Origin of the sequence: Ferrovibrio sp. (genome assembly GCF_046297595.1) — a bacterium.
Lineage (GTDB): Bacteria > Pseudomonadota > Alphaproteobacteria > Ferrovibrionales > Ferrovibrionaceae > Ferrovibrio.
In genome coordinates, this window is record NZ_JBKBHT010000008.1 from 56,251 (window position 1) to 112,360 (window position 56,110).

Here is a 56,110-nt window from a genome sequence, read left to right on the forward strand (position 1 = left end):
CAGCATGGAAATGAAGGACAGCGGCATTAGGGTCAGGCTGGGTGAAGCCTGTGCCGTGCGGCTCACCGCGATAGCCACCGGCATCATCAGCGCCAGCGCAGCGACGTTGTTCATCACCGACGAGGCCAAAGCCGCCGGCAGGCCCAGAAGTACGATGAGCAAAACCGGGTGTTTCGCCCGTGCGGCCAGCCGGCCGGCAAGGTCGTCCAGCACGCCGGTACCGGCGATGGCGCGACTGATCACCAGGGCGGCGGCGACCGTGATCACAGCCGGATGCCCGAAACCGGTAAAGGCAGAACCGAAGGGGACCAGTCCCAGTCCCACCCCGGCCAGAAGCACAAGGAGCGCCACCAGGTCGTGGCGCCAGCGGCCCCAGGCGAACAGGACCAGGGCCCCTGCGAGCAGGAGGAGGATCTCGATTTGGGGAAGGGTCATGGATCGGGTCTGCGTTAAGGAACGGGTAGGCCAGGGAAAGGTTTCATACTAAAGTCGAATCTAGCGACTCGACCGCAACGGCATGCCGGGGGCATGGGCGGTCGGGCGAAGATCAGGGGGACCAGACAAATGCTTGATAAATATTTCAAGCTTGCCGAAAACGGCACCACCGTCCGCACCGAGGTGCTGGCCGGTATTACCACCTTCCTTACCATGGCCTACATCATTTTCGTCAACCCGGCGATCCTGGGCGATGCCGGCATCGACAAGGGCGCCGCCTTCGTCGCCACCTGCCTAGCGGCCGCCATCGGCACCGCGATCATGGGTCTGTATGCGAATTATCCGGTGGCGCTCGCCCCCGGCATGGGCCTGAATGCCTATTTCACCTATGGCGTCGTGCTGGGCATGGGCCATAGCTGGCAGATCGCCTTGGGTGCCGTGTTCGTCTCCGGCATCCTCTTCCTGATCCTTTCGGTGCTGCCGGTGCGCGAAAAGATCATCAACGCGATCCCGATGTCGCAGAAATACGCCATCGGCGCCGGCATCGGCCTGTTCCTCGGCCTGATCGGCCTGAAGAATGCCGGCATCGTCGTCGATAACGCCGCCACCCTGGTTGGCCTGGGCAAGCTGATGAGCCCGGCGGTCGGCATGGCGATTCTCGGCTTCTTTGTCATCGCCGTGCTGGATTACCGCAAGGTGCCCGGCGCGATCATGATCTCGATCCTCGGCGTCACCGTGCTTGGTATCGCGCTGGGCCTGTCCAAGTTCGGCGGCATCGTCTCGACGCCGCCCAGCCTGGCGCCCACGTTGCTGCAGATGGATGTCAGCGGAGCACTGTCGCTCGGCCTGCTCACCATCGTCTTCGCCTTCCTGATGGTCGATCTGTTCGACACGGCCGGCACGCTGGTGGCGGTTGCGCCGCGCGCTGGCCTGATGGACAAGGATGGCAAGCTGAAGCGCCTGGGCCGTGCCCTGGTCGCCGACTCCACGGCGACCATTGCCGGCGCGGCGCTCGGCACTTCCACCACCACCAGCTACATTGAGTCGGCAGCCGGCATCCGTGTCGGCGGTCGCACCGGCCTCACCGCTGTGGTGGTGGCGATCCTGTTCCTGCTGGCGCTGTTTTTTGCCCCGCTGGCCGGCTCGATCCCGGTCTATGCCACCGCGCCCGCGCTGATCTTCGTGGCCTGTGTGATGGCCAGCAGCCTCGCCCGGGTCGACTGGGAGGACCTCACCGAATACCTCCCGGCCGTGGTCACCGCCGTGATGATGCCCTTCACCTTCTCGATCGCCACCGGCATCGGCCTCGGCTTCATCACCTATGTCGTGCTGAAGATATTCACCGGCCGCGCCAAGGATATCCATCCAGTGATGGCGGCGGTTTCGCTGGTCTTCCTGATCAAGTTCATCGTGGCCTGACGCGCCGCGATCGCTGAAAATGCCGGGCGGCGGGGCAACCCGCCGCCCGTTCTTTTTTATTTTCTCGCCGTCAGCCCGAGCAGGATGCCGGCCAGCAACACGATCACGCCAACGATCTCGCTGCGCGTCGGCCTTTCGCGGAACACCAGATACGACATCAGGAAAGTGAAGACCATTTCGGTCATTCCCAGCATGCGCACATAGGCCGCCACCTGTAGGGCCATGGCGGTGAACCAGCCGGCCGAGCCTGCCGCCGAGGCCATGCCGACGATCAGGCCGGGCCGCCAGGCCGCCGCCACGCGGCGCAGTTCACCTGGCTCGCGCAGCAGCAGATAGGCCATCATCAACGCGATCTGCAGCACGATGGCATGCACCAGCGTTGTCGCCGCGGCCAGCGGCAGGAAGGCTTCCTCCAGCGACAGCGAGGCGGCGCGGAAGCCTATGGCGGAAATGGCGAACAATGCGCCCGAGCCGATGCCGACCAGCGCCGAGCGCTCGGTCCAGCCCAGCAGGAAGGCGCGCGTGGGATTGTCGCTGCCCTTCAGCGAGATCAGCAGCACGCCCAACGTGCCGATCACGATGGCGGCCACGCCGCCGGCGCTCACCGGCTCGGCCAGGATCACCATGCCGAAGGCCGCGGCCTGCAGGGCCTCGGTCTTGGAATAGGCCGTCGCCACCACGAAGTTGCGCATGGACAATGCCAGGATCAGCAGGTTGGTGGCCAGAATCTGCGCCACCGCGCCCATGGCGGTCCACAGATAGAAGTCGCCATGGCCCGCCGGCATCGGCTTGCCGGTTGCCCAGATGGTGGCGCCCAGATACGCAACCGCCAGCGGCAACCCGTAGGCGAAGCGGGTGAAGCTGGCGCCGTTGGTGCTCAGGCGGCCTTTCAACTGCTTCTGCAGGCCTGTGCGGATGGTCTGGCAGAAGGCGGCCCAGATAGTGATCGGTATCCATGCCCATTCCATGGGCATCAGGGGTAACGGCTGGCCATGAGCCTGGCAAATGAGAAGCGCTGCCTGCCATGTTGAAAACATTTTGCCGCATACCGGCATTTGCTGGCATGCTGCGATGCAACCCGACAGGATCCCCAGGCTGTCGGGTCAATCGCGGAGTCGCCATGCGCGGTTTCATGCTCGTGCTTGCCTTGCTGCTGCTGTCTTTGCCGGCAGTGGCCGAGCCATGGCGCATCGTCTGCGACGAGAATTTCCCGCCCTACAATTTCGTCGAACAGGGCCGGGTGGCCGGGCTGGATGCCGAGATTATCGAGGCGCTGGTGCGCCGCGCCGGCGGCGTGCCCCAGATCGAGCCGCAGCCCTGGGTGCGGGTCCAGGACATGCTGGAGCGCGGCGAGGTGGATGCGGCCTTTCAGTTCGTCGGACGTGCCGACCGTTTCGAGAAATATTTCATGGTCGGTCCGTTCCGTGCCGGCCAGACCGTGTTCGCCACGCGCCCCGATCATCGCATCCAGTGGAAGACCCTGGCCGATCTGCGCGGCTATCGCATCGGCACGATCCGGGGCTATACCTACGGCACCGCCTTCGACAACGATGCCAGCCTCGCCAGGGAAGCGGCGGCCGGCGATTACAGCCAGCTCGTGCGCATGCTGGCAGCCCAGCGCGTCGACGTGATCATCGGCGACCGCGAGGCGCTTAGTTATTTCGCCCGCCGCGAAATGCTGCGGCTGGATATCATCAGCCCGCCGCTGGCTGAGGTGCCACGTTATATCGCCGTGCCGAAAACCAGGCCCGACCGTGCCGAGCGGCTGACTGGCGCGCTGGCTTCCCTGCGGCGCGACGGCACGCTGATGGCGATACTCCGTCGCTGGGAATGATATCAAACGTGTCGCCAATGGGTGCCGGACTGGCCCAGACCGGATTGCTAAGGTACTGGAATTCCTGCAATGCCCTTGGATTTTCTGCTGGCCGGGGCTTGTTTCGGGCCTCGGGCGCGGGCTACCAAGGCGCATGACGACTTCTGTGGTGATCGCCGTGGATGGCCCGGTCGCCGCCGGGAAAGGTACCTTGGCCCGCCGGCTGGCCGAGCATTTCGGTTATGCCTATCTCGATACCGGCGCGCTCTATCGCGCCGTGGGCTCGCGGGTTCTGCGCCAGGATGGCGACCCGGCCGATCCGGACATTGCCACCAAAGCCGCGGAATCGCTGGATGAATCCGACCGTGCTGCGACCGATCTGCGGTCCGAGGCGGTGGGGCTGGCAGCCTCCAAAGTCGCGGCCATCCCGGGCGTGCGGGCGGCCCTGCTGGACTTCCAGCGCCGGTTCGCCCACCAGCCGCCGGGCGGCAAGGCCGGCGCCGTGCTGGACGGCCGCGATATCGGCACTGTGGTCTGCCCCGATGCGCCGGTGAAACTGTTCGTCACTGCTCGCGACGAGGTGAGGGCCGAGCGGCGCTATAAGGAACTGATGGATAAGGGCGAAAATGTCAGTTTTGAGCGAGTTCTGGCCGATCTGCGCCAGCGCGACGCCCAGGACCAGGCCCGCGCCGCCGCGCCATTGAAGCCCGCCGACGATGCCCACTTGCTGGATACCTCGGATTTGGCTATAGAAGCCGCCGTTGCTGCGGCTATTGAGGCCGTTACGGCAACCCTGAGGCGCTGACGCCCGCTTCAGGCGGCCCACTCAACCCACCCGGTTCGCTCGCGTCGGCGCCGGATGCCTGCCCGCCCCGCGGTGGTGCTTTCAGATTTGCACCCCGGCAGGCCCAATATCAGGGGCATCTAGGAGAAAATATGGCTAAGCGTAGTGCCGCTCAGGCTGCGGAGACCTATTCCGCGGATAACGAGAATTTTGCCGCCCTGCTCGAAGAGTCGTTCACCAGTTCCTCCGCCATGGAAGGTTCGGTGGTCAAGGGCATCGTGGTTGGCATCGAAAACGATTTCGCCCTCATCGATGTGGGCCTGAAATGCGAGGGCCGCGTCCCTCTGAAGGAATTTGCCGGTCCGGGCCGCGCCGCCGAGATCAAGGCGGGCGACGTAGTCGAGGTGTTCCTCGACCGCATCGAGAATGCCATGGGCGAGGCCGTCATCAGCCGTGACAAGGCCCGCCGCGAAGAAGCCTGGGAGAAGCTGGAGCAGAGCTTCAACGCCAACCAGCGCGTCGAAGGCGTGATCTTCGGCAAGGTCAAGGGCGGTTTCACCGTCGACCTGTCGGGCGCCGTCGCCTTCCTGCCGGGCAGCCAGGTCGATGTGCGCCCGGTGCGCGACATCGGCCCGCTTATGGGCCAGCCCACCCCGTTCCAGATCCTCAAGATGGATCGCCGCCGCGGCAACATCGTCGTGTCGCGCCGCGCCGTGCTGGAAGAGAGCCGCGCCGAAGCCCGCAGCGAGCTGGTTTCCAACCTCAAGGAAGGCCAGATCCTCGACGGCGTGGTCAAGAACATCACCGATTACGGTGCGTTCGTTGACCTAGGCGGTGTCGATGGCCTGCTGCATGTCACCGATATCGCCTGGCGTCGTGTGAACCATCCATCCGAGGTTCTGTCGATCGGCCAGACCGTGAAGGTGCAGGTCATTCGCGTGAACCCGGAAACCCAGCGCATCAGCCTGGGCATGAAGCAGCTCGAGGCCGATCCGTGGGAGGGCGTGAAGTCCAAGTACCCGGTCACCGCGCGCTTCATGGGCCGCGTCACCAACATCACCGACTACGGCGCCTTTGTGGAGCTGGAGCCGGGCGTCGAGGGTCTGGTGCACGTCTCGGAGATGAGCTGGACCAAGAAGAACGTCCATCCGGGCAAGATCGTCTCGACCTCGCAGGAAGTCGAAGTGATGGTGCTCGAGGTCGATCCGGCCAAGCGCCGCATCAGCCTGGGTCTGAAGCAGTGCATGTCCAATCCGTGGGATGCCTTCGCCGAGAAGCACCCGGTCGGCTCGACCATCGAGGGCGAGATCAAGAACATCACCGAATTCGGTCTGTTCATCGGTCTCGACGGCGGCGTCGACGGCATGGTGCACCTGTCCGATCTCGACTGGAACAAGCCGGGCGAGCAGGTCATCGCCGAGTACCAGAAGGGCCAGGTGGTGAAGGCGCAGGTTCTCGACATCGACGTCGAGAAGGAGCGCATCTCGCTCGGCATCAAGCAGCTCGGCAACGATCCCTTCCAGTCGCTCGGCGACCTGAAGAAGGGCGGCGTGGTCACCTGCACCGTGGCGGCCGTTGATCCGCGCGGCATCACCGTCACCGTCGGCGACGGCGTGCAGGGCTACATCCGCAAGGCCGAACTGAGCCGCGACCGCGACGAGCAGCGTCCGGACCGCTTCTCGGTCGGCGACAAGCTGGATGCCAAGATCGTCACCATCGACGGCAAGGCCCGCAAGCTGACCCTGTCGGTCAAGGCGCTGGAAATGGAAGAGGACCGCAAGGCGATGGAACAGTATGGCTCCACCGACTCGGGCGCCTCGCTGGGCGACATCCTGGGTGCCGCCATGCGCAAGAAGAAGGACGAGGACGCCGCCCAGTAAGGCAGGCTTCCAAACCCAAGACAAAACCCCGGCGGAGCGATCCGCCGGGGTTTTTCTTTTTTGCCGGCATACGGCCTTATTGCCGTCCCCCGCCTGGTTGGCGGTATACTGGCGGCAGGTGGGCAGGGGGATGTCATGGGGATTCGTTTCGTACTGGTCGTGCTTGCCGGCTGCCTGTTGTTGGCCGGCCCGTTGCAGGCCCAACAGAAGGCCGCCGCCGTGGTCGAGGATCTCTCGGCGCCCGTGGCCGGCATCGAGGTGTTCGATTTTCTCGAACCCGGCCGTGTCATCAAGCTGCCGGCGGGAACGCGCCTTGTCCTCGGCTATATGAATTCTTGCCTGCGCGAGACGATCACCGGCGGCACCGTCACCGTCGGTGCCGAGGCCTCCACGGTCAGCGGCGGCAAGCGGCAGGCCGAACAGCTCAAATGCGCCACCAACCTGGCGCTGGGCAGCAGCCAGGCCGGTAAGAGCGGCGCCATGGTGTTCCGCCGCGGCCCCGGCACCGGCAAGACACCGGCCAACGTGCCCGAACCCAGCGTTACGCTGCTCTACACCGCGCCGGTCTTCGCGGTCGAGCAACCGGGCGAGCTCACCATCGAACGTCTCGACCAGCCTGAAACCGTCTTGCTCTACAAGGCCAGCGGTAAGCTATTCGATCTGGCCAAGATCGGCAAGCCGCTCTATGCCGGCGGCATCTATCGCGCCGTCCTGCACGGCAAAAGCACGATCTTCCGCATCGATCCGGGCGCCGCCGATGGCGGCGGCCCGTTGCTGCTGCGCCTCGTCCGTTTCTGATCCGTCATGACCCGGCCACGTCCGCGCGATCTGGCCGTCATCGCGGCGGCGGCACTGGGCGCCGCTGCCCTGCTAGCCAGCCCGGCCGGTATCTGGCTGCATGGGCCATCGCTCGACCTGGCCTATCCGCTGCGGCATCTGTTGTTCGGGCCGCAGGCTGCCCCGCAGCAAAGCCATGCCGTGGTGGTTGCCATCGACGAGGCGACCTATCGCACGCCGCCCTTCAGCGAAACGCCGCAGGCCGCCTGGCCACCCCTGCTGGCACCTGTGCTGAACGCGGTCGCCGCGGAGGCCGCCGTGGTCGGCTTCGACGTGGTCTATTCCACCTCGCTTGATTCTCTTCAGCATGGCTTTGAACGCGACTTCCTGATTGCCCTGCGCAACGCAGCGCACGCCGGCCGACTGGTGCTGGGCAAGGTGCAGCATTCCCAGCAGCCGATCCTGCCGCATCGGGCCCAGCAGGTCGCCGTGGGCGGCGCCGGCAACATCCGAGCGCTGAATCTGTTCGAGGATCCCGACGGCATCATCCGCCGCGTGCCGCTGGATTTCGCCACCGCCGATGGCGGGCGGGAAACGAGCCTGGCCGCAGAACTCGCGCAGCGTCGCGCCGGTGTGCCGCTCAGCCGCGATGCTGGCGGTAATTACACGCTCGGATCGCGTCGTATCGCCGCCGATGCCGAAGGCAATATTCTGGTCGGCTTCAACACCGGCCCAGGTGATATCCCGAGTTATTCGATGGCCGATCTGCAGGCCTGCGCGGCGGCGGGTAATACCGAGTATTTCAGGCAGCATTTCGCCGGCCGTGCCGTGCTGTTCGGCACCGTACTGGATGTCGAGGACCGCCGCCTGACGTCCAAGCGCCTGATCACGACGCCCGATGGCGCCAATCCGCCGCCGCCCTGCATCCTGCCTAGACCGCAACCCGCCCCGTTTGCGCGCGACAGCATGCCCGGCGTGTTCATCCACGCCGCCGCGATCAATAACCTGCTGGATGCTGGCGAACTGCGCGAATGGCCCGCGGTTAGTGTCTTCGTCGCGGCGCTGGCTGTTGCGCTTGCCGGCGGTCTGGCCGTTTTTTACCTGCCATTGCTGCCAGGTATTGCCGTGGCGCTGGCCGGCGGCCTGCTGCTGCCATTCGTCGCGGCCGCGCTGCTGCGCCAGAATATGGCCATGCCCTGGCTGAATGTCGCTGGCGCCCTGCTGCTGGTGCTGGGCGCCACGGTCGCTTACCGCTTCATGGTGGCCGACCGCGACAAGCGGCTGATTGCCCGGCTGTTCGCGCTCTATCTGCCGGCTGCCATGGTCGAGCGCATGGTGACCAGTGGCCGCCTGCCCAGCCTGGGCGGCGAGGAACGCGAGGTCACCATCCTGTTCAGCGACATCGCCGGCTTCACCGGCATTTCGGAAAGCTGCTCGCCGGCCGAACTGGTGCAGGCGCTGAACGGTTATTTCTCGACCATGACGGCGATCATCGAGGAGCATGGCGGCTTCGTGGATAAGTATATCGGCGATGCCATCGTGGCCGTGTTCGGCGCGCCGCTGGACGATACCAAGCATGCCGCCCATGCCCTGCGTGCCGCCCTGCATATGCGCGATGCGCTGTTGCGTGAACCCGAACGTTTCGCCGTGAAGGGCCGGGTGCTGAACACGCGGATCGGGCTGAATACCGGACGCGCGCTGATCGGCAATATCGGCTCGCCGCGCCGGTTCAATTACACGGCGATGGGCGATGCGGTGAACCTGGCGGCCAGGCTGGAGGGCGCCAACAAGCAGTATGGCACCATGATTCTCGCCAGCGAGGCGACCATGGATGCCGCCGGCGATGCTGTCTTGGCGCGGCCGATCGACAGCGTTCAGGTGGTGGGCCGTTCAACCGCCGTGCGGATTTTCGAACCCCTGGCGCGCCAGGGCCGCGCCGACGCGCGGCAGAACCAGATCCTTACGGCTTATGCCGCGGCTCACAAGGCGGTGGTCGGTGGCGACGCGGCGGCAGCCGTGGCGATCCTGCGGTCCCTGTCCGATGACAAGGCGGCGCAGTACTGGATCGAGCGGCTGGAGCGCGATCCCACATCGGGCGTCGCGCCGCGCGCCCTGACCGAGAAATAGAAAACTAGCCGCCGTCGCCCATCAGGCTGTAGGGCGCCCAGAAGATCGGATGGGCATAGCTGAACAGCGTCTGGCCGTTTTCCTGATAACCCGGACCGTCCAGCAACGCGACCATCGCCTGGCGCAGGGCCTCGGCGCGGCTGAGTTTCGCATCCACCGACTGCCGGCGGAACAGGTCGGTCACCAAGTCGCGGGCCGAGGCCGAATGCACCGACCAGTTGGTGAGCAGCAGGGCGCGCGTACCGGCATAGAAGAAAGCGCGCCCCAGGCCCGATGCGGCTTCCGCGCCCGCACCGGCGCCCGAGCCGGTATTGCAGGCCGACAGCACGACCCAGTCGGCATCCAGCTTCAGGCCCAGGATTTCGTCCATGGTCAGCAGGCCGTCGCCGTCCACATCGGCCACCTGCGGCGCAGTCAGCGCCAGCGCCGGCTGGGTCAGGCCGTTCAGGTCGCCCGGCACCAGGCCATGGGTGGCGAAGGCCACCACGCGATATTTGTCCAGTGGCGTCTGCCGCACGGCTTTTTCGTTGGCCTGTTTGCCGAGAAACAAAACTTTCGCCGGATCGCTCTGCATCGCCAGCGCCACCGAACGCAGTTCATCGGCGGTATCGGGCAGGCGCGGCAGCAGGCCGAGCTCGGCGCTGTCCACGCCGGTGGTCTGCGGTGCGTTGCGGCGTTTCAGTTTGGCGCCGCGCACGGCCACCGGATCGGCCGAGGCGATCCGCAGCGATGTTTCCGCGCTGGCTTCGGCGGCCTGTTCGGCATTGAAGAAGGGGTCGCCGAAGCCGACCAGCGGTTCGCGCTGGGCGCCGCCGGCCGGCAGGCCGCGCAGGGTCTTCAGCGCCGCTGTGGACGGCAGCTGCGTCACGGCGTGGCTGCGCGCCAGCCAGGGCACGGATTTATAGCCGCCGAACAGCGGCGCGGCCTTGAGGTCGACCTGCGCCGGCGCGGTCGGCAGCAGAGCCAGCGGCAGCAGACCGAGCGCGCCGTTGGTGACGACGAACAGGCTCTTCGCCGGTTTCCAGCCGGCTTCGACCGGCTGCAGCAGCGTGGCGTATAATTCATGCGCCAGCGCCAGGTCGAAGGCCGGGATGTCGCCCAGCGTCTCCGCCTGCGGCTCCAGGGCCAGCCGCAGTTTCTGCACCTTGGCCTCGATGGCTTTCGACCCCAGCGGCACGGCAGCGAAGGCCACGGCACCCTGCTTGGGTACCACCCAGACGAAGCTGTTTTCCTGCGCCAGATAGAACGATACCAGCGCCTCGCCATTGCGCAGCACGGTGCGGATATCGTCCACGGCCGGGGGGCGGGGGTCGATCAGGTTGGCATATTCGGGAAACTGCTTCTCGATCTGCTGGCGCGTGGTGGCGCGGCTGTCGCGCAGGGTATCGACATCCTTGCGCATGGCCAGGATCGCCTTGTCGTCGCGCTGTTCCGGCGGCAGGGCCAACAGGCTGGACAGCAGGCCGAACTGGGCCGCGATCTGCTTCTGCTGATCCTGTTCCTGACGCACCAGTTCGGCCAGTTTCGGATCGCGGACGGAGGCACGGGCCGCCGAAGCGGCCAGGGCGCGCTGCACGTTGCGGCCGCGTGCGGCGTCAGCCAGGCGGAAGCTTTCGCTGCCGGCATCGATGCCGGCGCCGGCCGGCGTGCCCTGCACGCGGGCCAGCAACACGATGTAATCCTCGATGATGGTCTGAACGAAGAAGTCGCGTGTGGCCAGGCCCGCGTCTTCGGTTTCCGCCTGGCGCGAGGCCGACAGCAGGATCGGCACGGCATCGCGGAAGGCCGCCATTGCTTCCTGATCACGTCCGGCCGAGGCTAGCGCGATACCGAGCAGGCCACGATCCATCGCTACCTCGAAATGCTTGTCGCCCATCCGCTCGGCCTTGAGCTTCACCGTCTGTTCGGCGACGTCCACGGCATCGCTGCCGCGGCCGGTGCGGGCCAGCGTGAGGATGCGGGCGGGGTTGCGGCGGATGACGCGGGCGCGGCCTTCGCCCCAGCTTTCCGTGGCGACCATCATCTTTTCATACAATTCGGCGACTTCCGGCCAGCGTCGCTGCAGGGTCAGGGTGTTGGCGATCGCCCGCTGGGTGTTCAGTGCCGCCAGCGCGTTTTCGTCATAGCCGATCTCGCGATAGATCTCGGCGGCGGTGCGCGCCATCTTCTCTGCTTCCGCCAGGCGGCCCTGTTCGAGCAGGACATTCGACAGGCTGCTGGCGAAGGAGGCCGTGCGGAAACTGTATTTCCCGTCGCGGCGCAGATTGTTGAGCAGAGCCTGGCGGATATCGACTTCCGCTTCGGTCATGCGACCCTGGGCCAGTTTCAATTCGCCCAGATTGGCAAGGATCAGGTCGGCAGCGCTTTCGATCACGCCAGCGGCCGGTGGATCGGGCCAGTGTTTGGCGCGTTGCTGGGTTTCCTTGTTGTTGATCAGGGCCGTCGCTACGGCGGCCTCGGCTTCGGCATATTGGCCGCGGTAGCTGGCGAGCAGCGACTTGCTGAGGGCAATGTCGGTCTGCCACGAGGAATAGAACATGTAGTTGCTCGGCCCACGCGGATTTCCGACGATTTCGCTGTACTGGAATTCCGCCTGTTCGACAAAGCGCTTAGCCATGGTGAAGTTGCCGGCCGTGACCGCGCCCTGCACGATGCTGCGATAGATGTTGAACAGGCGGCCCTTCATGCGGCCCTTGCTTTCGGCTTTGGCGAGCTGGACGTAATAGGCCAGCGATTCCTGCAGTCTGCCGGTCATGCGCAGCAGGCCGGCATAGAGCTGCTGCATGCGATAGACGTCAGCGCCGACGGAGATGCCGAGTTCGATGGCGGGGCCCAGATCGGTCAGGGCGGCCTCGGCGCGACCGATCAGATTGGCGGCCTGGGCGCGTTCATAGAGAAATTGGCTGCGCTGCCGGTTGTCCAGGCCGGGCGGCTCGGGGGCCTCGGCCGCCGCGATCAGTTTTGCGCGGCGGGCCGGATCGGGCTTTTCCTGATCCAGGATGGCGACGATATCGGCGATGCTGCGCGGCGGCGCGGTCAATGTGGCCGCCGTCTGCTGCTGCGCCATAGCTGTCATCCATCCGGAGGCAATCGTCAGCCCCAGGGCACCCAGAACCATCCCGGCGAAGGTCCGACGCATGATGGCTCCCCCATTGATTGTGATTGCCTTGCAGGCTAGCCCGCCCGCCAGGCAATGAGAAGGGCGATTAATGCCCACCCACCATGGGATATTGTTTACCAATGGACTTCTGGGAATGCCGCTTCGGGTTGCGCATATGGGTGCCGTGTTTCTTTTCCCGCGCAGGAACCCCGGAAGGAACCTCGGCGGCGGGTTCGGCGTTTTACAGACCGGGGGAAACAGAAGGATACCGGACAGGAGGACGCCATGAATGAACGCAAATCCAGCCGTGAAGACGCCCTTGATGCCGGATTGCGCGACAGTTTTCCCGCCAGCGATCCGGTGGCCGTGAGCCAGCCGACCACGGCGACACCCTCGCAGGACGGTCATCGCGACGCCCGGGCGGGCGACAAGGCCCGCGAAACGCTGGCAGCCGCACACAGCCGGGTGAACGTGAGCACGGAACAGGACATCCAGTACTGGATGAAGAGGTTCGATGTTGCCGAGGACAAACTGAAGGAAGCGGTGCGCAAGGCGGGCTTCCTGCCGCAGGATGTGGCGGATTACCTGGGCAAGCCCCTCTAAGGGGCAAGCCGCTCTGGGTTTCGCCGGCCTCAGGCTTTGGCGCCGGCCAGCGGATCGAAATACAGCGCCACTTTCTTCGCCGCCTGGGCATCCAGGCAACGGTATTTCATGGCGACGAAACCTTCATCGGTATAGCGCACGACATCGCCTTCGGCATCGAAGGTGATCTGCAGCTTGGGATTCTTGATCTTCACTGTGAGTTTCAGCAACTCGCCTTCCAGGAAGGTGCCGCTGATCGGGCCGAACAGCAGGCCGATATTACTCCAGTTCTTCAGCGGGATGCGCGCGCCTTCTAGAACCACATGGTCTTCCGGGCCGCACTGGTTGCGGGTGGAACGGCGCTGGTCGCCCTTGGCCAGCCGCTGGATCAACGGATCCAGGATGCCGAGGAACTGTTCGCGACGATGGTCCGACAGGCCGGCGCTGACGGTTGCCTTGCGCAGCTCGTTGGCGATCTCGACCTTTTCCTCCGTCGAATAGGCGGGATCGACGAATTCCTTTTCCAGATCGCGATGCTCGTAAAGATAGGAAATATATTTGAGCAGGATTTCCTTCGGGCCGTCGCCGATCACTTCCTCGAACAGCTTGAGCGCCGTCATCAGCTTCGGCGCCGAGTAATAGCCAGGCACCAGTTTGTTGAGCTTCTCCGCCGTGACCAGGCGCACCATACGCTTCTCGAACAGGTCTGCGGCACCCAGCTCCAGGGCGAAGTCGCGATCCTTGGTCAGCAGGGCATAAACTTCCCGCGTGGCAGGGAACTCTTCGGCCGGTTCTTCCGACAGCAGCGGCACCGACGAGATCAGCAGGCGGCGCAGCAGCTGGATCACCGCGTCGCGCAGGGCCGGCATGGTGTGTTTGGCCACGGCGGCATGTAGGCGCTGGGCGAATTCGGTGTCGTAGGCGGCGTCATCGATCGCATAGCGCTTGTCGAGGATCGACATCAGCTGGATGATGCGCAGGCGGGCATCGCGGAATTTGCCGAGCAGTTCGGGGACCGCCGATTTGGCCTGCAGGATCTCGGCCAGGGCTTCGTCGAGGATGCCGGCCGCACCGGCATCGATGCCGGTATCGAACAGGGCCAGGCAGCGATCGGCCTTCTCGGTCCAGTTCTTGGAAAATTCAAGGTGATGGGCCAACGCGCAATAGGCGATGCGCGTGCCGTAAAGCGGGTCCGAGGGAATCAGCTGCGCCAGCAGACGATGGGTCAGTGGCGTGGCGGGCAGGCGCTTCTCGAAGGTTTCCACCTGGGTGATCGCCGCCGTGGTGATCGCATAGAGCTTCTTTACCTTGTCGCGTACCGGCGAATTGGTCGCCTGGGCCTGGGCGACTGCAGCTTTCTGCACCAGGGCCGCACAGAGATTCTCCGCGCCGTTGAGCAGCTTGGCGTGACCGCTGTGGTGCAGCAGCTCGATCGGGATCAGGATATTCTCGTCGAGATAATCGCGGCAGACCCGGCCGATCATGGCGCGCGCACGGCGCTCGGACAGCGCATGCGCGTCCTGACACAGGACGACGCCGCCGGCGACTTCGGTGATGCCCGTCGGTGCACTCACGTTCATAACGGTTTGCCTGCCTTCACCCTGGCCTTCTGTTACGAGCCAATTACGCACACTATGGCAGTCGCCGGGTTAAAAGGGAATGAGCAGGTCCTTGATTCTATTAGAAATCGGGCCTGTCGCCTTGATGCTTAACCGCAGATTGCCGTGGCCCCGGCCAATCCGGCCTGCCGCAGCCTCATTCCCTGCCGCCGGCAGGGCGCTTGGGGTGTCGGCCACCGGGATTCCCGGCCGTCGTGGCCCTGGCCAGGGGGGAAAGCGGCCGCTCCCCGAATTTGCCCAGGGTGATCAGCCGATCATACATCACGATGGCGCCAGCCACGCCGACATTGACGCAGAAGCTGGTCGGGATCTTGATCACATGGTCGCAGCGGGCCACCAGCTCGGGACTCAGCGACCCCATCTCGGGGCCCAGCACATAGGCGGCACGCAGCGGGTGGCGGAAGCGTGGCAGCTCGATGGCCTCGTCCAGCAGCTCGATTCCAACCAGCTTGCAGTTCTGCGGCAGGCTGAGCTGGGCGGCGCCGTCATAGACATACCAGGGCAGGTTCTCGGGTGTCTTGCTGGTATCCGAGCGCGCCGCCGTCACCGAATAGGTGGCGCCGATGGTGAAGACGAAGCTGGCCCCGAAGGCGTGTGCGGTACGGAAGAGGGTGCCCGCATTCATCGGTTTGCTGAGGCGCTCGACGCCGATTCCGAAAAAGCCGCGCATCGCCAGCCCCGTTTGTTGTGTGTATAAGCGGCCCGGAAGCATTTTTCAGGAGTACAGCCATGGGCAACCCTTTCGGTCCCCTGCCGGCCCCCGGCGCGCGGCCCTTTATCGTCGAGGTCAGGCGCGGCATGCAAGTGGAAAGCCGCCATCCGGTGATCGCCGCCGTGGTCGATGCCGATGGCAACACGGTGGCAGCCTGGGGCGACGAGACGCAGACGATCTTTCCGCGCTCGTCCAACAAGGCCCTGCAGGCCCTGCCGCTGGTCGAATCCGGCGCGGCTGATGCCTTCGGCTTAAGCCAGGCTGAACTGGCCCTGGCCTGCGCCAGCCATGGCGGCGAGGCGCGCCATACCGAAACCGTGGCGGCTTGGCTGGCCCGCATCGGTCGCCAGCCCGACGATCTCGAATGCGGGGCGCACTGGCCCTACCACGAGGAGACCGCGCGCCAGCTGGCCCGTGATCGCCAGTCGCCCTCCAATCTGCATAACAACTGTTCGGGCAAGCATGCTGGGATGGTTTCGGTGGCCACCCATCTGGGCGAGGATATCCGCGGCTATGTGAAGCCCGAGCATCCGGTGCAGCGCCGCGTCACGGCGGCCATCGAGGATGTCTGTGGGGTGAAGATTTTGCCTGAGTATTTCGGCACCGATGGCTGTTCGATGCCCACCATGGCGATCCCGCTGCGTAACCTCGCTTTTGGCTTTGCCCGCTTCATCACCGGAACTGGCCTAGCACCGGAACGCGCGAAGGCGGCACGACGCCTGGCTGCGGCGGTGGCGGCCGAGCCGTTCTTCGTGGCGGGCACCGGGCGGTTCTGCACAGCCGTGATGCAGGCTGGTGGCGGAAAATTCATTGCCAAGACCGGCGCCGAGGGCGTTTATACGGCGGCCTCTGCCGCCGCCGGGATGGGAATCGCATTGAAGGTGCTCGACGGCACGGCACGCGCGGCGCAGACCGCGCTGGGCGGCCTGCTGGAGCATCTTGGCTGGCTGGACGAAGCCGGCCGCGAGGCGATCCGGCCGCTGGTCGAGCAGCCGCTGAATAACTGGCGCGGCATCAACGTGGGCAGCATCGGCCTGGCCCCGCCCGGATTCTGAGATGACTGTCATTGCTATCGAGGATCCGGGGCAGGCCGATATCGTGGCCCTGCTGCGTGCGGCCGATGATTGGTATGCCACGCTCTATCCGGCCGAGAGCAATCATCTGCTGGATGTCGGCACGCTGCAGAAGCCCGAGGTCAGCTTCTTTGTCGCGCGACAACCGGATGGTGTCCTGCTGGGGTATGGCGCCGTTGTGGATCAGGGTGACTATGCCGAGATCAAGCGCATGTATGTGGCGCCTGCCGCACGCGGCCTGAAACTGGGCCGTCGTCTGCTGCAGGATCTGGAAAGACGGGCGGCAGAACTTGGCCATGCCTGCATCCGGCTCGAAACCGGCATCCGCCAGCCCGAGGCCATTGGCCTGTACCGCAAGGCCGGTTATCGCGAGATCGGCCCGTTCGGCGATTACAGTCCCGATCCGCTCAGCCTCTTCATGGAAAAGCGGTTGTAATCGCTTAGTCTGGCGATTGTGCCAGCGCCGCACCGATGGCGGCATCGGCCGCCGCCGCCTGTCGCACGTCGCGGCCGGCATGGGGCGCCAGCCAGCGCGCCAGCGCCAGCAGCCAGGCCATGCGCCGCCGCAGCTTGCGCATGGCATTGCGCGCATCCGGTGAGGCTGCCGCCAGCGTGAGGGCGGCGATGCGCGGCAGTTGCGGCTCGACGCTGCCGCGGTCGTAGCGCACCAGCGAATAAAGGAACAGCAGTAGGTCGCGCGCCTGCTTCTCGGCCAGCGTCATCCCGGGCAGGTTGTGATCTTCGAAATCCAGCAGGCCGGGCTGGTTGTTCGCATAACTGAAGTTGCGGATCTGTGCGCCGCCATGCCAGTGCCCGGCGGCATGCAGCCGGTTAAGCAATGCGCCGGCCTCGGCGATCAGGCGCCAGCGTTCGTCGGCATCCGAGGCTGCATTCAGTCGCGGCTCCAGTGCCTCGCCGGCATCGCTCAGCACCAGCCATTGCCCCGAACAGGCGACCACGGCGGGCACCGGGAATCCGGCCTGGGCCAGTTCCCGGATCGCCGCCGCTTCCATGGCCAGGCCAAGCGCACCAGTCTGGTTGCGCGCGGGCAGCAGGATCGGCAGGGCGAAAACCGTGGCGATGATGCGTTGCATCAGCACAGAAGATCGCAGGCGCGGCGGGCCTGCCGTCTTCACCCACAGGCGGCGGCCGTTATACGTCACGGCGAAGACGCGCGTGCGCGCGGTGCCGCGCAGGCTGCGGATCAGTGCGACCAGTTCGGGGTCGGCCGGATGTTCGGTGTTTTCCGTCATGCCGGGACGTTCATGCCGGAATGCTCACGCTTGGGCGGCTGAAACCGGCGCGGCCTGCTGCAGGGCATTCAGGGTCTGCTCGATCACTTCGCGCGGCAGGTCTCGCGTAATGAAGACAATACGACTGCGGCGATCCGCATCGGGCCAGGCCGGGATGGTCGCCGGCGGGTGGAACAGGTGCTGCACGCCATGGATCACCACGGGCCGGTCGACGCCCTGCACGTTCACCAGGCCTTTCACACGCAGCAGGTTGTCGCCGCGATAGGCTGCCAGCAGGTCGAGCCAAGTGGCCAGCGTATTCCAGTCGAAGGTCTGCTCGAAGGTCAGGCAGAAAGACTGGATCGTGGCATCATGCCGATTGACGTCTATCGAGCCGTCCGGATTGCGGAAATGTTCGTGCTCGTGGCCATGGTGGTCATGGTGATGATGTCCGTGATCATGCCCGTGGTGGTCATGCTCATGATCGTGGTGATGGTGGCCCTCGTCATAGGCTTCCGCCCGCAGCCAGTTCTGCACGTCGAAACTCTTGGTGGTGGGGTCGTACAGGCCGGCGTTGAAAATCTGTTTTGGCGCGATGTCGCCGCCGATGGCTGTGAAGATGGGCGCGCCGGGGTTTAGATGTTGCAGGCGGTGACGCAGATGCTGCACGGCCTTGGGCTCGGCCAGGTCTACCTTGGTCAACACCAGGCGGTCGGCCACGGCGGCCTGCTTTATGGCCTCCTTGTGGTGGTCCAGTGTGCTGTTGCCATTGACCGCATCGACCAGCGTGACCACGCTTTCCAGCCGGCAGCGCTCGGCCACCACCGGATCGCTCATCAGGGTGTGCAGCACCGGTGCGGGATCGGCCAGGCCGGTGGTTTCGATTACCACGCGCTTGAATGGCTTCAACTCGCCGCGATCGCGCTTCTGCGTCAGATCGCGGATGGTGTTCACCAGGTCGCCGCGCACGGTGCAGCACAGGCAGCCCGAACTCAGCAGCACGGTGTCTTCCTTGCTCGAGGCGATCAGGGCGTGATCCAGGCCGATCTCGCCGAATTCATTCACGATCACTGCCGTTTCGCCCATATCCGGGTGGCGCAGCAACCGGTTCAGCAGCGTGCTTTTGCCAGCACCGAGAAAGCCGGTGATCACGGAAACCGGAATGCGGGTATCGACCTGTTCGGACATCTGTGGGCTCCTGTTGAGACAGGATATTTCGGTCAGGGGGGTGGCGATGTCCAGTGGTTTGGGCGGGAAGTCGGCTTACAAGGTCCAGTATTGCCGTCCTGCGGGTATTTTCTGGCCGCGCCAGATGCCTTTAAGGTCAGCCACCATGCCGCCGTCGCGCACCAGTCGGGCCAGTTCGGCTCGGTTGATGGCGCGGTACTGCTGGTGCGGCACAGCCGCTATCACGGCATCGAAATCGGCGAGCTGGTCCAGCCGGGGGCTAAGCATCACGCCATATTCGTGCTGCGCTTCATGGGGGTCGGCCAGCGGATCATGCACACTCACCTTGTGGCCCAGTCTTCTCAGGCTGCCTATCAGATCGGCCACCTTGGAGTTCCGCAGATCGGGCACGTCTTCCTTGAAAGTGAGGCCCAGTACCAGAATGTTGCTGCTTGGCCGGATGCGCGCCGAGATGGCCTCGCCGATATAGGCGCTCATGCCGTCATTGATGGCGCGGCCCGAGAGGATGATGCGGGCATGATGGCCCAGTTCCTCGGCACGGTGCGCCAGATAATAGGGATCAACGCCGATGCAATGCCCGCCGACCAGGCCAGGCTGGAATTTCAGGAAATTCCACTTGGTGCCGGCCGCTTCCAGCACATCATAGGTCGAGATGCCCAACTTGCCGAAAATCATCGCGATCTCGTTGACGAAGGCGATGTTGATGTCGCGTTGGGCGTTTTCGATCACCTTGGCGGCCTCGGCCGTCTTGATTGTTGGGGCCAGGTGAATGCCGCCGCTGGTTATTTTGCCGTAGATTCGTTCCAGTCGGGCCGCGATGTCCGGGGTTTGACCGGCCACCACCTTGGTGATCTTGTCCACCGTATGGACCTTGTCGCCGGGATTGATGCGCTCAGGCGAATAGCCGAGGAAGAAGTCCCGGCCGCAGGCTAGGCCGGATTCTTGTTCCAGGATCGGGCCGCAGATGTCTTCCGTCACGCCGGGATAGACCGTGCTTTCATAGACCACCACGGCCTGCGGCATTGGGGCTTGGCGTAGGGCGTGGCCGACCGTGCGCGAGGCCGCGCGCACCGGGCCGAGGTCGGGCGCGTTCTTGTCGTCTACCGGCGTCGGCACGGTCACGATGTAGACCGTTTTGCCCGGTAGGTCGGCCGGATCGGCACTCAGGCGCAGGCTGGACACGCGCAGGGCATCGGGCTCGATCTCGCGGGTGCGATCCTCGCCCTGTCGCAGTTCGTCCACCCGGACCTGGTCGATATCGAAGCCGAGCACATCGAAATGCCTGGCGAGTGCCACGGCCAGCGGCAGGCCTACATAGCCCAGTCCGATCACGGCAATGGTTTCGGCAGGAGGAGAGGCTGAGGCGGTCACGGAGGAACTTTCGATTGCGGACGTCCAAGGGGGGTACCCGCCCCGGTTCGTCCTGTCAACAAATCGCCCTGGAAACTTGGTTTTTGGCGGAAATTATAGGGATGCCTTGACCCGCCTCCCGCCAGCCGGTAGAGCGCGGGGATGGCCCGCCGTCTGCTCTTTGTCGTTCAGGAAGCGCTGTTCTTCACCACCCACCGGCTGCCGGTCGGGCTGGCGATGCGCGACCGCAGCTGGGACGTGCATGTGGCTGCCCCGCCGGACCCTGCCGTGGCGGCGCGGATAACCGCGGCCGGCCTGCATTTCCACCCTATCCCCCTGGGGCGCGGGGGACAGAATCCGCTGGCCGAACTGCGCCTGCTGCTGGCCTTGGCCGGGCTGTTCCTGCGTCTGCGGCCGGCCTTACTGCATCTGGTATCGATCAAGCCTGTGATCTGGGGCGGTTTGGCCGCCCGGCTGCTCGGCCTGCCTGCCGTCGTGCATGCCATCACCGGCCTTGGCTATCTGTTTATCCGTGCCGATGGCCGGCGCGGCCTGCTGCACCGGGTGCTGTTTCGTCTGTATCGCTGCGCCCTGCGCCACCCCAATGCCGTGACGATCTTCCAGAATCCAGACGATCTGTCGATTTTCACGCAGGAGCGCCTGGTGCCACCGGATGGGTGGGTGATGATCCGCGGTTGTGGGGTCGACATGCGGGTTTTCAGTGAACAACCCGAGCCGGCCATTGGTCCAGAACATCCGCCGGTGGTGATGTTTCCCGCGCGCCTGCTGGGCGACAAGGGCGTGCGTGAATTCGTGGCGGCTGCCGAAAAGCTGCGGGCGGAAGGCATGAATGCGCGGTTTGTGCTGGTCGGCCGGCGCGATCCCGACAATCCGACCGATATCGGCGAGACCCAGCTGCAGCAATGGGTTACGTCGGGCATCGTCGAACACTGGGGCTATGCCGAGGACATGCCGGCGATGTTGGCCCGAGCGCATATCATCGTATTGCCATCTTATCGTGAAGGTCTGCCGCGTGGCCTGATCGAGGCGGCAGCCGTGGGCCGCGCCATTGTCACAGCCGATGTGCCTGGTTGCCGAGAAGTCGTACGCCACGAGGTGAATGGCTTGCTGGTGCCGGTGCGCGACGGAATGGCGACCGCTGCTGCCATTCGCCGTCTGCTGAAGGATGCCGCGCTGCGCCATCGTCTGGCCGCCGAAGGCCGCAGGATGGCGGAACGCGAATTCTCGGTCGAAGGCTTTGTTGATGCCAGCCTCACCGCTTACGAACGCCTGCTGCGGTCACGGGGAGAACGGCTGTGAGCGAGCGCTGGATGATCGCCCTGGCTATTGCCAGCGCCACAGGCCTGTTCGTGGCGCTGGCGCTCAAGCCGCTGATCGTCTGGCTAAAGCGCCGGGCGGTCTGGGATATTCCAAATGAACGCTCCAGCCACAGCGAGATCACGCCGCGTGGCGGCGGCATCGCTGTCAGTGGCGGCATCCTGCTCGGGCTCGCGGCCTGGTTCTCACTTGCGCCCGATGTTGATGGGTCATTGCTGCTGCTCGGCATGGCGGCCCTTGCCATAGTGTCATGGCTGGATGACCGCCGTGGTGGGCTGCCGGTCGGCCTGCGGTTCGGCATTCAGGTCCTGGCTGTCGGTCTGGTGATCGCACTGTTGCCGGCGGAACGCAGTGTCACAGCCGGTTTCGCACCGCTGTGGTTGGAACGCATCGTGCTGTTCATGGCCTGGCTGTGGTTCACCAACCTGTTCAACTTCATGGATGGCATCAACGGCATCACCGGTGTGGAAATGGCGACGGTTGGCATCGGCATGGCGGTGATGGCCGTCAATCCTGACCTGGTCGGCGCGCCGGCCCTGATCGTGGCGGCCGCCGGACTCGGTTTCCTGCCTTGGAACTGGGGCAAGGCCAAGATTTTCCTTGGCGATGTGGGCAGTGTGCCGGTTGGCTATCTGCTGGGGGGAATGCTGCTATTCCTCGCTCTTGAGGGCGCCTGGGCGGCGGCACTGATCCTGCCGATGTATTACTGGATGGACGCCACCGTCACGTTGTTGCGCCGCCTTTTGCGCGGCGAGAAAATCTGGCAGGCCCATCGCAGCCATTTCTACCAGCAGGGTGCCCGCAGGCTTGGCAGCCATGCTGCCGTTTCCCTGCGTATTGCTGGCCTGAACCTGATCCTGATCGGCCTGGCGCTGGCCAGCCTGCATTCCTGGCCTGTGGCACTGGCTTCCGTTGGCCTTGCCATGCTGGCTTCTGCCGCCCTGTGCAGGCATTTCGCCGAGCGGCCAGAGCGGGTAGGATGACGCAGAATGCCCCTTTTGCGTGAATCCCGTGCTTTCTGACCTGCTGACATTCCACGGTATGAACCGGCGCGTCCTCGTGGTGGCGCTGCACGATATCGTCATGGCAGCTGCCTCCTTCATGCTGGCGCTCGGCCTGCGCTATTGGCTGGCGGATATCCCATGGTCGCCGGCCGAGTCCTGGGAAGGCATGCTGGTCTTTACCGCCGTGGCCGCGGTGGTGTTCCGATATGCCGGGCTGTATCGGGGTATCTGGCACTTCGCCTCCCTGCGCGACATGCTTGCCATTCTGCGCGGCACAATTCTCTCATTGCTGATATTCCTGCCCCTGCTGTTCTTCGTGACCCGGCTGGAATCCTACCCTCGCAGCGCCCTGGTTTTGCAGTTTTTCATCCTTGTTGCCCTGCTGGCCGGTCCGCGGCTGATGTATCGGGCCTGGAAAGAGGGGGGTCTGGTCCGTGCGCTCAAGCGGGGCGACGACAATCGCGTGCCAGTTCTTCTGCTAGGTTCGGGCCAGGCCGCCGACGCCTTCATCCGCGAGATGGAGCGGCGTGATGCTGTCTATCGTATCGTCGGCATCGTCGACGATTCCGAGCGACGGCATGGCCGCGACCTGCGTGGCGTGCGCGTGCTCGGCAGCCTTGCCGATCTGCCAGCCATCGTGCGGCAGTTGCGCGAAGCGGATCGGCCGCGCCGCGTCATCGTTACCGACGACCGCTTCAGCGGCCGGGCTATGCGTGACCTGGTGGAAGCGGCAGCACAGCTTGCCATCACGGTTGCGCGTTTGCCGCGCCTGACTGAATTTCGCAAGGAGGGCGACGGCCGGCAGGATGTGCAGCCGATCGCGGTGGAAGACCTTCTTGGGCGGCCGCAGCGCGTACTTGATCGGGCGGCGGTGACGCGCCTGATCGCCGGCCGCCGCGTGCTGATCACCGGTGCGGGTGGCACCATCGGGTCTGAGCTGGTACGTCAGGTGGCGGCCATTGGTCCGGCCCTGATCGTGCTGTTCGAGCAGAGCGAACATGCGCTGTATCAGATCGACATCGAGCTGGCCGAGCACGCGCCGTCGGTGCCCCGCGTCGCCCATCTGGGCGATGTTCGCAATGCCGAAGCGGTTGATCTTGCTTTTGCCCAGTATCATCCGGACATCGTGCTGCATGCCGCTGCCTACAAACATGTGCCGTTGGTGGAGGCCAATGTCGGTGAGGGCGTGCTGACCAACGCCATCGGCACACAGATCGTGGCCAATGCCTGTCATCGCCATCATGTGGCAGTCATGGTGATGATCTCGACCGATAAGGCCGTGAACCCAACCAACGTGATGGGGGCCACCAAACGCGTGGCCGAAATGGTCTGTCAGAGCCTCGATCTTGAGCGCCCGACCGGCGGTAATGCCGGCACGCAGTTTGTCACCGTGCGGTTTGGCAATGTGCTCGGGTCTTCAGGATCGGTCGTGCCGCTGTTCCAGCGGCAGCTTGGCAATGGCGGCCCACTGACCGTGACCCATCCGGATGTAACGCGCTTTTTCATGACCACGCGGGAAGCGGTCGAACTGATCCTGCAGGCAGCAGCAATGCCGCGCGAGGCTTTGCATGCCGAAGGCAAGATATTTGTACTCGATATGGGCGAACCGGTGCGTATCCAGGATCTGGCGCGACAGATGATCCGCCTCGCCGGCAAGCGGCCCGATACCGACATAAAGATCGCGTTCACGGGTCTGCGGCCGGGCGAGAAACTCTATGAGGAGGTTCTGCACCAGGATGAGAGCCTGGTGAAGACGCCGGAGGAAGGCGTGCTGCTGGCCTCACCGCGCGTGATCGACCGCGCCGATCTGGAACAGATGCTGGCCCGGCTTTCTGCCGCTGCTGCAAGTCGCGACAATGCGGCGATTCTGGCGCTGCTGAAATCCCTGGTGCCGGAATTCCACCATGCCCCGGAGGGGCAGGATAAAGCTGCGCCCGTTGCGGCCGGCTGACAGCATCCCGTTCGGAACCATTCGCTTTCCCCACCTGTTCAGGTTGGGTCTGCCAAGGGCAGTCCTCGACGCAACGGGAGGCTGGCATGTCCTATTACCGCTTCGGCATCATGATCGCCGTATCCACCCTGGTGATGTATGGCCTGATGTATCTCAACACCTACGCATTCGCCCATGTCTGGTTCAGCCAGACGCGTGTCTAGATGGCGCTGCTCATGGGCGCAACAATGGCGGCGGTTATGCTGGCATTCATGTTGCCGATGTATGCGAACCGTTGGGTGAATATAGGGATATCCGCCGCAGCCGTGATGGTCTTTGCCGCTTCGCTGTGGCTCGTGCGCAGCCAGAGCACGGTGGGGGATGTTGCCTATATGAAGGCTATGATCCCGCACCATTCGATTGCGGTGATGACCAGCGAACGCGCGCGTATCCGCGATCCGCGCGTGCGACGGCTGGCCGACACGATCCTGGAGACACAGATCCGCGAAATCGCGGAAATGGAGGAACTGATCGCCGATCTGGAGCGCAATCCGCCGGCAGCGGATGCGCCCTATCTGCCGGCGGCGCGCTAGATTCCAGCGCGCTGGATTTGCGCCGTCAGCCCTTCGCGATCAGTTCGGCCTGCTTGACGATGCCTTCGGCCTGGCGGATCGAGGCGATGTCGATCAGTTTGCCATCCAGTGCCACGGCGCCCTGGCCCTTGGCCTGGGCGTCCTTCATGGCCTCCAGGATGCGGCGGGCCTTCTTCACTTCTTCTTCGGGCGGGGTGTAGACTGCATTGGCCAGAGGAATCTGGCTGGGATGGATCGCCCATTTGCCTTCGCAGCCCAGGATGGCGGCGCGGTTCGCCTGAGCGGTATAGCCCTCATTGTCCGAGAAGTCGCCGAACGGTCCGTCGATGGGGCGCAGGCCATTGGCGCGGGCGGCCACCACCATGCGGGCGATCGCGTAATGCCACATGTCGCCCCAGAAATACTCGCGCGGCTTGTCGCCGTCCTTGTCGGTCAGCACGCCATAAAGCGGGTTCGGGCCGCCGATGGACGTGGTGCGGGCCCGCGTCGACGCGGCGTAGTCGGCCACGCCGAAATGCAGGCTTTCCAGGCGCGGCGAGGCGGCGGCGATCTCATGGATGTTCTGCATGCCGAGCGCGGTCTCGATGATCGCCTCGATGCCGATGCGCTTCTTGAAGCCTTTCGCCGTCTCGATCTGGGTCAGCAGCATGTCGACGGCATAGATGTCGGCCGCCGTGCCTACCTTGGGCACCATCAGGAGATCCAGCTTGTCGCCGGCGCCTTCCACCACCTCCACCACGTCGCGGTACATGTAATGGGTGTCAAGGCCGTTGATGCGTACCGACATGGTCTTGTTGCCCCAGTCGACATCATGCAGGGCCTGGACGATGTTCTTGCGCGCCTGCGGCTTGTCGTCGGGCGCCACGGCATCTTCGAGATCGAGGAAAATCACGTCGGCGGCGCTTTTCGCGGCCTTCTCGAACAGCTTCACATTGCTGCCGGGCACCGCCAGTTCGCAGCGGTTCAGCCGGGCCGGGGCGGGGGTGATGGTCTTGAAGCTCATGGCGCTGACTCTCCCTGTGGTCTTGCTGCATCTGCTAACTGGAGCGGAGGAGCTTGGCAAGGGCTGTAGTGGCTTTTCTCCCCGGCAGTACTGAAGCCCTTGAGTCCGCACGGGAAAACATCGGCCGCTGGATTGCGTCCCGCGCTGCTAGACTCGTGCTGAAACGACTCGGAAACCGCCATGCCGCCAGCCGAACCCGATCTGCGCCCTTCCGGTGCCAGGCACGATAGCAGCCTGCCGCGCTGGGCGGTCGAGAAGATGATCCGGCGCCGTAACGGACGGCGTTACGCCTTCGAGGACCTGCGGCCGGCCCGCACCGCCCTGATCGTGATCGATCTCATGCAGGGCTATGTCGACGGCACGCCCTGTGCCGCCTCGATCATTGCGCCAATAAACGCCTTGGCGACGGCCCTGCGGCGCGCCGGCGGCCTGATCGCCTGGGTCCTGCCCGATCCGGCGATGCAAGATATGCCGCATCTGCAGGCTCTGTGGGGAGAGGATCATATCCGCAAGACCACGGCCGGCATGGTGCCGGGCATGGCGCTGGCCACCGGCCTGCAGACCGATGCGGCCGATCTGAAGGTGAGCAAGAGGGCTTACAGCGCGTTTTTCCCCGGCAAGTCGCCTTTGCCCGACCTGCTGGCGTCGCGCGGGATCGATACAATCCTGATCGCGGGCGTGCTGACCAATATCTGCTGCGAAAGCTCGGCGCGAGATGCAATGACGCTGGGTTACCGCGTTGTGATGGTGTCAGATGCCAATGCGGCGCGCAGCGACGCCGAGCACCAGTCGGCCCTGTATAACGTGATGCGCAATTTCGGCGATGTCAGGGAAAGCAGCGAACTGATCGCATTGTTTGATGCGATGCCTGCCGCTGTAGATCAGCCCTTCGCCAGCGGATGATGCTGGCGTACCAGGGCCTGTTTCCGCGCTTCCAGCACATGGGTGTAGATCTGCGTCGTGCTGATATCGGCATGGCCCAGCATCTTCTGCACCGCGCGCAGGTCGGCGCCATGGGCCAGCAGGTGGCTGGCGAAGGCATGGCGCAGCACATGGGGCGACACTTTCGCCGGATCGATGTCGGCCGCCACCGCTAGGTCCTTCAGCAGTTGGCCGAAACGCTGGCGCGTTAAATGCCCGCTTTCGCCGCGCGAGGGAAACAGCCAAGGTGAGTTTTTGCCGGTGATGAATTCGCTGCGCCAGCCGGCATAGTCCTCGATGGCCTGCCGCGCGGGCTCGCTCAGGGGCACCAGGCGTTCCTTGCCGCCCTTGCCGCGGATCACCAGGAAACGCGGGTCGTCGCCGAAAGGCGGCCAGCGCAGGGACACCAGCTCGCTCACGCGCAGGCCCGAGGCATACAGCACTTCCAGCAGGGCGGTCAGCCGCGCCGCCTCGGCCGGATCATCGCGCAATTCACGCGCGGCCTGCAGCAGGCGATCGACCTCATCTTCGCTCAAAAGTTTGGGCAGCGGTCGCGCACGTTTCGGCGCATCCAGCAGGGCGGCGGGGTCGTCGCTGCGGATGCCATCCTGCAGCAGGAAGCGGAAGAACTGCCGCAGGGCCGAGAGCCGTCGCGCCGCCGTGGCCGGTTTCAGTCCGGCATCGGCCAGGCCCTGCACATAGAGGCGCAGGCTGTCTATGCCGATGCGTTCGGCGCTTTCGTTGCGCGCGGTCAGGAAGCCGGCGAAATCGGCCAGATCGGTCTGGTAGGCCAGCAGGGAATTCTTCGCCAGGCCACGTTCTGCGCTGAGCATTTCCAGGAAGGCATCGATATGTCGCTCGGCCCGCGCCATGGCGGGATCAGAAGCCGCGCAGCAAAGCCGCTTCCAGCGCAATCTGGCGGGCTTCTGCCTCCAGCCCGACATGGCGCAGCGCGCCAAGCGCGGTGGCCAGGCTCTGGCCATCGGCATCCAGGCTGCCATTGGGCCCAAGCAGCGTCAGCGCCAATGCCACCGTCTCGCCCTTCGCCTTGGCTTCTGAGGCACGCAGCAGGTTGCGCCACACCGCCACAGGCGGCGCCTTGCGCTCTGCGCCCGCACCGGCATTGAGCAGGCTGTCCCAGCGTTCGGTTGGCACGACGATGCCGGCACCCTCGGCCAGTGTCAGAAGCTGTGCCGCACGGGCATTGCGCTGCGCCACCGGCAGGTCCTTCTGCGCAGCCAGCCATGCCTCATAACGGCTGTCGCGCCATTCGCCATCCTCGCCGGCGATCAGCAGCAGCGGCCAGGCCTCGGCGGCAATCTCGCCGGCATTGTCGCGTTCCGGCGGCAGGGCCAACAGGATGTTGCGCCACAGGCGCGCAGTGCCGGGTTCGTTGGCAGCCAGCGCCATGCGGATCACGGCGGGCGCGGCGGCGATGCTGGCCTCGTTCGGCACCAGGTTGTTCAGCAGCGGCTTGTAGGCGGTCGCCGTGGGCAGCAGCAGGTCGCGCGCCATCGCCAGCTCGTAGGCCCGGCGCACCAGTTCGGCGCGCGCCTTCGGTTCGGCCGCATCGCGCGTCGACTGATACAGGAAGGCGGCGGCCCGTACGCTCTTGTCCTTGCCACTCGCGATGGCGGCAGTCAGCGCGGCACGCTGGTTTTCGGGAATCTCGGCGGCGGCATAAGCCTCGGCCAGCAATTCGGCCGGCAATGCGCCATAGCGTACGGCCCGCTCGGTGGCGCTGAGCCGTAATTCGGCATCCGCCTTGTCATAGGCGGCCAGGGCGACCAGCAGGGACGGCGGCGCGACCTCCAGTGTGTCTTTTGGCAATGGCCGGCCGGCCGCACGCAGCATGGCGAAATGCAGTGGGCTGGCACCGCCCAGGGTTTCCACCTTCGCCCGCGCATCGCCGCGCAGGGCGGCGGCCAGAGCGTTGAAGGCCGGATCCTCGCCGCCACCGCCATCGCGCCACAGGCTCAGCGCCAGGTCGCCGCCGGCGATGTCCTTGGCGCTGTAGCGGCATAGCACCGCAGCCTTCTGCCAGTAAGGCGATGGGTCCTCTCGCAAGGCGGTTGCAGCCAGGTCGCAGGCCCGCGCCAGTTCGTTCTTCAGCAGCGCCATCTCGAACGGCATCTGGCGGAAAATGGGGTCCTTCAGATCGGGCGGCTGTGGCGTGCCGAGCTGTTCTGCCGCGGCGATCTGGCCCAGGCGAAACAATTGTTCGACGCGAACGCCCAACAGGCTGGGGGTGCCGCCGCTGCCGGCCGGAGCCTGGGCGGTGGTGAGCAGCAGCCGCCGCTGCAGGTCGCGCAGGGCGCTGGCGGCCACGGGCGCAGGCAATACGCCGATCGTCTGCACGGCCTGGGCTCGGCTGGTGCCGTTCCACATGTCGGCACCGAGGCCGCCATTGGTGTCGTCCAGCAGGCCGGCGGTGGCGGAATCGGGTGCCGACAGCGGCTGGATCACGAATTCGGGCGCCTTGCCGTTGGGCGGTGCCAGTTCGGTGGAAGGTTGGAGGGGGGCTGACTGCACGCTGCCGGGCTGGCTGAAACCAGGCTGGCCGATGGGCGGGGTTCTGTCCTGGGGCGGTGCTTCTTGCGGGCGCTGCTCCGCGCCAGACTGGCTCGCACCTGGCGGGGTCAGCCTGACCGGCTGCGCCTGCAGGTCGAAGCCGGCTCCAAGAACCGCCTGCGCGGTCAGCCCGGCAAGCAGCAGGCCCCGGCTGAAGTGCCTGCGCGGCGCGGAACCGGCGCGCATCGGTTATTTCCCGAGCCGGTCGGCCGGAATCACCTTCTCCACCTTGGCGCGCGGGGCCGGAATGTCCCAGCTCGACAGGAAGGCAACGCCGCCGCCGATCAGCAGCATGAGAAACAGGAACAGGACGATCGACATACGGGCCATGCGGCTCGGACTCCAGGTTGCGGCGCGCCGCTCTTGGGGCGACGCGCTGGAATTGTGACGCAATTGCTTTATTGTACCGGCGTGGCCCCGGAGAGGCAATCGCGGGGCGCATGGCTATGTCGAAAGGGCCGGCGGAAACCGGCCCAGATCACGGGAATGGGCGTGAGCATTATCGAGACCGTCTCCGCCGTCGCAGCCCCATCCGACTCGACTGGTGGCGCGACCGCGACAGGAACCGGTGAAGGCATGCCACGCAGCCTGGTTCTGGTCGGACTGATGGGCGCCGGAAAGAGTTCGGTCGGCCGCCGGCTGGCCGGGCGGCTGGGATTCGACTTCATCGATGCCGATACCGAGATCGAAAAGGCCGCCGGCGCCACGATCCCCGAAATCTTCGCCGCCCATGGCGAGGCCGCCTTCCGCGACGGCGAGCGCAAGGTGATTGCCCGGCTACTGGAACAACCGCGCATCGTGCTGGCGACCGGCGGCGGGGCCTATATGAACGCGGAAACCCGGGCGCGCATTCACGACCGCGGCCTCTCGATCTGGCTCAAGGCCGAACTCGATGTGCTGGCCAAACGCTGTGCGCGGCGCAGCAACCGGCCGCTGCTGGCCAATGGCGACCTGCGCGGCACACTGGAGCGCCTGATGCGCGAACGCTATCCGGTTTATGCCGAGGCCGATATCACCGTGATCAGCGCCGACGGCCCGCATGAAGCGGTGGTTGAGCAGATCCTGCTGGCGCTGCCGCCAGCCTATCGCAAACTGGCCGAACGGCATCATGTCGAACCGGCTTCGTCTTCTTCGGTTGAGTAGCAGCATGACAGAGCAAAAAGTGCGCGTCGCCCTGGGTGATCGCGCCTACGACATCATGGTTGGCGGCGGCCTGCTGGAACGGGCGGGCGAGCATATCGCGCCGCTGCTGCGCCGGCCCTATGCCGTGATCGTCACCGACGAGAATGTGGCGGCGCGCCATCTCGACACGCTGAAACGCGCTCTGGCGCTGAAGAACATCGGCTGCGATGCGGTGGTGCTGCCGCCGGGCGAGAAGCAGAAATCCTATGCCGGTTTCGAGCAGCTCTGCGAGGCGCTGCTGGCCCTGAAGGTTGAGCGCCGCGACCACGTCATCGCCCTGGGCGGCGGCGTGATCGGCGACCTGGTCGGCTTCGCCGCTTCGGTGCTGCGGCGGGGCATGGATTTCATCCAGGTGCCCACCTCGCTGCTGGCGCAGGTGGATTCTTCCGTGGGCGGGAAGACGGCGATCAACAGCCGCCAGGGCAAGAACCTGATCGGCGCCTTCCACCAGCCGCGCCTGGTGCTGGCCGATGTGGCGCTGCTGGATACCCTGTCGCCGCGTGAGCTGCGCGCGGGCTATGCCGAGGTGGTGAAATACGGCCTGCTGGGCGATGCCGATTTCTTCGCCTGGCTGGAGACCAACGGCGCAAAACTGCTGGCCGGCGACATGGCCCTGCGCACGCAGGCCGTGGCGCGCTGCTGCGCCCACAAGGCGCGCATCGTGGCGGCCGATGAGCGCGAGGAAGGCGAGCGCGCTCTGCTCAATCTGGGTCACACCTTCGGCCACGCGCTGGAGGCCGAAACCGGATATTCCCAGCGCCTGCTACATGGCGAGGGCGTCGCCGTGGGCATGGGGCTGGCCTTCCGCCTGTCGGCGCGGCTGGGCCTGTGCGGCGACGACCTAGCGCCGCGCGTGGAACGCCATCTGGCGGAGAGCGGCCTGCCGGCGCGGCTGCGCGATGTCGATGGCGCCCGGCTGTTTTCGCCGGCCGTGCTGCTGGAGCACATGAAGCAGGACAAGAAAGTGCGCGACGGCAAGCTGGTCTTCATCCTGGCCGAAGCCATCGGCCGCGCCGTGCAGCGCAACGACGTGGCGCCCGAGGCGGTGGAAATCCTGCTGCGCGAACAACTCGCCGCGGCAGCATAAGCGCCGCCATGCCATTCGCCCTGATCGCCGAGGTCTTTTCGGTCATCGCGCCGCTATTCGTGCTGGCCGGTTTCGGCTGGCTGTGGGCGAAACGCGGCCGGCCCTTCCAGGTCGAGACCGTCAGCCTGCTCGCCACCAATATCGGCACGCCCTGCCTTGTGGTGCATAGCCTGCTGTCGTCGGAAATCGACCGTGGCATGCTGGGCACAATGGTGTTTGCCAGCATCGCGGCCCTGGCGACGGTGATGGCGATCAGTGCGCTGGCGTTGAAGCTGCTCGACCTGCCGGTGCGCAATTTCCTCTCGTCGCTCACCTTCCCGAATGCCGGCAATGCGGGCCTGTCACTCTGCCTGTTCGCCTATGGGCCGCAGGGCCTGGCACTAGGCATCCTGTTCTTTGCTGTGGCTTCACTGGGGAACTGGACGATCGGCCAGTCGATCATGGCCGGGCGCGGCAACCTGCGCGAGGTGCTGCGCTCGCCGATGATCTACGCGATCCTGTTCGGCATCCTGGGCAACATGATCGCGCTGCAGCCGCCGCTATGGGTGATGCGCAGCCTGCAGGTGGCCGGCGGTATCGCCATTCCGCTGATGTTGCTTACCCTCGGCGTCTCGCTCGCGACCCTGAAGGTGCAGGATCTGAAAAACGGTCTGATCCTGTCGCTGCTGCGGCTGGGTCTGGGGATCGGGATCGGTTTTGGCCTCAGCTGGCTGCTGGGCCTGGAAGGGGCGGCGCGCGGCACATTCATCATCCAGTGCGCCATGCCGGTGGCGGTGGTGAATTACGTGTTCGCCGTGCGCTTCAATCGCGATCCGGCCGCCACGGCCAGCCTGGTGGTGATCTCCACCCTGCTCAGTTTCGCGACTCTTCCTGTTCTGCTGCTGGCGGTTTTGCGCTGAAACCGACCATGTCGCCATGGCCGTTCTGCCGGCCAAGCGCCTGGATGGTGGGCGATATCCCAGCCACGCCGACGCCGGAGCGCACCACGAAATAGGCCAGGATGGCGCTGCGTACCCGCGAGGTGAGTGTCTTTTCCCGACGCAGAGGGTCGCGGTCCACCTGGGTGGCGAAATTGTGCCGGTCGATGCCTTCCGCTGCGCAAATGGCATCCAGCGCCGCCCATTCCAGATGCTCCAGGCGGATGCTGGTGCGGCCCCGGCCCAGCCGCAGGTTGCGGGTCACCAGGCTCGGTCCGTTACCGGCGGCGGCAGATGCATGCTGTGGACGGCGGGTCATCGGCATAACTGCAACCTATAATGGATGATAAAAAAACTATCAAATGAAAAGGTTGCATTATCCACATAAATCTGTCGCGGAAAGTTGCGTAATAGAATCAACCAGATGCAGAATCGGGCCGGTTTGTCGCCATTAAGCGCCGCTCCGGCTTCCAGCCTGGGTGGCGGCTTCCGCGGGGGTGAGGGCGGTGATCGCAAGGGCATGCACGCCATCGGCGAGTTCCGCCGCCAGCAGGCTGTAAATCTGCCGCTGGCGCTGCACCCGGGACTGGCCGGCGAAGCTTTCGGCCACGATTTTCAGGCGGAAATGGGTTTCCCCGGCGGGCAGGCCCTTCATGGCGGCGTGGCCGGCATGCATCGCGGATTCGTCAATCAGTTCCAGTGCCTGGGGCTGTAGGGCCCGGGTCAGATTGCTGCGGATACGCTCGGCCAGCGACATGACGAAAACTCCCCGATCGCTCAAGAAAAATGCAGGTCGGCTATAACCCTATGGCAGGGGCTATTGCCTTGCCAGTGTCACCCCTTCGACCCATACTTTCGCAGTCATGTCGCGCGCACGCTCCGCCCAGCAGAAAATCTTTCTCGACGCCGAGGCGGAAGCCGCCTTCGGGCGGCGCGGGCTGCGTTGCTGCGATCATCCCGGCTGCCGGGAAGAAGGGCGTTTCCCCGCGCCGAAAAGCCGCGAGCCGCGTGACGGACGCTGGCATTTCTGTCTGGATCATGTGCGGCAATACAATGCAGGCTGGGATTTCTTCCGCGGCATGAGCGCCGACGATGTCGAGCGTTATCAGCGCCAGGATGTGCTGGGCCATCGCCCCACATGGCGTCTGGGCACCAAGCCGCAGCGCGAGGAACCGCAGGTCTGGGTCAAGGACGATCTGGGCATCCTGGCCGAGGTGGGCATCAAGCTCGGCGCAGGCCGCCGCAAGACCAAGGCCGAGCTACAGCTCGATCCGCGCGAACGCGACGCTCTGCTGCAGTTGGGCTTCGATCTGAGCAAACTAACGCTGCCGTTACGGAAATCCGAGTTGAAGGCGCAGTACAAGCTGATGGTCAAACGCTACCATCCGGATGCCAATGGCGGCGACAAACAGGCCGAAGAACGGCTGAAAAGCATTAACCAGGCCTATGCCTTTCTCCAGACCCGCGGTTATACTTGAACAAATGATCTCCCCCACGGCGCGAATTCAAGCCCAAGCAAGAACCCGAGAGTGACGATGACGGCCCTTCAGACCAAGTCCGTTTCCATGCCGGCGAACGATCTGCCGGATATCACGGTTTCCGTGCGTGACGTATTCGGTATCGACAGCGACATGAAGGTGCCCGCCTTCAGCCAGCCCACCGAACATGTGCCGGATCTGGATCCGAGCTATCGCTTCGACCGCGAAACCACGCTCGCGATCCTGGCCGGCTTCGCCTACAACCGCCGCGTCATGGTGCAGGGTTATCATGGCACCGGCAAATCCACCCATATCGAGCAGGTCGCCGCCCGCCTGAACTGGCCCTGCGTGCGCATCAACCTCGACAGCCATATCAGCCGCATCGACCTGGTCGGCAAGGATGCCATCGTGCTGCGCGACGGCAAGCAGGTGACCGAATTCCGCGAAGGCATCCTGCCCTGGGCGTTGCAGTCGCCGGTGGCGCTGGTATTCGATGAATACGATGCCGGCCGCCCGGACATGATGTTCGTGATCCAGCGTATCCTGGAAGTCGAAGGCAAGCTCACCCTGCTCGACCAGAACCGCGTGATCCGCCCGCACAAGGCCTTCCGCCTGTTCGCCACCGCCAACACGGTCGGCCTGGGCGACACCACCGGGCTGTATCATGGCACGCAGCAGATCAACCAGGGCCAGATGGATCGCTGGAGCATCGTCTGCACGCTCAACTACCTGCCGGCCGAGGACGAGGTCGCCATCGTGATGGCCAAGTCGCCGAGCTATACCGGCGAGCAGGGCAAGAAGACGATCCAGAACATGGTGGCCGTGGCCGAACTCACCCGCGCCGGCTTCATCAATGGCGACATCTCGACCGTGATGAGCCCGCGTACGGTGATCACCTGGGCCGAGAATGCGCGCATCTTCGGCAGCGTCGGCTTCGCCTTCCGCCTCACCTTCCTCAACAAGTGCGACGAGCTGGAACGGCCGATGGTGGCCGAATACTACCAGCGCTGCTTCGGCGAGGAGTTGCCGGAAACCGCGGCCAAGGCCGATCTGAACTGAGCCGGGGCCGGCACACGCCATGGCCAACAAGCCGGAAAGCCCGACCGAACCCTTCAAGCGCGCGCTGACCGCGGCGACGCGGGCGATCTCGCATGATCGCGACCTGCAGGTCAGCTTCGGGCCGGAAACACCGGGTCTGCGCGGCAAGCGCGCCCGCCTGCCGGTGCCGGGCCGCGACCTGCCGGCGGCCGAGGTGGCGCAGATCCGCGGCATGGCCGATGCCATGGCCCTTCGCCTGCGTCATCACGACGATGGCCTGCATTCGCGCCTGCTGCCCCAGGGCGGGACCGCGCGCGCGGTGTTCGATGCTGTCGAGCAGGCGCGCGTGGAGGCGATCGGCGCGAACCGCATGGCCGGTGTGGCGCAGAACCTGAACGCTGCGCTGGAGGAACGCTGCCGCAGCAGAGGCTATGCCAAGATCGGCGACAGATCCGAAGCGCCCTTGGCCGATGTGCTGGGCCTGCTGGCGCGCGAGCGCCTGACCGGCGAGAAGATACCCGCCCAGGCGCAGAAGATGGTTTCGCTGTGGCGCGACTGGATCGAGGAGAAGGGCGGCGCCGACCTGGACGAGATGCTGAACCGCATCGACGACCAGCGCGCCTTCGCCAAGGTGGCGCGCAAGCTGATCAAGGACCTCGAGCTGGTCGACGACGAAGACGGCGACCTGAACGACGAGGACGAAGGCGAGGACCAGGACAGCCAGGGCCAGCAGCCGCAGAGCCAGTCCGACGGATCGGAATCAGAACAAGGCGAAGCCTCGTCCAGCGGCATGGAGCAGGCCGATGCCGCCGATGCCGCAGGCGGCGAGGCGGTCGAGATGGATGCCGAGGCCGGCATGGAGGAACAGGTGGCGGGCTCCGGCGAGGAAGCCGGCAAGGGTCGCCGCCCGCCCGGTTCCGACATGATGGGCCATAACCGCGAGGCGGTGTACAAGGCCTATACCAAGCAGTTCGACGAGGTGGTCGGCGCCGACGACCTGTGCGATGCCGAGGAACTCGGCCGCCTGCGTCATCACCTGGACCAGCAGCTTTCCAACCTGCAATCCGTGGTTGGTAAGCTGGCCAACCGGCTGCAGCGTCGCCTGATGGCCAAGCAGTCGCGGTCGTGGCATTTCGATCTTGAGGAGGGCATCCTCGATGCGGCGCGCCTGGCCCGCGTGGTGGCCAACCCGACCCTGCCGCTCAGCTACAAGCAGGAAAGCGATACCGATTTCCGCGATACCGTTGTCACCCTGCTGATTGACAATTCCGGTTCCATGCGTGGCCGTCCGATCACCGTGGCTGCGATGTGCGCCGACATCCTGGCCCGCACGCTGGAGCGTTGTGCGGTGAAGGTCGAGATCCTCGGCTTTACCACGCGCGCCTGGAAGGGCGGCCAGAGCCGCGAGAAATGGCTTTCCGACAACAAGCCGGCCCAGCCCGGCCGTTTGAACGACCTGCGGCACATCGTCTACAAGGGCGCCGACGCGCCCTGGCGCCGCGCCCGCCGCAACCTCGGCCTGATGCTGCGCGAGGGCCTGCTGAAGGAAAACATCGACGGCGAGGCGCTGATGTGGGCGCATGACCGCCTGCTGGCCCGCACGGAACAGCGCCGCATCCTGATGGTGATCTCGGACGGCGCTCCGGTCGACGATTCGACGCTGTCGGTCAATCCGGGCAATTACCTCGACCGGCATCTGCGCGAGGTGATCGACTGGATCGAGAAGCGCTCACCGGTCGAGCTTACCGCCATTGGCATCGGCCACGATGTCACGCGCTATTACAAACGCGCCGTCACCATCGTTGATGCCGAGCAGCTCGGCGGCGTGATGATGGAAAAACTAGCCGAACTGTTTGACGAGACACCGCCGATGCAAAAACCCGCACGGGGCAGGGCTGGCGGCCGCCGCGCCGCCTGACCGCCACCACCCGCATCAGACCGGACGTCAGTTCAGCTTCTTCAGTGACGCAAGCAGGCTGCTCAGCCCGCTTTTGGCCTTCTCGCTCAGCGCATCGCTCGTCGATGGCGGCTGTGCGGCTGGCAGTTCCGGCTCGGCCGGTGGCGTCGTCGCCGTGCCACCCGGCTTGCCGCCCAGCACGCGGTTGATCGCAGCGATCAGCTGCGGCAGGGCAATCGGCTTGGCGACGTAATCGTCCATGCCGCCGGCGATATAGCGCTCGCGGTCGCCTTCCATCGCATTGGCGGTCAGCGCGATGATCGGCAGGCTGGCGCAGTCCTGCGGCAGCCGGCGGATCGTCTGCGTAGCCGTAAGGCCGTCCATCTCCGGCATCTGCATGTCCATCAGCACCAGGTCGTAAGGAGCCTTCTGCACCTGTTCGCAGGCCTCGATGCCGTTCGTCACCAGGTCGACCTGGTGGCCGAGCTGTCGCAGCATCAGGCCGATTACCATCTGGTTCACCTGGTTGTCCTCGGCCACAAGGATGCGCAGGGATTTCTGCGTAGTCGGGCCGTCGGCCTGCGCCGCGGCGATGTCGGTTTCCACCGGTTGGCCCTCGCGCAGCGGCAGGGTGAACCAGAAGATGCTGCCTTCGCCTTCGGTGCTTTCCACGCCGATCCGGCCGCCCATCAGTTCGATCAGCTGCTTGGAGATTGCCAGCCCTAGTCCGGTGCCGCCGAAACGGCGGGCAATCGAACTATCGGCCTGACTGAAGCGGCCGAACAGGTGTTTGATCTTGTTGGCGGCGATGCCGATGCCGGTGTCGCGCACCTTGATGGTCAGGCTGAAGTGTCCTTCCTGTTGCCGTACGGCATCGACAATGATTTCCACCTCGCCCCGGTCAGTGAATTTGATCGCGTTGCCGGTCAGATTGAACAGCACCTGGCGCAAGCGCGCGGGGTCGCCCTTGACGAAGCGCGGCACTTCCGGCGCCACACAGGTACTCAGGCGCAGCCCCTTCATCACGGCGCGTGGATTCATCATCGATACGGCGCTCTCGATCACACGGGGCAAGTCGAAGTCGATCGATTCCAGGTCGACGCGGCCGGCTTCCAGTTTCGAGAAGTCCAGGATGTCGTTGATCAGGGTGAGCAGATGTTCGGCCGATTCGCGCGCGGTCACCACTAGCTTGTGCTGTTGCTGCGACAGCTCGGTATTCTGCAGCAGGCCTATGGTACCCAGTACGCCGTTCATCGGCGTGCGGATTTCGTGGCTCATCATCGCCAGGAATTCCGACTTGGCGCGGCTGGCCTCCTCCGCGCGTTCCTTCTCTTCCGAGAAGCGGTCGGCCAGTTCGCGCAGACGGAAGGATTGCTGCTCGACCTGGCGGTTGGCGGCCTCAAGGTCGGTGATATTGCGCTGCAGGACTTCTTGCTGCTGCTTCAGGGCCGTGATGTCGGTGCGGATGCCGACCACGCCGCCATCGCTGGTACGTCGCTCGGTGTTGCGCAGCCAGCGCCCGTTGGCCAGGCGTGTTTCGGTGCTGCCGCTGCCTTTACGGAACAGCTCGACGCGCTCGGTCAGCCATTCCTCCATGAAGGCGGGTTCCATGTCCACCATCTGGCGCTGAATGCTGGCGCGCAGGATGTCGCTGAATTTAGCGCCTGGCACAAGCAGGTCACTGATCTCGTTGTAGAACTCGCGATACTTCGAGTTGCAAAGCACCAGTCGTTCATCCTTGTCGTAAAGGATGAAGCCGTCGGAAATGCTTTCGATGGCATCGAACATCTGCCGCTCGGCCTGCTTGATCGCGGTGATGTCTGTGCCGATGCCGACCAGGCCGCCATCGACGGTGCGCTGTTCGTGCACCAGAAGCCAGCGCCCATCTGGCGTCTGCCGTTCGATGGCAATGCCGGCCGGATCGCGATGTTGCTCCAGCCGCTCGGCGATCCACGCCTCGGGATCCTTCCCGCCGATCGGGAAAACGCCGTTCGCCAAGCCCTGGCGTACCATATCCTCAAAGCGGATACCGACCTTAACGATGTTCTTCAGGCCCGGGAAATACTCGATGAAACGCCGGTTGAACAGTACAACGCGGTCGTCGGCATCGTAGTAGACGAAGGCTTCGCTGATCGCCTCGATGGCATCGCGCAGGCGCTGCTCGGCCAGCTTCAGATCGGTGATGTCATCGATAATGGCGATCACGCCGCCCTCGGCGGTGCGGCGGCGCTGGTTGCGCAGCCAGCGGCTATGCCGAAGCTGCACGTCGATGGGTTGGCCGGAGGGATTGTAGAAGTCAGCCCGCAACCGGGCAACATAGTCCATCACATCCACGCCTTCGGCCATGCGGTTCTGCTGGGCGGCTACCAGGTCCATCATCTGGTCGTAATGGATGCCGACCGCCACCGTCTGCGGATCGTGACCGGTCAGGTCGTAGAAGCGGCGGTTAGCCATGGCCAACCGCCCGTCGCGATCATACAGGGCAAAGCCTTCAGCCAGGGATTCGATGGCATCGCGCAGGCGCTGCTCGGCATTCTTGAGGTCGGAAATGTTGGAGACGATGCTGATGATGGCGCCTTCCGGCGTGCGGTGCCGCACGGTGCGCAGCCAGTAGCCAGGACGGGCCTCGATGTCGAAGGGCTGCCCGCTGGGTTGTTCGAAATCGCGCCGCAGGGCGTCGACATAAGCCTCGGCTTCGGGTTCGCGACCCTGCTCGCGTCCCAGGGCCATGATGCCGGCCAGGATGTCGTCGTTATGCGTGCCAGGGCCGATCATGGCCGGGTCGTGGCCGGTCAGCTCGTAATACCGCTGGTTCACGGTGATGATATGGCCATCGCGGCTGTAGAGAACGAAGCCTTCGGCTAGCGATTCGATGGCGTCGCGCAGGCGGCGTTCGGCCAGTTTCAGGTCGCTGATGTCGTTGAAGACGGTGATTACGCCGCCATCCAGGGTGCGGCAGCGCTGCATGCGCAGCCAGACGCCGGGGAAAGGCTCGCTGTCCACAGGTTGCCCCGTCGGATTGAAGAATTCCGCGCTGATCGTCTCGACATAGGCGTCGACGTCGAAGCCGGGCGTGTATCCCTGACGCTCGGCTGTGATGCGCATGATGTCCTTGAAGTGGATGCCGGGCCCGATCTGAGCGGGATCATGGCCCGTCATTTCATAGTAGCGCTGGTTGGCGATCACCATGTAGCCGTCGCGGTCATACAGGATAAAGCCCTCGGTCAGGGCGGCGATCGCGTCGCGCAGCCGCTGCTCGGCCAGCTTCAGGTCGGTGATGTCGCTGACCACGGATATCGTACTGCCGTCGGCGGTGCGGTGGCGCACGCTGCGCAGCCATTGCCCGGGACGGGCCTCGCCATCAATCGGTTTGCCCGACGGATTGCGGTAGTCGCGATGCAGCGCCGCCGCATAGCCGGCATGATCGGAATCGGGCCAGTGGGCGCGCCGCATCCTGAGCACTTCGCGAAACACATCGTCGAAGGTGATGCCCGGTTTAATGACATCGGGATCGTGGCCGGTCAGTTTGTAGAAATTGTGATTGGCCAGGCGCAGGCGGCCGTCGGGGGCATAGAGCACGAAGCCGTCCGACAGGCTCTCGATGGCGTCGCGCAGATGCTGTTCGGCCAGCTTCAGGTCGGTGATGTCGTCGATCACCGAGATGACGCCGCCATCGATAGTGCGGTGACGCTGCGTGCGTAGCCAGTAACCCGGGCGCACTTCCGAATCCATCGGCTTACCCGTCGGGTGCCAGAACTCTTTACGCTGCATTTCCTTGAAGGCGGCGGCATCGAAATCGGGCCAGCGGAGAAGGCGGCGTTGGGTGATGATTTCCAGCATTTCCTCTGCATGGGTGCCAGGCCGGATCTGTTCGGGGTCGTGATTGGTCAGTTCATAGAAGCGATGGTTGGCCACCATCAAGCGGCCGTCGCTACCGTATAGTACAAAGCCGCTACCAAGGGCTTCGATGGCATCGCGCAGGCGCTGTTCGGCAATTTTCAGCGCGGTCACGTCGCTGGTGATGCCGACCGAGCCGCCCTCGCTGGTCGGATTGATCGAGAAGCGCAGCCACCGGCCATCGGTCATGCGCCATTCGTACATATAGCCGCGTTTTTCCCGGGTCAGGCGCTGCGTGCGGAAGGCGAGGTGGCGCTGGCGGGCTTCCGGCGTCGAGGCGGAACCGAAATCGGCGGCGGTGGCTTCCAGGACTTCGCGATAGCTGACGTCTTCGCGACCGATGAAGGTGTGGAAGCTGGGCAGCAGATCCAGGGTGTTGTGGTTGAACAGGGCCAGATTGTCGTTGCTGTCGAACAGCACAAAGCTGTCAGGCATCGATTCCACCGCATCGCGCAGGCGCTGTTCGGCCCAGGATGCGCGTTCGCTCTGGCCGCGCAGGATCACCAGGAAGCCGATGCCGGCCATGCTGGCCAGCAGTATTGCGGCGATGCTGAAGCCGAGGTTCTCGCGCCAGGAGGCCAGAATGGAGTCGAGCGAGACACCGGCGGCGACGATCAGCGGAAAACCCGGCACGCGACGGAAAGCAAGATAGCGTTTCACGCCGTCTGGCGGTCCGGCCGTCAGATAGAGGCCGGCATCCACATTGTCGTATTGGCTGCTGAACAGAGGAATGCCCTGTGTCGAGCTGCCGATGCCTGGGCCGCTCTCGGGGATGCGGGCGATGCGAAAGCCGTCGGCGTGATGCAGGGTGAGCGAATTATCCGGCGTGATCGCGGCTTCGCGATAGAAGTTCATGAAGTATTCGGGGTCGACCGCCACGACAAGGATGCCGCCAAAGCTGCCGTCCGGCTTGTTGAAGCGGCGGCTGACGCTGAGAATCCAAAGCGACGTCAGCCGGTTCTGGATCGGTACGCCGATGTAAAGGCCGGCATGCGGCCGGTCGCGATGCACCGTGAAATATTCGCGATCGCTGGCGTTGAAGGATCGCGGCTGAAGACTGGTGCTGTCGAGGATGGAATCGCCGTTTTCGTTCAGCACCAGAAAGGCCCGCACCTGGGGCAGTTCCGACAGGCGGGCGTTCATGCGTTCGCGCAAGGCCGAAAGATTTTGCGCCGGCTGGGTACCAGCCATGCCGCTGAGCGTTTCGGTGTGGTTCAACAGAAAAATATCCACGGCTGAGAAGCTGCGGCTGGCATGCTCTTCCATCATGATCGCCAGCGAGCGCGCCGTGGCCTGGCCATTGGCGATTTCGTCCTGATACTGGCGATAGAGCTGGAGCCCTAGCACGCCACCCAGCAGCAGCAGCATGGCCACCACGAACAAGCGCGGCAGCCTCATCGCGGCATGTCTGATCGGTGCGATCTTCGGGGGCTGGGCGGAGGATGCCATCCTGGGATATCAGTGACGTGCGGGGCTGTGGAAAAGCATGCGGGCCATCATGAAAGCCAAATCTAAACAATTGATAAGTCTAGCACTGCTTCTGCTGCTGGCTATCGGCCAGCCGCTGGCCGGCCCCGGGGCGCAGGCGGGGGCGCGGGCCGAGCCGCTCGCTGTGCGCAGCGTCCCGCTGGAACTGCTCCCCGGCCAGGCCGAGCAGGCGGAACTGGGGCGGCTGCGCTATCTGGGCGGCCTCGTCCTGGCGGCCGAAGGCGATGTTTTTGGCGGATATTCCGGGATTGCCGTGGATTTCGATGGCGGCGGGCTCTGGGCCATTTCCGATCTGGGTCATTGGCTGCGGCTGGATTTCGCCCGGGATGCAGCCGGCCTTCCCGTTGACGTGATGCAGGCCCGGCATCTGCCGCTGGCCGATGCCCGGGGCCAGCCGGTCACCCGTAAATCGCTGAGCGATGCCGAGGCCCTGCGCCGCCTGCCCGACGGGTCGTGGCTGGTGGGTTTCGAGCGTGCCCATCGGTTCTGGACCTATGCCGAACCCGGCGGCCCGGCCCAATACACCCTGCCCGTGCCGCCGGGCTTTGAAACGCAGCCCGACAATGGCGGGGCCGAGGCCGTGGCCGTTTGGCCCAATGGCGATCTGCTGGTGCTGAGCGAGGAGAAGGAGTCCGGACCAGGCCATACATCCGTATGGCTGCACCAGGGCGGGATGCAGGGCGGTGCATGGTCGGACCTGTCCTGGCCGGTCCGCGATGGTTTCAAGCCGACCGATGCCGTCGCCTTGCCCGATGGCGACGTTCTCGTGCTGGAACGCTACTTCACGCCGCTGACCGGACCGAAGGCCCGTATCAGCCGCGTGACCATGGCCTCCATCCGGCCGGATGCGGTGCTGCAACCGGAAACGCTGGCGGAATGGGCGCGGCCATACTCGGTCGACAACATGGAAGCGCTGGATATGCGCCGCGCCGATGACGGCAGCCTGTGGCTCTATGTGATGTCGGACGACAACCGCAACAGCCTGCAGCGCACGCTGCTGATGGTGTTCAGGCTGGAGAAATGACCGCGCATACAAGCGTAAGTTTTTGAGAATCGGCATAAAAATCCGAAACACAAGTTCCGGTTTTGCATCTAGCTTTGCGCAAACGGATAAGGGGGGGTGCCTATGAAACCCGTTGTCTCGTGTGTTCTGAGCATTTTCTTGATGGCCTGCGCAGCGAATGCAATCGCGCAGCAGTCAATCGAGATAAAGCCTTTAAAGCCCAATAGGACGGCATGGCCGCAGCCAGAGATCGTCAGCAATTATGGGAACCTTCAGTATCTGGGTGGTCTGGGGTTTGATTTTAAACCACCCGAAGGGTGCTTTGGATTATGCGGCGGCTATTCTGGAATGACCATTCATCCAGATGGAAAAAAACTGACCCTTGTGTCGGATAATAATCACTGGCTGGAAGTAGATCTGGCGCTCAATAATGAAGGTTTGCCGATTGGATTCGCTGGTAAAGCAACGGTGACGAAGATGAGCGGAGTGCCGGCAAATCATCATGCTGAGTCTCTTCGTCGCGTCGAGAAGGGATGGCTTCTGTCATTCGAGGTCGATGACCGTAGGCCTGCCGAGAGTGATAAAATTCTCGTTTTGGCGGATGAGAAGAAACGCTTCAATCCTGTTTCTGGCCTTGAGGCTGTTGCAAAAAGCTTGGCTGCTGACAATGGCCTTGAGGCTGTTGCCTTGCTCAAAGATGGCGGCATGTTGCTGTTTGAGGAAGGCCGCAAGCAGAATGCAGGGCATTCTTGCGTCTGGTATCAGGCGGCGAATGGGGCTGTTGTTGGCATGGCTTGGCCAGTGGACGATGAATTCCGGCCCACTGATGCTGTTGCTACAAAAAACGACGCGGTACTCGTGCTTGAACGGCGTTTCCCATACAACCACAAAGGCCAAACTATCTATTTTACATCGGCTCGATTGCGCTTGATAACGCCAGACGCCATTCAGGCCAGCCTAAAGCATGCATCTATGCAATCTGAGAATTGCAGCCCGGGAAACGGCGTCCCAGTTTTGGAGCCTCAGCCGGGCAAGCTCTTGTTGATGAAGGGTGAGGTCGTCAAAGGGAAAGATGATCCTCGCAGTCCGCTGGATAACATGGAAGGTATCGACGTGCGGTGTGTCAGGGCACCTGATAATAGGGACAAGGTTCTCTGGATTTACATGAACTCTGACGATAACCTGAACGCAGACCAACAAACGACTATGCTGCTGGTCTTTCAGTCGAACAATGCCGAGTTAAACAAGGCCGCCTGCGGCTGAGGCCATAAAACGAAAACGCCGCCGGCATCTCTGCCGGCGGCGTTTGCAATCCCGAAGGATGAAGAGCTTCAGGCGGCCTTGGCGGCCAGGGCCTTCTTGATCTTGCGCTTCAGCACCTTGGCGTCGTCCGACAGGCGGTCGTCGCGGGTCTTCAGCAGCCAGTTGTCGATGCCGCCGTTATGCTCGACCGAGCGCAGGCCGTGGCTGGAGACGCGCAGCGTCACATCGCGGCCCAGCGCCTCGCTGATCAGCGAAACCACATGCAGGTTCGGCAGGAAGCGACGCCGGGTCTTGTTGTTGGCGTGGCTGACGTTGTTACCGGACTGAACGCCCTTGCCGGTCACTTCGCAACGACGGGCCATGATGAACCTCTAACTTTCCAGTGTGAGTCTTAAATTTGGCGGCCGGTTATAGGGTCTTACCCCCCACCCGTCAACTCGAATCCCGGCCCGGGCATGGGGCGGGCGCCGGCTTTCCCCGCCGGCAGCGGAAAATCCCTGTTTTGCCGGGTCTTGCCGCCGGCCGCACTGGCATAAAGGCGCGTTGACTCCACCGGCCCGACCCCGTATACAGCGGGACCGATTTTGCCGGGGGTCCACAGGCCCCCGGTTCTATTTGCGTGTATTCGTCTTTTTCCTCGGTTTTCCGGGATAAAGACGGTTGTCAGACGGAGAGCCGCTGTGAAACGGACCTATCAACCCTCCAAGCTGGTGCGCAAGCGCCGCCATGGTTTCCGCGCCCGCATGGCCACCAAGGGCGGCCAGAAGGTTATTGCCGCGCGCCGCGCCATCGGCCGCAAGAAGCTCTCGGCCTAATTTACCCGCGATGGCGACGGGCGGTGTCGAACGACTCCGCCGCCGCGCGGATTATCTCCGGGTGCAGGCGGCCGAGCGGCGAGTGGCGCTGCCCGGTCTGCTGCTGCAGGCTGCGCCGGGCGAGGCCGGGCACCGCCGTGTCGGTTTCACCGCATCCCGCAAGGTCGGCAATGCCGTGGCCCGCAACCGGGCCCGTCGCCGCCTGAAAGCCCTGGCCGGGGAAATCCTGCCGATGCATGCCGCCGCCGGCCACGATTATGTGCTGGTGGCCCGCCAGGCCACGCCGGCGCGAGACTTCCAGGCGCTGCGACGCGATCTGGAAAATGCGCTCAAAAAACTGAAACTCTGGCAGTCGGCCGTGCCGGTGGCTGCCCAACCGGGAGAGGGAAGCGCGGCATGACACCTCTTGCCCGCCTGCTCAGTCTCCCCATCAAGGCCTATCGCCTGATCCTCTCACCCTGGATCGGCCATGGCTGCCGTTATCAGCCCACCTGCTCCTGCTACGCGCTCGAAGCGCTGGAAAAGCATGGTGCCGCGCGCGGCAGCTATCTGGCCGTGCGCCGCCTGGCGCGCTGCCACCCGCTTGGCGGCAGCGGCTATGATCCCGTGCCGCCGGCCCGTGGCGAAACCGGTTCCGTTGACCATTCCTCCGTACAGCAAGGCTCAGTCTGATGTCCGACCAGAAGAACCTCATCATTGCGATCGTCGTGTCGGTGGCGATCCTGCTCGGTTTCCAGTTCTTCGTCGAAAAGCCCAAGCAGGACCGGCTGCGCGAGCAGCAGGCGACGCAGCAGAGCCAGGTTTCGCCCACCGACGGCACCCCGGTGCCGGGTGCTTCCGGCCTGCCGCAACTGCCCAATCTGGCGCAGCAGGCGGCCGATCTGGCGCTGACGCGCGACAAGGCCCTGGCCGAAACCCCGCGCGTGAAGATCGAGGGCAAGCGCCTGGTCGGCTCGATCAATCTGGTCGGCGCCCGCATCGACGATGTCGTGCTGCCCGAATACAAGGAAACCATTCAGCCCGATAGCAAGCCGATCCAGCTGCTGTCGCCGGCCGGTGCGCCGTCGCCCTATTATGCCGAATTCGGCTGGACGGTCGCGGGCAATGGCGTAACCCTGCCGAACGCGCAGACGCGCTGGAGCGCCGATCGCGACGTACTGAAGCCGGGCCAGCCGGTGATGCTGACCTGGGATAACGGTCAGGGCCTGGTCTTCACCCGCAAGATCGAGATCGACAACAACTATCTCTTCACCGTGACGCAGGCGGTGGAGAACAAGGGCGACAAGGCGATCACCCTGTTCCCCTATGCGCTGGTATCGCGCCATGGCACGCCGAAAACGGATGGCCTCTATATCCTGCATGAAGGCCCGCTTGGCGTGTTCCGCGACAAGCTCGGCGATAACGGCACGCTGAAGGAACTGGCCTACAAGGATCTGGCCGAAGACAAGGCCAGCGAATACGACACCGTCGGCGGCTGGCTCGGTTTCACCGACAAATACTGGCAGACCGTGCTGGTGCCCGGCGTGGAGCAGACCGTGAAGGCCCGCTTCACCCATGCCAAGCCCAATAACGGCACAGATCGCTATCAGGCCGACTATCTCGGCGCCGGCCAGCAGCTTGAACCCGGCAAAACCGTCAGTGCCACCACGCTGCTGTTTGCGGGCGCCAAGGAGGTCAACCTGCTCGACCGCTACGAGGAGCAGCACAAGATCCTGCGCTTCGAGCTGTCGGTCGACTGGGGCTGGTTCCACTTCCTGACCAAGCCGATGTTCTACAGCATCGACTTCCTGAAGGGCGTGCTCGGTAATATCGGCCTGGCCATGCTGGCCGTCACCGTGATCGTCAAGCTGCTGTTCTTCCCGCTCGCCTACAAGTCCTACGTGGCGATGAGCGCGATGAAGAAGCTGCAGCCCGAGATGCAGAAACTGCGCGAGCGTTATGGCGAGGACCGCGCCAAGATGCAGCAGGAGCTGATGGCGCTGTACAAGAAGGAAAAGGTCAATCCTGCCGCCGGCTGTCTGCCGATCCTGCTGCAGATTCCGGTCTTCTTCGCGCTCTACAAGGTGCTCTACATCGCCATCGAGATGCGCCACGCGCCCTTCTATGGCTGGATCCACGATCTCTCCGCGCCCGATCCCACCTCGTGGATGAACGGTTTTGGCCTGCTGCCCTGGGCGGTGCCAGATCTTGGCCCTCTGGCGGTCATCTCGATCGGCATCTGGCCGATCATCATGGGCGTTTCCATGTGGCTGCAGATGAAGATGAATCCGACGCCGCCAGATCCGGTGCAGCAGAAGATCTTCGCCCTGATGCCGGTGGTGTTCACCTTCATGCTCGGCCATTTCGCCGCCGGTCTGGTGATCTACTGGAGCTGGAACAACACGCTGTCGATCCTGCAGCAATATGTGATCATGAAGCGGATGGGCGTGAAGATCGGCGGCGGCGCCGAGGAATCCGCCCCGGCCGCCAAGCCTACGTCCAAGTCGAAGAAGTAAGGCGCATGGCCGACCTGCCGGCCGTGGAAGAGGATTTCGGCCCGGCCGCGCTGGAACGCGGCCGGCTGCTCTTCGCCGGCCCCTGCGACTTCTTCGCCGGCGCCATGACCATGCCGCAGCTTCCGCCCGCGCGCGGGCCGGAAATCGCCTTTGCCGGGCGGTCCAATGTCGGCAAGTCGTCGCTGGTCAACGCGCTCTGCGGCCGCAAGGCCCTGGCGCGCACCTCCAACACGCCGGGCCGGACCCAGCAGCTCAACTTCTTCGATCTCGGCAATGGCACGCTCAGCCTGGTCGACCTGCCGGGCTATGGTTATTCCTCGGTCGGCAAGGCCAAGGCGGCGGCCTGGACCGAGACCACCCGCGCCTATCTGAAAGGCCGGCCGGAGTTGAAACGGGTCTGCCTGCTGATCGACAGTCGCCACGGCCTGAAGGCCGGCGACGAGGACATCATGAAGCTGCTCGACAAGTCAGCGGTGATCTATCAGGTGGTGCTGACCAAGGCCGACAAGACCTCGGCCGCCGAACTGGCCACGACCAAGGCGGCCATGGCTGAGACATTAAAGCGTCATGTGGCCGCCCATCCCGTGATCCGCGTCACCTCCAGCGAAAGCAGCTTCGGCATCCCAGAAATGCGGGCCGAGCTTGCGGCCCTGGCTTAGACCCTCGTATAACCGCTAACAGCAACGAAACGCCGAGAAGCAGCCATGAAGACGACCGGCCCGCAACCGCTGGAAACGCATCTGCAGCAGACCGCCAAGGTCCTGTCCGAGGCCCTGCCGTATATGCGCCGCTTCGCCGGCCAGACCATGGTGATCAAATACGGCGGCCATGCCATGGGCGACGAGGCGCTGGCGATGCAGTTCGCCCGCGATGTCGTGCTGATCAAGCAGGTCGGCATCAATCCCATCGTGGTGCATGGCGGCGGCCCGCAGATCGGCGCGATGCTGGAGCGGCTGAAGATCAAGTCCGAATTCGTCGACGGCCTGCGCGTCACCGATCAGGCCACGGTCGAGATCGTGGAAATGGTGCTGGCCGGCTCGATCAACAAACAGATCGTCACCGCGATCAACGCCGCCGGCGGCACCGGCATCGGCATCTCGGGCAAGGATGGCCGCCTGATCGAGGCGCGCAAGCTACGCCGCTCCGTGCGCGATCCGGGCTCGAATATCGAGAAGCTGCTCGATCTGGGTTTCGTCGGCGAGCCGATGCGCATCAACCCCGACATCCTGCGCAGCCTGCAGAATTCCAACCTGATCCCGGTCGTCGCGCCCATCGGCGTGGGCGAGAATGGCGAGACCTACAATATCAATGCCGACACCTCGGCCGGCGCGATTGCCGCTGCCGTCGGCGCCAGCAAGCTGCTCATGCTCACCGACGTGGCCGGCGTGCTGAACAAGGACAAGAAGCTGATTCCCAGCCTCACCGCGAAGGATGCGCTGGTGCTGATGGGCGATGGCACCATCTCGGGCGGCATGATCCCGAAGGTGGAAACCTGCCTCGATGCCGTGCGCGGCGGCGTGCAGGCGGCGCATATCCTGGATGGCCGCATCCCGCATGTGCTGCTGCTTGAACTTTTCACGGCCCATGGCGTCGGCACGATGATCGAGCGCACGCCCTGACGCTTGGCGCTCGAGCGCTGCTTCAAAAAGCCGCCAGTTTCTGCTGGCGGCTTTTTTTATTGCGCCGCCTGTTGTCGCCGGTTCACTAGGTAGATGCCGGCGACGATCACGCCGGCCGCCAGCCAGGTGATCAGTCCATAACGTTCGCCGAACACGAAGGTGCCGATGGCCAGGCTGGTCGCCGTCATCACATAGCCGATCTGGCTTAAGTAAACCGGCCCGGCCACACGCTGCAGTTCGAAATAGGGAATGAAGCTTAAGAACGCGGCGATGCCGGCCGCGACCAGAATCCAGTCGGCATCGATGCGGCCGGCGGGAAGATGCGCGACACCGAATGCCAGCCCGCCCAGCAGCAGCCAGAAGGCGGCACCCAGCAAAGTGCCGGCGGCCAGCGCCAGCGGGGCCGCATCCTGCGGCCAGGCGCGTGTGCGATAGATGTTGCCGGCCGCCAGCGAAACCGGCGCGATCAGGGCCAGCAACATCCAGGGCAGGGCAGCCTCGTCCACGGGCCCTGAGCGCGGCAGCAGGATCATGAGGATGCCGATCAGGCCGAGTGCGATGCCGCCGGCGCGCATCCACGCCAGCTTTTCCATCCGCAGGGTCAGCGCGAAGATGTAGGTCAGCATGGCGGGAAAGGCATAGACGATGCTGGGCAGGCCGGCGCCTATTTTTGCCACCGCCAGGAACACCATCACGCTGGGCAGGGCCAGCGTGATCAGGCCGCTGATGGCGTAATAGCGCAGATGCCGGGGCTGCAGCGGTGGCCGCGCGCCGTTGAGCAGGGCGAGCAGGAGCAGCAGCAGGCCGCCGATGAAATTCTGCCAGAAAGCAAAGCCGATCATCGGAATGCCTTCGCCCGCCGCCACTTTGGCGAATGGCGGCGCGAAGCCGAGCGCGACGCCGGTGGCGATCAGCAACAGCAGGGGATAGAAACGGGACTGGCGCATGATCCTATGAACGGACGGCTGGGGAGACGGGGCGAGCCGCATCACCTATCGCGGTCGCCCAACATGGTAAAGCCGCGCGTGGATGGATTGTGCGGCCCGTCACGATCACCTGCGACACGATCAACTGAACAGCCAGTCGCGGAAGGCGCGGATCGCCGGCTCGCGTTCGCGCCCGGCCAGGTGCAGCAGATAATAGCCGCCGCGGCGCCGCACGCGATGCTTCGGCAAAGGCTCGGCCAGGCGTCCGCTGCCGAGTTCCGCCTGCACGAAGATGTCTGGCACCAGGGCAAGGCCCAGGCCGTTCACGGCGGCCTCGATCGACATGAAGAAATGCTCAAACGCCGGGCCGCGAATCTGCGCAGGCGGTTTCAGGCCGGCGGCCGTGAACCATTCGCTCCAGGCTTCCGGCCGCGTGGAATGGGTCAGCAGCACATGGCGCTTCACGTCTTCGGACTTTTTCACCGGCTTGTTTTTCAGCAGGGCGGGGGCGCCGACCAGGATCACGGTTTCGGCGAACAGGAATTCCGCTTTCAGTTCTGCCGGCCAGACGTTGCTGCTGCTGGCATACTGGATGCCCACATCCACCGGCTCGGCGGCGAAATCGATCGGGCGGTCGGCGCTGGTCACATCCACGGCGATCTCGGGATGCAGGTGCTGGAAATCGGCCAGCCGTGGCATGAACCAGCGCATGGCAAAGGTCGGCAGCATGGTGATGGCCAGCCGGTTGGCCGGGCGGCCGGCGCGGGCGATCAGGCGCGTGGCGGCCGAGATGCGCTCGAAGGCGTCCTTCAGGGCCGGCAGATAGGCGCCGCCCGCCTCGGTGAGCTGCAGGCCGCGCGGACCGCGCCGGAACAGCGCCACGCCCAGTTCCGCCTCCAGCTGCTTCACCAGCCGGCTCACCGCGCCCTGGGTGACATGCAGTTCCTCGGCGGCGCGGGTGAAGCTCAAATGCCGGCCAGCGGCGGCGAAAGCGCGCAGGGCGTTCAGGGATGGCAGGTCATGAGAAAAACTCATAGCGAGCCGAGATTAAATCGATTGTCGCGACAATGCCAGCCGCTATGATCCGGCCATTGCCAGCCCCCTGATTTTAAGAGGCCCCGATGAACGCCCTAGCCCCCACCAAGACCGCCGCATCCACCAAGGCGATCCGCCCGTTCCACCTCGCCTTCCCGGTGCGCGACATCGCCGAGGCGCGCAAGTTCTACGGCGAACTGCTGGGCTGCGCCGAGGGCCGCTCGTCGGAAACCTGGGTCGACTTCGATTTCTACGGCCATCAGGTGGTGGCGCACCTGGCGCCCGAGGAAACCGGCTACAAGCAGGCCGGTGCGGTGGACGGCCATGACGTGCCGGTGAAGCATTTCGGCGTGATCCTCTCGATCCCGGACTGGAAGGCGCTGGCCAAGAAGCTGACCGATGCCGGCATCAAGTTCATCATCGAACCCTATGTGCGTTTCGAGGGCGAGGTGGGCGAGCAGCACACCATGTTCTTCCTCGATCCCTCGGGCAACGCGCTTGAGTTCAAGGCATTTGCCAACGACGACATGATTTTTGCGAAGTAATCTCGACGTCCACGTTCAAACCTTAGCCCTGCGCCGATTGCCAGCGCAGGGCTTTTTGATATCAGGAATTGTCGCCGCCGCCGGCACCAGAACACTGGGCGTAGCGCTGGGCCGGTGCGGTGACGGCCAACGCCTCGTTCACGGTGGCGGTCAGTTCCTTGTCGACGGCCTCAGCCTCGCCGGTACCGTCGCCGTCTGCCTGATCTATTGTTGTGTTCGGCAGTCGGCCCTGATTGTTGCGGAGCGTGTTGCGGGTGCCGAGATCGGTGCTGACGGTATCCAGGGCGCGGCGTTGCTGGTTGGCGAAAACCTGTTCCGGATCGACGCTCTCGGCCAGGCTTTGCAGCATTTCGAAACGAATATTGGCTATAGCTTGGCGCAGCAGGATGATGCGCTGGCCTTCGGGCGCCTGCTCGCGTAGCACCTTGTTGATCTGCTCTGCCGCTGTTTTGGCATTCAGGTCCAGCGCTGCGGCATATTCCAGCTTCCGAATGCCCTGGGCTGTGAGGGCCGGTGCTGCGGTGCCGCCACCCTGGTTGTTCATCAGCATCCGGTTGCTTCCGCCCGATGCGGTTTTTGTCAGGGCATCCATCAAGCTGCGGGGCTTGAGTTGCGGGACATTGACCGCTGTGCCTGGCGAATTCGCCACCGAGAAAGTCAGGCGCGATGCCGGCACGAAGGCGGTCAGGCGTTCATTGGCTTTTTCGTCCACCAGCCGCAGGCCATCCTCATATTCCAGCACGCAGTTGATTGCCTGGAAGCCCTTCTTGAAGATACGGCGCTGCTCCTTCACGTTCACGGTTTCGCGGGCGCCGAAAATGGTGGCCGCGGCCAGGGCAGTGCCTTTCACGAAATCGGTTGGTGCACCGAACACCAGGCCGGCGCCGCTGGCGGTGGCGGTACCGAACAGGGCATAGGTCGTGCCGCGGTCGAAGCGCTCGCCCTCCTGGCTCAGCTTGACCAGCGTATCGCGCAAGGTGGAGGCGCAGGCCCTCACCTCGGCAATGGTATCGTTTTCGGCCTTGTATTCGCAGAAGCTGGCATCCGCATCGGCTTTCGGATCCCGCAGATCGGGCCAGACCGCACCGCAGGCGGTCAAGGATATGGCTGTTGCGGCCATGAGGGCCGCGTGTATCGCATGTTGCATCTCATTCCCCCTTTTCCCCCGCTCCAGTTCGGAGCGGCACTACTAAGAGAGAATGTGCGGTGTGGAATCACCTGCAGAATTTGATGGGCCGAAAATTTCCAGACTTGACTGAATACACCCATAATTGGGACGTATACTGTATCTACAGCCGCGCGAGTGCCGCGGTCGCCACAGACTCGCCCCATTCCTGCACGAAATGCCCGGCCTCGCTGAGTTCCAGCGGCGCGGGGCAATTCTTTATCAGCTTCTGCAATCCGTACATCGCCGGCGGACCCAGCACAGGGTCGGTCATGCCGATGGCCATGAAGCTTTTTCCGCTCCAGTCCTTCATCCAGAAATCGCGCGCCCGGCGCGACAATGCGGCACCCGGCGCCTCGGGTGAATCCGGCACGAGATTCGGGAAGCGCCGCACGCCGGCCTTGTAATCGGCATCGGGATAGGGTGCCTCATAGGCGGCGGCTTCGGCATCGCTCAGATGCGGGCATGACCGCTTCATCAGCTTGGCGATCTGCATGTCGGGATTCTTGTTGTTCCACTCGCGCCAGGCCAGAAAGCCCTCGCCGAGCGGCACATCGCCGGTGCCCAAAGCCGTGTTCATCACCAGCAGGCCGGAGAACCGTTCGGGCATCTTCATCGGGATGGTGAGGCCGAGCAGCCCGCCCCAGTCCTGCACCACCAGCACCACGTCGCGCAGGTTCAGCGCGCGGATCAGGGCAATCAGGCTGTCGCGGTGGAAATCGAAAGTGTAGGCGGCCTCAGCGCGCGGCTTGTCGGATTTGCCGAAGCCGAACAGGTCGGGCGCCACCACACGATGGCCGGCCGCCGTGAAGACCGGGATCATGCGCCGGTAGAGATAGCTCCAGGTCGGCTGGCCATGCAGGCAGAGGAAGGTCCTGGCGGCATGCTTGCCCTCGTCGAGGTAATGCATGCGCAGGCCGTTCTCGTGGGTCAGGTAATGCGGCCTGAAATCGTAGCCCGGCAGGTTGTCGAACCGCTCGTCCGGCGTGCGCAGGGCCTCGATCATGGCGTCCTCTCCCTTTTCTTTCAGGAGAGGCCGCCGCGATCAGGATGTCAACGCTTCTTCGTCTTTGACTTTTGGGCGGCCTTCTTTTTCGGGGCAGTTTTCCTGCGGGCCGGCTTGATTCCGGGCGTCACGCCTTCCTTGCCGAAGACGCGGGCGAAGATGGTGTCGACATGCTTGAGGTGATAGCCCAGATCGAACAGGGCGGTAAGCTGCGCCGGCTTAAGCTTGTCGGTCACTTCCTTCTCGGCGAGGAGCGCCTGCAGGAAATCGCCGCCATGCTGCCAGATCTTCAGCGCATGCTTCTGCACCAGGCGATAGCTGTCCTCGCGCGACAGGCCCGCCTGGGTCAGCGCCAGCAGCACGCGCTGGGAATGCACCAGGCCGCCGAAGCGGTCGAGATTCTTCATCATGTTGTCGGGATAGACCACCAGCTTCTCGACCACGCCGGCCAGGCGATGCAGCGCGAAATCGAGGTGGATGGTGGCGTCCGGGCCGATGCCGCGTTCCACCGAGGAATGACTGATGTCGCGCTCGTGCCAGAGCGCCACATTCTCCAGCGCCGGGATCACGGCCGAGCGCACCAGCCGGGCCAGGCCGGTCAGGTTCTCGGTCAGCACCGGGTTGCGCTTGTGCGGCATCGCGCTCGAGCCCTTCTGGCCGGGCGAGAAGAATTCCTCCGCTTCCATCACTTCACTGCGCTGCAGATGGCGGATCTCGGTGGCGAGCCGCTCGACGGAGGAGGCCACCACGGCCAGATGCGCAAAATAGGCCGCGTGGCGGTCGCGCGGGATCACCTGGGTCGAGACCGTCTCGGGCTGCAGGCCGAGCTTCTTCGCCACCCATTCCTCGACGAAGGGATCGATATTGGCGAAGGTGCCGACCGCGCCGGAAATCGCGCAGGTGGCCACTTCCTCGCGCGCCATCACCAGGCGCTTGCGCGCGCGCTGGAACTCGGCATGGAAGCCGGCCAGCTTCAGGCCGAAGGTGGTGGGCTCGGCATGGATGCCATGGCTGCGGCCGATGGTGGGCAGCAGCTTGAACTCAAAGGCGCGCTCTTTCAGCGCGGCCAGCACGCGGTCGACGCCGGCGATCAGCAGATCGGCGGCGCGCACCAGCTGCACGTTCAGGCAGGTATCCAGCACGTCCGACGAGGTCATGCCCTGGTGCACGAAGCGCGCCGCGGGGCCGACATATTCCGCGAGGTTGGTGAGGAAGGCGATCACGTCATGCTTGGTCTCGCGCTCGATGGCATCGATGCGCTTGATCTCCCACTTGCCCTTTTTCCACACCTCCTTCGCCGCCGCCTTCGGGATCACGCCCAGTTCGGCCTGGGCGTCGCAGGCATGGGCCTCGATCTCGAACCAGATGCTGAATTTCTGCTCCGGCTCCCAGATGGCGGCCATTTCGGGACGGGTATAGCGCGGGATCATGCGGATGCCTCAACAGGGAAGAACGGGGCCAGGAGGAACTCGACTCGGGGGCGGGGAAAGCGCCGGAAAGCCGCGCCGTGTTTACGCCCTCCGGCCCCGCCGGGCAACTGGCCTTCCGGTGGAGGCGGCCGGCCGGCGCGGGGCGCCGGTTTTGCGCCCTGCAGCAACGGTTTTGAATCGTTTTGCGATGGTTTTGCTATGTTAACCCATTGAAATGTCGTGAATCGGTGAATCTTTGCCATCGATCCGGCCTGTCTATTCAGGACCACCAGGCAGACCGGCGGCAATATGGAACATAATACGAACATGGCCGCGATCAAGCCCCCCGAATGAGAGCACCCGATTGACAGGGCCCGTCCGTCCCGCCAGCAAG

At 64.4% G+C, this 56,110-nt stretch carries 50 protein-coding genes (1 of these 50 cut by a window edge); 29 read left to right on the forward strand and 21 right to left on the reverse strand.

Annotated elements, in window-relative coordinates; translation table 11 throughout:
- On the reverse strand, positions 1-435 hold the beginning of the coding sequence (locus tag ACK4FJ_RS17810) for an SLC13 family permease (RefSeq protein ID WP_409768079.1). The gene continues 1,341 nt to the left of window position 1, outside the view; only the first 435 of its 1,776 coding nucleotides appear in the window; its start codon is at positions 433-435; the stop codon falls past the left edge of the window.
- 129 nt (positions 436-564) lie between these two features.
- On the opposite strand from ACK4FJ_RS17810, the gene ACK4FJ_RS17815 reads away from it, so the two are divergent.
- On the forward strand, positions 565-1,854 hold the full coding sequence (locus ACK4FJ_RS17815; protein ID WP_409768080.1) for an NCS2 family permease: 1,290 nt from the start codon (positions 565-567) through the stop codon (positions 1,852-1,854).
- Positions 1,855-1,910: 56 nt separating this feature from the next.
- On the opposite strand, the gene ACK4FJ_RS17820 is transcribed toward ACK4FJ_RS17815, so the two are convergent.
- Positions 1,911-2,822: an EamA family transporter gene (locus tag ACK4FJ_RS17820; RefSeq protein WP_409768081.1), complete on the reverse strand. Its 912-nt coding sequence runs from the start codon at positions 2,820-2,822 to the stop codon at positions 1,911-1,913.
- Between the two features lie 152 nt (positions 2,823-2,974).
- On the opposite strand from ACK4FJ_RS17820, the gene ACK4FJ_RS17825 reads away from it, so the two are divergent.
- The 5 genes from ACK4FJ_RS17825 (at position 2,975) to ACK4FJ_RS17845 (ending at position 9,235) form a co-directional block, all read left to right on the forward strand.
- The gene (locus tag ACK4FJ_RS17825; RefSeq protein ID WP_409768082.1) at positions 2,975-3,688 is read left to right on the forward strand and encodes a substrate-binding periplasmic protein; all 714 of its coding nucleotides are present in this window, start codon (positions 2,975-2,977) and stop codon (positions 3,686-3,688) included.
- Positions 3,689-3,821: 133 nt separating this feature from the next.
- On the forward strand, positions 3,822-4,472 hold the full coding sequence (cmk, locus tag ACK4FJ_RS17830; RefSeq protein WP_409768083.1) for a (d)CMP kinase: 651 nt from the start codon (positions 3,822-3,824) through the stop codon (positions 4,470-4,472).
- Between the two features lie 131 nt (positions 4,473-4,603).
- Positions 4,604-6,331 carry a 30S ribosomal protein S1 gene (rpsA, locus tag ACK4FJ_RS17835; protein ID WP_409768084.1) on the forward strand — a complete coding sequence of 576 codons (1,728 nt, stop codon included), beginning with the start codon at positions 4,604-4,606 and terminating at the stop codon, positions 6,329-6,331.
- A 135-nt stretch (positions 6,332-6,466) separates the two neighbouring features.
- Positions 6,467-7,129: a hypothetical protein gene (locus ACK4FJ_RS17840; RefSeq protein ID WP_409768085.1), complete on the forward strand. Its 663-nt coding sequence runs from the start codon at positions 6,467-6,469 to the stop codon at positions 7,127-7,129.
- 6 nt (positions 7,130-7,135) lie between these two features.
- Complete coding sequence (locus ACK4FJ_RS17845) at positions 7,136-9,235, forward strand: CHASE2 domain-containing protein (RefSeq protein WP_409768086.1); 2,100 nt, start codon at positions 7,136-7,138, stop codon at positions 9,233-9,235.
- A gap of 4 nt (positions 9,236-9,239) precedes the next feature.
- On the opposite strand, the gene ACK4FJ_RS17850 is transcribed toward ACK4FJ_RS17845, so the two are convergent.
- A complete protein-coding gene (locus ACK4FJ_RS17850) occupies positions 9,240-12,374 on the reverse strand; it encodes a CHAT domain-containing protein (RefSeq protein ID WP_409768087.1) in 3,135 nt (1,044 codons plus the stop codon).
- Positions 12,375-12,620: 246 nt separating this feature from the next.
- Here ACK4FJ_RS17850 and ACK4FJ_RS17855 point away from each other — a divergent pair, with 246 nt between their 5' ends.
- Positions 12,621-12,938, forward strand: a complete 318-nt coding sequence (locus ACK4FJ_RS17855) for a DUF3606 domain-containing protein (protein WP_409768088.1) — start codon at positions 12,621-12,623, stop codon at positions 12,936-12,938.
- 29 nt (positions 12,939-12,967) lie between these two features.
- On the opposite strand, the gene ACK4FJ_RS17860 is transcribed toward ACK4FJ_RS17855, so the two are convergent.
- Together ACK4FJ_RS17860 and ACK4FJ_RS17865 are read right to left on the reverse strand one after the other, a co-directional pair.
- Positions 12,968-14,491 carry a hypothetical protein gene (locus ACK4FJ_RS17860; protein WP_409768089.1) on the reverse strand — a complete coding sequence of 508 codons (1,524 nt, stop codon included), beginning with the start codon at positions 14,489-14,491 and terminating at the stop codon, positions 12,968-12,970.
- Positions 14,492-14,672: 181 nt separating this feature from the next.
- Positions 14,673-15,206 (reverse strand): RNA methyltransferase, encoded by a 534-nt coding sequence (locus tag ACK4FJ_RS17865; protein WP_409768090.1) that lies wholly within the window; start codon positions 15,204-15,206, stop codon positions 14,673-14,675.
- Positions 15,207-15,265: 59 nt separating this feature from the next.
- Between ACK4FJ_RS17865 and ACK4FJ_RS17870 the strand changes: the two genes are divergently transcribed.
- Positions 15,266-16,303 (forward strand): asparaginase, encoded by a 1,038-nt coding sequence (locus tag ACK4FJ_RS17870; protein WP_409768091.1) that lies wholly within the window; start codon positions 15,266-15,268, stop codon positions 16,301-16,303.
- A 1-nt stretch (position 16,304) separates the two neighbouring features.
- Complete coding sequence (locus tag ACK4FJ_RS17875) at positions 16,305-16,757, forward strand: GNAT family N-acetyltransferase (RefSeq protein ID WP_409768092.1); 453 nt, start codon at positions 16,305-16,307, stop codon at positions 16,755-16,757.
- A 4-nt stretch (positions 16,758-16,761) separates the two neighbouring features.
- Here the strand turns inward: ACK4FJ_RS17875 and ACK4FJ_RS17880 are convergent, their stop codons facing one another.
- From ACK4FJ_RS17880 to ACK4FJ_RS17890, 3 genes are all read right to left on the reverse strand, one after another.
- Entirely contained in the window at positions 16,762-17,574 is an 813-nt protein-coding gene (locus ACK4FJ_RS17880; protein WP_409768093.1) for a hypothetical protein, read from the reverse strand.
- 24 nt (positions 17,575-17,598) lie between these two features.
- The gene (locus tag ACK4FJ_RS17885; protein WP_409768094.1) at positions 17,599-18,741 is read right to left on the reverse strand and encodes a CobW family GTP-binding protein; all 1,143 of its coding nucleotides are present in this window, start codon (positions 18,739-18,741) and stop codon (positions 17,599-17,601) included.
- 75 nt (positions 18,742-18,816) lie between these two features.
- Entirely contained in the window at positions 18,817-20,112 is a 1,296-nt protein-coding gene (locus ACK4FJ_RS17890; protein ID WP_409768095.1) for a nucleotide sugar dehydrogenase, read from the reverse strand.
- A 141-nt stretch (positions 20,113-20,253) separates the two neighbouring features.
- Between ACK4FJ_RS17890 and ACK4FJ_RS17895 the strand changes: the two genes are divergently transcribed.
- The 4 genes from ACK4FJ_RS17895 to ACK4FJ_RS17910 all read left to right on the forward strand — a co-directional run bounded on the left by ACK4FJ_RS17895 (position 20,254) and on the right by ACK4FJ_RS17910 (position 24,956).
- Positions 20,254-21,411, forward strand: a complete 1,158-nt coding sequence (locus tag ACK4FJ_RS17895) for a glycosyltransferase family 4 protein (protein ID WP_409768096.1) — start codon at positions 20,254-20,256, stop codon at positions 21,409-21,411.
- Positions 21,408-22,412 carry an MraY family glycosyltransferase gene (locus ACK4FJ_RS17900; RefSeq protein ID WP_409768097.1) on the forward strand — a complete coding sequence of 335 codons (1,005 nt, stop codon included), beginning with the start codon at positions 21,408-21,410 and terminating at the stop codon, positions 22,410-22,412. Before ACK4FJ_RS17895 ends, ACK4FJ_RS17900 begins: the two co-directional genes overlap by 4 nt.
- Positions 22,413-22,470: 58 nt before the next feature.
- Positions 22,471-24,384: a polysaccharide biosynthesis protein gene (locus ACK4FJ_RS17905; protein WP_409768098.1), complete on the forward strand. Its 1,914-nt coding sequence runs from the start codon at positions 22,471-22,473 to the stop codon at positions 24,382-24,384.
- 260 nt (positions 24,385-24,644) lie between these two features.
- Complete coding sequence (locus ACK4FJ_RS17910) at positions 24,645-24,956, forward strand: DUF305 domain-containing protein (protein WP_409768099.1); 312 nt, start codon at positions 24,645-24,647, stop codon at positions 24,954-24,956.
- Positions 24,957-24,981: 25 nt separating this feature from the next.
- Here ACK4FJ_RS17910 and ACK4FJ_RS17915 read toward each other — a convergent pair whose 3' ends face one another.
- Entirely contained in the window at positions 24,982-25,959 is a 978-nt protein-coding gene (locus ACK4FJ_RS17915; RefSeq protein WP_409768100.1) for an HpcH/HpaI aldolase/citrate lyase family protein, read from the reverse strand.
- A 180-nt stretch (positions 25,960-26,139) separates the two neighbouring features.
- Between ACK4FJ_RS17915 and ACK4FJ_RS17920 the strand changes: the two genes are divergently transcribed.
- On the forward strand, positions 26,140-26,862 hold the full coding sequence (locus tag ACK4FJ_RS17920; RefSeq protein WP_409768101.1) for an isochorismatase family protein: 723 nt from the start codon (positions 26,140-26,142) through the stop codon (positions 26,860-26,862).
- On the opposite strand, the gene ACK4FJ_RS17925 is transcribed toward ACK4FJ_RS17920, so the two are convergent.
- From ACK4FJ_RS17925 to ACK4FJ_RS17935, 3 genes are read right to left on the reverse strand one after another with little or no spacing between them, the layout of a single operon-like run.
- A complete protein-coding gene (locus ACK4FJ_RS17925) occupies positions 26,841-27,752 on the reverse strand; it encodes a site-specific tyrosine recombinase XerD (RefSeq protein ID WP_409768102.1) in 912 nt (303 codons plus the stop codon). The two genes, ACK4FJ_RS17920 and ACK4FJ_RS17925, sit on opposite strands and share 22 nt — an antisense overlap.
- A 7-nt stretch (positions 27,753-27,759) precedes the next feature.
- Positions 27,760-29,637, reverse strand: a complete 1,878-nt coding sequence (locus ACK4FJ_RS17930; RefSeq protein WP_409768103.1) for a hypothetical protein — start codon at positions 29,635-29,637, stop codon at positions 27,760-27,762.
- Positions 29,638-29,640: 3 nt separating this feature from the next.
- Complete coding sequence (locus ACK4FJ_RS17935) at positions 29,641-29,781, reverse strand: hypothetical protein (protein WP_409768104.1); 141 nt, start codon at positions 29,779-29,781, stop codon at positions 29,641-29,643.
- A 156-nt stretch (positions 29,782-29,937) separates the two neighbouring features.
- On the opposite strand from ACK4FJ_RS17935, the gene ACK4FJ_RS17940 reads away from it, so the two are divergent.
- Genes ACK4FJ_RS17940 through ACK4FJ_RS17950 form a run of 3 tightly spaced genes read left to right on the forward strand, consistent with a single transcriptional unit; the run spans position 29,938 to position 32,619 of the window.
- Positions 29,938-30,594 carry a shikimate kinase gene (locus tag ACK4FJ_RS17940; protein ID WP_409768105.1) on the forward strand — a complete coding sequence of 219 codons (657 nt, stop codon included), beginning with the start codon at positions 29,938-29,940 and terminating at the stop codon, positions 30,592-30,594.
- A 4-nt stretch (positions 30,595-30,598) separates the two neighbouring features.
- Complete coding sequence (aroB, locus tag ACK4FJ_RS17945; protein ID WP_409768106.1) at positions 30,599-31,720, forward strand: 3-dehydroquinate synthase; 1,122 nt, start codon at positions 30,599-30,601, stop codon at positions 31,718-31,720.
- Positions 31,721-31,728: 8 nt separating this feature from the next.
- Positions 31,729-32,619 (forward strand): AEC family transporter, encoded by an 891-nt coding sequence (locus tag ACK4FJ_RS17950; protein ID WP_409768107.1) that lies wholly within the window; start codon positions 31,729-31,731, stop codon positions 32,617-32,619.
- Here the strand turns inward: ACK4FJ_RS17950 and ACK4FJ_RS17955 are convergent.
- Both ACK4FJ_RS17955 and ACK4FJ_RS17960 read right to left on the reverse strand, forming a co-directional pair.
- Positions 32,573-32,956 (reverse strand): ribbon-helix-helix domain-containing protein, encoded by a 384-nt coding sequence (locus ACK4FJ_RS17955; RefSeq protein WP_409768108.1) that lies wholly within the window; start codon positions 32,954-32,956, stop codon positions 32,573-32,575. The two genes, ACK4FJ_RS17950 and ACK4FJ_RS17955, sit on opposite strands and share 47 nt — an antisense overlap.
- Before the next feature lie 132 nt (positions 32,957-33,088).
- The gene (locus tag ACK4FJ_RS17960) at positions 33,089-33,418 is read right to left on the reverse strand and encodes a BolA family protein (protein WP_409768109.1); all 330 of its coding nucleotides are present in this window, start codon (positions 33,416-33,418) and stop codon (positions 33,089-33,091) included.
- 82 nt (positions 33,419-33,500) lie between these two features.
- Between ACK4FJ_RS17960 and ACK4FJ_RS17965 the strand changes: the two genes are divergently transcribed.
- From ACK4FJ_RS17965 to cobT, 3 genes are read left to right on the forward strand one after another with little or no spacing between them, the layout of a single operon-like run.
- Positions 33,501-34,115 (forward strand): J domain-containing protein, encoded by a 615-nt coding sequence (locus ACK4FJ_RS17965; RefSeq protein ID WP_409768110.1) that lies wholly within the window; start codon positions 33,501-33,503, stop codon positions 34,113-34,115.
- 57 nt (positions 34,116-34,172) lie between these two features.
- Positions 34,173-35,174: a cobaltochelatase subunit CobS gene (gene cobS, locus ACK4FJ_RS17970; RefSeq protein WP_409768111.1), complete on the forward strand. Its 1,002-nt coding sequence runs from the start codon at positions 34,173-34,175 to the stop codon at positions 35,172-35,174.
- Between the two features lie 19 nt (positions 35,175-35,193).
- Positions 35,194-37,071 carry a cobaltochelatase subunit CobT gene (gene cobT, locus ACK4FJ_RS17975; RefSeq protein ID WP_409768112.1) on the forward strand — a complete coding sequence of 626 codons (1,878 nt, stop codon included), beginning with the start codon at positions 35,194-35,196 and terminating at the stop codon, positions 37,069-37,071.
- Positions 37,072-37,098: 27 nt separating this feature from the next.
- Here cobT and ACK4FJ_RS17980 read toward each other — a convergent pair whose 3' ends face one another.
- The gene (locus ACK4FJ_RS17980) at positions 37,099-42,345 is read right to left on the reverse strand and encodes a PAS-domain containing protein (RefSeq protein WP_409768113.1); all 5,247 of its coding nucleotides are present in this window, start codon (positions 42,343-42,345) and stop codon (positions 37,099-37,101) included.
- 121 nt (positions 42,346-42,466) lie between these two features.
- Between ACK4FJ_RS17980 and ACK4FJ_RS17985 the strand changes: the two genes are divergently transcribed.
- Together ACK4FJ_RS17985 and ACK4FJ_RS17990 are read left to right on the forward strand one after the other, a co-directional pair.
- Entirely contained in the window at positions 42,467-43,459 is a 993-nt protein-coding gene (locus ACK4FJ_RS17985) for an esterase-like activity of phytase family protein (protein ID WP_409768114.1), read from the forward strand.
- A gap of 102 nt (positions 43,460-43,561) precedes the next feature.
- Positions 43,562-44,701, forward strand: a complete 1,140-nt coding sequence (locus tag ACK4FJ_RS17990; protein WP_409768115.1) for an esterase-like activity of phytase family protein — start codon at positions 43,562-43,564, stop codon at positions 44,699-44,701.
- Positions 44,702-44,769: 68 nt separating this feature from the next.
- Here ACK4FJ_RS17990 and rpmB read toward each other — a convergent pair whose 3' ends face one another.
- Positions 44,770-45,063 carry a 50S ribosomal protein L28 gene (gene rpmB, locus ACK4FJ_RS17995; RefSeq protein WP_409768116.1) on the reverse strand — a complete coding sequence of 98 codons (294 nt, stop codon included), beginning with the start codon at positions 45,061-45,063 and terminating at the stop codon, positions 44,770-44,772.
- A gap of 318 nt (positions 45,064-45,381) precedes the next feature.
- On the opposite strand from rpmB, the gene rpmH reads away from it, so the two are divergent.
- The 6 genes from rpmH to argB are packed head-to-tail and all read left to right on the forward strand — an operon-like array spanning position 45,382 to position 49,630.
- On the forward strand, positions 45,382-45,516 hold the full coding sequence (gene rpmH / locus ACK4FJ_RS18000; RefSeq protein ID WP_374302739.1) for a 50S ribosomal protein L34: 135 nt from the start codon (positions 45,382-45,384) through the stop codon (positions 45,514-45,516).
- Between the two features lie 10 nt (positions 45,517-45,526).
- On the forward strand, positions 45,527-45,916 hold the full coding sequence (gene rnpA / locus ACK4FJ_RS18005; RefSeq protein WP_409768117.1) for a ribonuclease P protein component: 390 nt from the start codon (positions 45,527-45,529) through the stop codon (positions 45,914-45,916).
- Positions 45,913-46,188 (forward strand): membrane protein insertion efficiency factor YidD, encoded by a 276-nt coding sequence (gene yidD / locus ACK4FJ_RS18010; protein ID WP_409768118.1) that lies wholly within the window; start codon positions 45,913-45,915, stop codon positions 46,186-46,188. Before rnpA ends, yidD begins: the two co-directional genes overlap by 4 nt.
- Complete coding sequence (gene yidC / locus ACK4FJ_RS18015) at positions 46,188-48,011, forward strand: membrane protein insertase YidC (protein ID WP_409768119.1); 1,824 nt, start codon at positions 46,188-46,190, stop codon at positions 48,009-48,011. The genes yidD and yidC overlap by 1 nt, the downstream gene beginning before the upstream one ends.
- Positions 48,012-48,016: 5 nt before the next feature.
- Positions 48,017-48,670, forward strand: a complete 654-nt coding sequence (gene yihA, locus ACK4FJ_RS18020; RefSeq protein WP_409768120.1) for a ribosome biogenesis GTP-binding protein YihA/YsxC — start codon at positions 48,017-48,019, stop codon at positions 48,668-48,670.
- A 45-nt stretch (positions 48,671-48,715) separates the two neighbouring features.
- Positions 48,716-49,630: an acetylglutamate kinase gene (gene argB / locus ACK4FJ_RS18025; RefSeq protein ID WP_374302748.1), complete on the forward strand. Its 915-nt coding sequence runs from the start codon at positions 48,716-48,718 to the stop codon at positions 49,628-49,630.
- A gap of 56 nt (positions 49,631-49,686) precedes the next feature.
- Here argB and ACK4FJ_RS18030 read toward each other — a convergent pair whose 3' ends face one another.
- Both ACK4FJ_RS18030 and gcvA read right to left on the reverse strand, forming a co-directional pair.
- Entirely contained in the window at positions 49,687-50,577 is an 891-nt protein-coding gene (locus ACK4FJ_RS18030) for a DMT family transporter (RefSeq protein WP_409768121.1), read from the reverse strand.
- 120 nt (positions 50,578-50,697) lie between these two features.
- Positions 50,698-51,591 carry a transcriptional regulator GcvA gene (gene gcvA / locus ACK4FJ_RS18035; protein ID WP_409768122.1) on the reverse strand — a complete coding sequence of 298 codons (894 nt, stop codon included), beginning with the start codon at positions 51,589-51,591 and terminating at the stop codon, positions 50,698-50,700.
- Between the two features lie 86 nt (positions 51,592-51,677).
- Between gcvA and ACK4FJ_RS18040 the strand changes: the two genes are divergently transcribed.
- Positions 51,678-52,136 (forward strand): VOC family protein, encoded by a 459-nt coding sequence (locus ACK4FJ_RS18040; RefSeq protein ID WP_409768123.1) that lies wholly within the window; start codon positions 51,678-51,680, stop codon positions 52,134-52,136.
- A 61-nt stretch (positions 52,137-52,197) separates the two neighbouring features.
- On the opposite strand, the gene ACK4FJ_RS18045 is transcribed toward ACK4FJ_RS18040, so the two are convergent.
- The 3 genes from ACK4FJ_RS18045 to purB form a co-directional block, all read right to left on the reverse strand.
- Positions 52,198-53,256, reverse strand: a complete 1,059-nt coding sequence (locus ACK4FJ_RS18045) for a hypothetical protein (protein ID WP_409768124.1) — start codon at positions 53,254-53,256, stop codon at positions 52,198-52,200.
- A gap of 169 nt (positions 53,257-53,425) precedes the next feature.
- Positions 53,426-54,307 carry a haloalkane dehalogenase gene (locus ACK4FJ_RS18050; protein ID WP_409768125.1) on the reverse strand — a complete coding sequence of 294 codons (882 nt, stop codon included), beginning with the start codon at positions 54,305-54,307 and terminating at the stop codon, positions 53,426-53,428.
- Between the two features lie 47 nt (positions 54,308-54,354).
- Positions 54,355-55,737, reverse strand: coding sequence for an adenylosuccinate lyase (purB, locus tag ACK4FJ_RS18055; RefSeq protein ID WP_409768126.1), 1,383 nt, complete (start codon positions 55,735-55,737; stop codon positions 54,355-54,357).
- Positions 55,738-56,110: the final 373 nt, after the last annotated feature.

Excerpts from the sequence above, each read along its gene's own strand:
- ACK4FJ_RS17840 (WP_409768085.1), top strand. The coding sequence starts at position 6,467 with ATGGGGATTCGTTTCGTACTGGTCGTGCTTGCCGGCTGCCTGTTGTTG.
- ACK4FJ_RS17935 (WP_409768104.1), bottom strand. The coding sequence starts at position 29,781 with ATGGCCCGTATGTCGATCGTCCTGTTCCTGTTTCTCATGCTGCTGATC.
- ACK4FJ_RS17980 (WP_409768113.1), bottom strand. The coding sequence starts at position 42,345 with ATGAGGCTGCCGCGCTTGTTCGTGGTGGCCATGCTGCTGCTGCTGGGT.
- ACK4FJ_RS17855 (WP_409768088.1), top strand. The coding sequence starts at position 12,621 with ATGAATGAACGCAAATCCAGCCGTGAAGACGCCCTTGATGCCGGATTG.
- ACK4FJ_RS17950 (WP_409768107.1), top strand. The coding sequence starts at position 31,729 with ATGCCATTCGCCCTGATCGCCGAGGTCTTTTCGGTCATCGCGCCGCTA.
- aroB (WP_409768106.1), top strand. The coding sequence starts at position 30,599 with ATGACAGAGCAAAAAGTGCGCGTCGCCCTGGGTGATCGCGCCTACGAC.
- ACK4FJ_RS17920 (WP_409768101.1), top strand. The coding sequence starts at position 26,140 with ATGCCGCCAGCCGAACCCGATCTGCGCCCTTCCGGTGCCAGGCACGAT.
- ACK4FJ_RS17865 (WP_409768090.1), bottom strand. The coding sequence starts at position 15,206 with ATGCGCGGCTTTTTCGGAATCGGCGTCGAGCGCCTCAGCAAACCGATG.
- ACK4FJ_RS17915 (WP_409768100.1), bottom strand. The coding sequence starts at position 25,959 with ATGAGCTTCAAGACCATCACCCCCGCCCCGGCCCGGCTGAACCGCTGC.
- ACK4FJ_RS17845 (WP_409768086.1), top strand. The coding sequence starts at position 7,136 with ATGACCCGGCCACGTCCGCGCGATCTGGCCGTCATCGCGGCGGCGGCA.
- ACK4FJ_RS17940 (WP_409768105.1), top strand. The coding sequence starts at position 29,938 with ATGGGCGTGAGCATTATCGAGACCGTCTCCGCCGTCGCAGCCCCATCC.
- ACK4FJ_RS17880 (WP_409768093.1), bottom strand. The coding sequence starts at position 17,574 with ATGACGGAAAACACCGAACATCCGGCCGACCCCGAACTGGTCGCACTG.
- ACK4FJ_RS17875 (WP_409768092.1), top strand. The coding sequence starts at position 16,305 with ATGACTGTCATTGCTATCGAGGATCCGGGGCAGGCCGATATCGTGGCC.
- cmk (WP_409768083.1), top strand. The coding sequence starts at position 3,822 with ATGACGACTTCTGTGGTGATCGCCGTGGATGGCCCGGTCGCCGCCGGG.
- argB (WP_374302748.1), top strand. The coding sequence starts at position 48,716 with ATGAAGACGACCGGCCCGCAACCGCTGGAAACGCATCTGCAGCAGACC.
- yidC (WP_409768119.1), top strand. The coding sequence starts at position 46,188 with ATGTCCGACCAGAAGAACCTCATCATTGCGATCGTCGTGTCGGTGGCG.
- ACK4FJ_RS17925 (WP_409768102.1), bottom strand. The coding sequence starts at position 27,752 with ATGGCGCGGGCCGAGCGACATATCGATGCCTTCCTGGAAATGCTCAGC.
- ACK4FJ_RS17990 (WP_409768115.1), top strand. The coding sequence starts at position 43,562 with ATGAAACCCGTTGTCTCGTGTGTTCTGAGCATTTTCTTGATGGCCTGC.
- ACK4FJ_RS17905 (WP_409768098.1), top strand. The coding sequence starts at position 22,471 with ATGAACCGGCGCGTCCTCGTGGTGGCGCTGCACGATATCGTCATGGCA.
- rpsA (WP_409768084.1), top strand. The coding sequence starts at position 4,604 with ATGGCTAAGCGTAGTGCCGCTCAGGCTGCGGAGACCTATTCCGCGGAT.
- yihA (WP_409768120.1), top strand. The coding sequence starts at position 48,017 with ATGGCCGACCTGCCGGCCGTGGAAGAGGATTTCGGCCCGGCCGCGCTG.
- ACK4FJ_RS18040 (WP_409768123.1), top strand. The coding sequence starts at position 51,678 with ATGAACGCCCTAGCCCCCACCAAGACCGCCGCATCCACCAAGGCGATC.
- cobT (WP_409768112.1), top strand. The coding sequence starts at position 35,194 with ATGGCCAACAAGCCGGAAAGCCCGACCGAACCCTTCAAGCGCGCGCTG.
- ACK4FJ_RS17820 (WP_409768081.1), bottom strand. The coding sequence starts at position 2,822 with ATGGAATGGGCATGGATACCGATCACTATCTGGGCCGCCTTCTGCCAG.
- ACK4FJ_RS17965 (WP_409768110.1), top strand. The coding sequence starts at position 33,501 with ATGTCGCGCGCACGCTCCGCCCAGCAGAAAATCTTTCTCGACGCCGAG.
- yidD (WP_409768118.1), top strand. The coding sequence starts at position 45,913 with ATGACACCTCTTGCCCGCCTGCTCAGTCTCCCCATCAAGGCCTATCGC.
- ACK4FJ_RS18050 (WP_409768125.1), bottom strand. The coding sequence starts at position 54,307 with ATGATCGAGGCCCTGCGCACGCCGGACGAGCGGTTCGACAACCTGCCG.
- ACK4FJ_RS17910 (WP_409768099.1), top strand. The coding sequence starts at position 24,645 with ATGTATGCGAACCGTTGGGTGAATATAGGGATATCCGCCGCAGCCGTG.
- ACK4FJ_RS18045 (WP_409768124.1), bottom strand. The coding sequence starts at position 53,256 with ATGGCCGCAACAGCCATATCCTTGACCGCCTGCGGTGCGGTCTGGCCC.
- ACK4FJ_RS17955 (WP_409768108.1), bottom strand. The coding sequence starts at position 32,956 with ATGACCCGCCGTCCACAGCATGCATCTGCCGCCGCCGGTAACGGACCG.
- ACK4FJ_RS17895 (WP_409768096.1), top strand. The coding sequence starts at position 20,254 with ATGGCCCGCCGTCTGCTCTTTGTCGTTCAGGAAGCGCTGTTCTTCACC.
- cobS (WP_409768111.1), top strand. The coding sequence starts at position 34,173 with ATGACGGCCCTTCAGACCAAGTCCGTTTCCATGCCGGCGAACGATCTG.
- ACK4FJ_RS17815 (WP_409768080.1), top strand. The coding sequence starts at position 565 with ATGCTTGATAAATATTTCAAGCTTGCCGAAAACGGCACCACCGTCCGC.
- ACK4FJ_RS17825 (WP_409768082.1), top strand. The coding sequence starts at position 2,975 with ATGCGCGGTTTCATGCTCGTGCTTGCCTTGCTGCTGCTGTCTTTGCCG.
- ACK4FJ_RS17850 (WP_409768087.1), bottom strand. The coding sequence starts at position 12,374 with ATGCGTCGGACCTTCGCCGGGATGGTTCTGGGTGCCCTGGGGCTGACG.
- ACK4FJ_RS18030 (WP_409768121.1), bottom strand. The coding sequence starts at position 50,577 with ATGCGCCAGTCCCGTTTCTATCCCCTGCTGTTGCTGATCGCCACCGGC.
- ACK4FJ_RS17870 (WP_409768091.1), top strand. The coding sequence starts at position 15,266 with ATGGGCAACCCTTTCGGTCCCCTGCCGGCCCCCGGCGCGCGGCCCTTT.
- ACK4FJ_RS17885 (WP_409768094.1), bottom strand. The coding sequence starts at position 18,741 with ATGTCCGAACAGGTCGATACCCGCATTCCGGTTTCCGTGATCACCGGC.
- rnpA (WP_409768117.1), top strand. The coding sequence starts at position 45,527 with ATGGCGACGGGCGGTGTCGAACGACTCCGCCGCCGCGCGGATTATCTC.
- purB (WP_409768126.1), bottom strand. The coding sequence starts at position 55,737 with ATGATCCCGCGCTATACCCGTCCCGAAATGGCCGCCATCTGGGAGCCG.
- gcvA (WP_409768122.1), bottom strand. The coding sequence starts at position 51,591 with ATGAGTTTTTCTCATGACCTGCCATCCCTGAACGCCCTGCGCGCTTTC.
- rpmB (WP_409768116.1), bottom strand. The coding sequence starts at position 45,063 with ATGGCCCGTCGTTGCGAAGTGACCGGCAAGGGCGTTCAGTCCGGTAAC.
- ACK4FJ_RS17930 (WP_409768103.1), bottom strand. The coding sequence starts at position 29,637 with ATGCGCGCCGGTTCCGCGCCGCGCAGGCACTTCAGCCGGGGCCTGCTG.